Below are 56862 nucleotides of genomic sequence, written 5' to 3'. Positions count from 1 at the left end.
ATAAAGCGATCCAGTTCCACCTTGCTTTCCGACTCGGTCGGCTCGACCATCAGCGTGCCCGCCACCGGGAACGACATGGTCGGCGCGTGGAAGCCGAAGTCGATCAGGCGCTTGGCGATGTCCATTTCGCTGATGCCGGTCTCTTCCTTCAGCGGGCGAATATCGAGGATACATTCGTGCGCCACGCGGTGATCGCGGCCGGTATACAGAATCGGGTATGCGCCTTTCAGGCGGGTAGCGATGTAGTTGGCGTTCAGGATCGCCATCTGGCTGGCCTGCTTCAGGCCTTCCGCGCCCATCATGCGGATGTACATCCAGCTGATAGGCAGGATGGAGGCGCTGCCGAACGGCGCTGCGGAAACCGCACCCTGCTGGGTGGTTACGCCGTCGATCTGCACAACGCTGTGGCCCGGCACGAACGGCGCCAGGTGCGCTTTCACGCCGATCGGGCCCATGCCCGGACCGCCGCCGCCGTGTGGGATGCAGAAGGTTTTATGCAGGTTGAGGTGCGAAACGTCCGCGCCGATGTAGCCTGGCGTGGTGATACCCACCTGGGCGTTCATGTTGGCGCCGTCCAGATACACCTGACCGCCGAACTGATGCACGATCTGGCACACTTCGCGGATGGTTTCTTCATACACGCCGTGGGTCGACGGGTAGGTCACCATGATGCAAGAGAGTTCTTCGCCCGCCTGCTCTGCCTTGACGCGCAGATCGTGCAGATCGATGTTGCCGTTCTTGTCGCAGGCGACCACCACCACGCTCATGCCCGCCATTTGGGCAGAGGCCGGGTTGGTGCCGTGTGCCGAGCTCGGGATCAGGCAGACGTGGCGGCCCGCTTCGTTACGGCTTTCGTGGTAGCGACGGATCGCCAGCAGGCCGGCGTATTCGCCCTGCGCGCCGGAGTTCGGCTGCATGCACACCGCGTCATAGCCGGTCAGCTGTACCAGCCACTGAGACAGTTGGCCGATCATCTGCTGGTAGCCGGCAGCCTGCTCCGGCGGGCAGAACGGATGCAGCTCGGAGAATTCAGGCCAGGTGATCGGGATCATCTCCGCCGCAGCGTTCAATTTCATGGTGCAAGAACCCAGCGGGATCATCGCCTGGTTCAGCGCCAGATCCTTACGTTCCAGACGGTGCATGTAACGCATCATCTCGGTTTCGCTGTGATAGCGATTGAATACCGGATGGGTCAGGATCGGATCCTGACGCAGCATGGCGGCCGGGATCGATTGGCTGCTCTTGCTCACCGCCGCGTCCAGCGCGTCGATGTCCAGGCCGTGGTTGTCGCCGACCAGCAGTGTGAACAGCGTCTGCACGTCTTCCCGCGAGGTGGCTTCGTCCAGCGTGATGCCCACGGCGCCGTGGATATCGGTACGCAGGTTGATGCCGAAGCTCAGCGCGCGTTCCAGCACCGCCGCTTTGTCTTTCACTTCAACGGTCAGGGTGTCGAACCAGGTGTTGTGACGCAGCGTCAGGCCGGCCTTCTGCAGCCCGGCGGCCAGAATGTCGGTCAGGCGATGGATACGCCCGGCGATGCGCTGCAGCCCCTGTGGGCCGTGGTACACCGCGTACAGGCTGGCGATATTGGCCAGCAGCACCTGCGAGGTACAGATATTCGAGTTGGCCTTCTCGCGGCGGATATGCTGCTCGCGGGTCTGCATCGCCATGCGCAGCGCGGTGTTGCCGGCGGCATCACGGGAAACGCCGATGATGCGGCCCGGCATCGAGCGCTTGAACTCGTCGCGGCAGGCGAAGAAGGCGGCGTGCGGGCCGCCGTAGCCCATCGGCACGCCGAAGCGCTGCGCGGAGCCGAACACCACGTCGGCGCCCTGCTTGCCCGGCGCGGTCAGCAGCACCAGGGCCATGATGTCGGCGGCCACGCTGGTGATGATTTTGCGCGATTTCAATTCAGCCAGCAGCGCGCTGTAGTCGTGCAGCTCGCCGGTGGTGCCCACCTGTTGCAGCAGCACGCCGAACACGCCGTCCAGCTCCAGCACTTTTTCCGCTTTATCGACGATGACGTCGAAGCCGAAGGTTTCGGCGCGGGTGCGCACCACGTCCAGCGTCTGTGGATGCACGTCGTCAGCCACGAAGAAGCGGTTGGCGTCTTTCAGCTTGCTGGCGCGTTTGGCCAAGGCCATCGCTTCGGCGGCGGCGGTGGCTTCATCCAGCAGCGAAGCGGAAGCCAGATCCAGGCCGGTCAGATCGAGGGTCACGGTCTGGAAGTTCAGTAGCGCTTCCAGGCGGCCCTGCGACACTTCCGGCTGATAAGGGGTATAAGCGGTGTACCAACCCGGATTTTCCAGCATGTTGCGCAGGATCACCGGCGGCGTCAGCACGGCGCTGTAGCCCATGCCGATATAGGATTTGTAGCGCTGATTTTGCGAGGCGATCGCCTTCAGCTCAGCCAGCGCCTGGTGTTCGGTCGCCGCGTCGCCGACCGGCGGCGGCCCCGGCAGCTGAATGTCCGCCGGCACGATCTGTTGGATCAGCGCGCTGAGCGAGCGAGCGCCCACCGCTGCCAGCAACTCCTGGCGTTGTTCCGCAGAAGAGCCGATGTGGCGTTCAATGAACGCTTCGCTGTGTTCGAGTTGGCTGAGTGTCTGAGTCATTGCTACAAATTCCTGAATGCTTGCGTGATACGGGATATAGCTTGAGCGGTAACTAAAACGCCCCGGCCAAAAGGCCTGGGGCGTGGTCACGATTACTCGTCGATCGAGGCCTGATAAGCCGCGGCGTCCAGCAGGTTCGCCAGCTCGCCTTCGTCGGCGGCTTTAATCTGGAACAGGAAGCCGTCACCGTAAGGCTCGCTGTTCACCAGCTCCGGGGAGCTTTCCAGCTCGCCGTTCACCGCCACGATTTCGCCGCTGATCGGCGCGTAAATGTCCGACGCCGCCTTGACGGACTCCGCCACGGCGCAATCTTCACCGGCGGCGACTTTGCGGCCCACTTCCGGCAGATCGACAAACACCATATCGCCCAGCAGTTCCTGCGCGTGTTCGGTGATGCCTACGGTGTAAACGCCGTTACCTTCTGAACGAACCCACTCGTGGGAGGATGCGTATTTCAATTCTGTTGGCACATTGCTCATCGCCGATTACTCCTTCGAAGAAATAAAAGAATCAATCAATAAAAAATCAATTTGTCAGCGGCTTGCCGGCGCGAACGAAACCGGGCTTGGTCACTTTGACCGGCATTTCACGGTTGCGGATCTGCACGATGGCCTGCTCGCCGATACCTGCCGGCACGCGCGCCAGCGCGATGCTGAAGCCCAGCGTCGGAGAGAACGAACCGCTGGTGATCACGCCTTCGTGAGTTTGCCCCGCCGCGTCGGTGAAACGCACCGGCAGCTCATTACGTAATACGCCTTTTTCCGTCATGATCAAGCCGACCAGTTGCTCGGTGCCCTGCTCGCGCTGTTGTTCCAGCGCTTCGCGGCCGATGAAACGGCGATCGTCCGGCTGCCAGGCGATGGTCCAGCCCATGTTGGCGGCCAGCGGTGAAACGCCTTCGTCCATCTCTTGCCCGTAGAGGTTCATGCCCGCTTCCAGACGCAGCGTGTCGCGCGCGCCCAGACCGGCCGGCTTGACGCCCGCGGCCAGCAATTTTTGCCAGAAATCCGCCGCCTGCTCTTTCGGCAGCGCGATCTCATAGCCGGCCTCGCCGGTGTAACCGGTGGTGGCGATGAACAGCTCGCCGGCCTGCACGCCGAAGAACGGCTTCATGCCTTCGACCGCACTTTTTTGTTCCGGGGTGAACAGCGTGCCGGCACGCTCTTTGGCCTGCGGGCCCTGTACCGCGATCAGCGCCAGATCGTCGCGCACCGTCAGCGCAACGCCATACGGCGCGGCGTGCTCTTCAATCCAGGCCAGGTCTTTGTCGCGCGTGGCGGAGTTCACCACCAGGCGGAAATAGTCTTCAGTGAGGAAATAAACGATCAGGTCGTCGATCACGCCGCCGGAGGCATTCAGCATGCCGGTGTACAGCGCCTTGCCGGGTTGGGTCAGTTTGGCGACGTCGTTCGCCAGCAGGTAGCGCAGGAACTCGCGGGTGCGGGCGCCATGCAGATCCACGATGGTCATGTGAGACACGTCGAACATGCCGGCATCCTGACGCACCGCGTGGTGCTCATCGAGCTGCGAGCCGTAGTGCAGCGGCATCATCCAGCCGTGAAAGTCTACCATGCGCGCACCGCACGCCACGTGCTGGTCGTACAGTGGGGTTTGCTTTGCCATCTTTTCCCTCTTTCCACTCGTCGCTAGAAGTTAGGGTGCTGCCACGCAATGCGGCGGAGCCTGGCTCGCGGCCCGATCGCCATGGCGCACTGACTGCTCAACACAAATGCTGCGCCGGGACGGGCGGAAACTGCGTGCAACCGCCGTGACGCAAACGATACCTTTCCCTCGAACTTATCACCGAACGACCACATTAACCATAAGTTAAAATAGGCTCATCGCCGTTCCAGGGCGGTAAAATGCCGGGCTAGTGTGCAGAGTTTTTCACTGGAAAAATGCGCTTTAAGGCACAAAATTAACAATTAAAGCGGCAAAACTCCGAAGTTATATAACAAACCGACGGCCGCGCATGAGATTCCGACTTTTGATAACCGAACATGGAATTAGAAAAAGTAATGATAAAAAGCGGCTGAAATTAGATTATTTCAAATGAAGGGTTATATAAGGAAAGACGATGGCATAAGGCGAGAAGCGCGAGCCCGCTGGGGGCTCGCAGAAGGCAGGTATCAGGCAAGCCACTCGGGCAGATCGTTCAGGCCCATTGCCTGACGCACCAGCTTTGGCTTGACGCCCGGCAGGCTGTCCGCCAGCCGCAGTCCCACGTCGCGCAGCAGCTTTTTGGCCGGGTGGTTGCCGTCGAACAGTTCGCGGAAACCCTGCATGCTGGCCAGCATCACCGCCGCGCCATGTTTGCGGCGGCGCTCATAGCGGCGCAGATAGAGGTGCTGGCCGATATCCTTGCCCTGCCGCTGCAGGCGGCGCAGTTCGGCAATCAGCTCGGCGGCGTCCATAAAGCCCAGGTTCACGCCCTGTCCGGCCAGCGGATGCACGGTATGCGCCGCATCGCCCACCAGCGCCAGGCGGTGCGCGGCGAAGCTGCGCGCATAGCGGCCGGTCAGCGGGAACGCCAACCGCTCGCTTTCCAGGCTGCAGGCGCCCAGACGCATATCGAAGGCCATCGCCAGTTCGCGGTTGAACTGCTCCGGCTCAAGCTGTTTGAGCCGCTCGGCGTCTTCCGGCGTCACCGACCAGACGATGGAACTCAAATGCGGATCGCTGAACGGCAGGAACGCCAGAATGCCGTCGCCGTGGAAAATTTGCCGCGCCGTCGCCTGATGCGGCTCTTCGGTGCGAATGGTGGCAACCAGCGCATGGTGGCGGTAATCCCAGAAGGTGAGCGGGATGTCGGCGTGCTGGCGCAGCCACGACTGGGCGCCGTCGGCGCCGATCACCAGACGGGCGGTCAGCATGCGCCCGTCCTCCAGCGTAACGAAGGCATCGTTCTCGCCCCACGCCACCTGCTTGAGCGCGGCCGGGGTAATCAGCGTGATGTCCGACAGGCTTTCGGCGCGTTTCCACAGCGCCTGCTGGATCACCGAGTTTTCGATAATGTGGCCGAGATGGCTGAAGCCGCACTCGTCGCCGCGGAAGGCGATTTTGCCGAAGCTGTCGCGCTCCCACACTTCCATCGCGTTGTAAGCGCTGGCGCGCTGCTGGAGAATGTCGTCCCACACGCCGATGTGCTGCAGCAAACGCTCGCTGGCGGCATTGATGGCGGAGACGCGCAGCGCAGGCTGCTCCGACGGCGGCGCCATGTCCGGCTGGCGCTGTTCCAGCACCGCCACGCGCAGCCCGCTGCCCTGCAGGCCGCAGGCCAACGCCAACCCCACCATACCGCCACCGGCGATAATCACGTCAAATGATTGCATGCTGCTCGATTTCCTTAAATAACGCGCGACGCCTTGCCGCGCCGCGTTTTGGGCGCGCCACAGGGCGCCCGATTCTGTGTCTAACGTTCCACCCAGCCCAGCGTGCGCTTGGCGAAGGCGTCGCGCACCGCCGGCAAACGCTCCATCGCCATCAGCCCCAGATTACGGCCGACCACCAGCGGGACATAACGGTTGGCGAACAGGCGGATCAATCCGTCGGTCACGCCGATCGTCGCCTGCTGATCGTTTTGCCGCCGCTGCTGATAGCGGCTCAGCAGCGCATAACCGCCGGCGTCTTCGCCGCTGTCTACCGCTTCCGCCAGCGTTTCCGCCAGCGACATCACGTCGCGCAGGCCGAGGTTGAACCCCTGCCCGGCGATCGGGTGCAGCGTCTGCGCCGCGTTGCCCACCAGCGCCAGACGATGGCTGACATGACGATCGGCGGTCAGCAGGCTGAGCGGATAACTGTGCCGTTTACCGGCCTTGAGGATACGCCCCAGCCGCCAGCCGAAGGCCTGTTGCAGCTCGGCGATAAAACGCTCGTCGTCCCAGGCATCCACCCGGGCGCGATCTTCGCGCGCGTGGCACCACACCAGCGAACTGCGCCCCTGCGACATCGGCAGCAGCGCCAGCGGCCCGTAGCGGGTAAAACGCTCGAAGGCGCGCCCCTGCGGATCTTCCGCCGTGGTGACGTTGGCGATGGTGGCGAACTGCGGATACTCCTCCTGCCGCCACTGCACGTTGCAGGCCTGCGCCAGCGCCGAACGCGAACCGTCGGCCGCCACCAGCAGCTGCCCGCACAGCCGCAGACCGGTATCCAGTTGCACTTCCGCCCGCTCTGCGGTGCGAATCACGTCCACCACCCGCGCGGGGCAATGCAGCGTAACGCCCGGCGCCTTCGCCAGCAGCGCGAACAGCCGCTGCCCGGCGTCGTGCAGTTCGATCACCTGGCCAAGCGCATCGACCTGATAATCCTGCGCCCGCAGATTCACGAAACCGGCATGGCCGCGATCGCTGACGTGCACCTGAGTGATCGGCGTGGCGCAGTCGCGCAGCGCCGGCCAAACACCGATGCGCGCCAGCTGTTGGCAGGTGCCCTGCGCCAATGCGATGGCGCGGGCGTCAAAGCCCGGATGGCTGCGGTCATCCGGCCGAGTCGCCTCGACCAGATCCACGGCCATTCTTCCCTGAGTAAGCGACGAGATAGCCAGCGCCAGCGTCGCGCCCGCCATACCGCCACCAACGATAATTACGCTCATTCCGTTACCTTGCCGCCGCCATCAAAGCCTCGATGGCATCGGCGTCTTTCACCACGGTGGCGGTCAGATTTTCGTTGCCGTCGGCGGTGATCACGATGTCGTCCTCGATGCGGATGCCGATGCCGCGGTATTCCGCCGGCACGTCCGCATCCGGCGCAATGTACAGCCCCGGTTCCACGGTCAGCACCATGCCCGGCTCCAGCAGCCGATCGCGGCTCGGCGTGCCGTAGTGGCCGACGTCGTGCACGTCGAGGCCCAGCCAGTGGCTCAGCCCGTGCATAAAGAACTGCCGGTGCGCCTGCTCGGCAATCAGTTGGTCGACTTCACCTTTCAAGACGCCCAGTTCCACCAGCCCGACCACCATGATGCGCACCACTTCGTCGTTGACTTCGCGGATGCTGGTGCCGGGTTTGAACAATGCCAAAGCGCGCAGCAGCGACGTCAGCACAATGTCGTACACCGCGCGCTGCGGCTTGCTGAACTTGCCGTTGACCGGGAAGGTGCGGGTAATGTCGCCGGCATACCCCTGATACTCGCAGCCGGCGTCGATCAGCACCAAATCGCCGTCGCGCATCTGGCTCTCGTTCTCGGTGTAGTGCAAGATGCAGCCGTTTTCGCCGCTGCCGACGATGGTGTTGTAAGACGGGTAGCGGGCGCCGAGGCGGGTGAATTCATGATGAATCTCCGCTTCCAGCTGGTATTCGAACATGCCAGGACGGCATTTTTCCATCGCGCGGGTATGCGCCAGCGCGCTGATCTCACCGGCGCGGCGCATCACCGCCAGCTCTTCCGGCGATTTGAACAGGCGCATGTCGTGCAGCCACGGCCGCCAGTCGGTCACGGTGGCCGGCGCCTGCAGATTCTGGCGGAACCCCTTGCGCAGCTTGTCCAGCGCATCGAACAGGATCTGATCGGCGTAGGCGTATTCGCCCTGCGCGTGGTAGACCACGTCCAGGCCGTTGAGCAGCAGGTGCAGCTGATCATTGATTTCATCGAACGGCAGCGCGCGATCCACGCCCAGCTTCGCCGGCGCAGCGTCTTGCCCCAGGCGGCGGCCAAACCAGATTTCCGCCGTCAGATCGCGCACCCGATTGAACAGCACGCTGTGGTTGTGCGTTTCGTCGCTTTTGATCAGCACCAGCACCGCTTCCGGCTCATTGAAGCCGGTCAGGTACCAAAAGTCGCTGTTCTGCCGATAGGGATAGTCTGAATCTGCACTGCGCGTCGTTTCCGGCGCAGAGAAAATAACCGCCGCGCTGGCCGGCGCCATTTTCGCCAACAGCGCCTGACGGCGGTTGTTGAATTCCTGCTGAGTCATTACCTTCTCCTGAAATCATGCCATCCGCACCGCCGGCGGAGGGGCGATAAGACGCTTAGTGCAACGTCGGTTTGATGTTTTCCGGCGCCGTTGGCTTGTGACGGGTGAATTCGCCGTGGCACATGATGGCGGCAACCCGCACATACTCCGCCACTTCTTCCAGCGACTGTTCCAATTCTTCCTGATCTTCGTCTTCGTCGTAGCCCAGCTGCGCGATGTTGCGCAGATCGTCGATCGCTTCCCCGACTTCGTCTTTCACCTGAGCCAGCTTCGGCTGCATCATCCCCAGGCCGAGCAGGAAGTGGTTGACCCAACCGGCCAGCGCGTCGGCGCGATCGAACACGCTGACGATCCCCCCTTCCGGCAGCATCAGTTGGAACAGGAATTCGTCGTCTTCCAGCGTTTCGCGCGTCACTTCATACAGCTGTTGCAGCGGTTGGCTGAGCGCCTGCGGGAAGGCGACGCCTTCGTTGGTCAGATCGTGCACCAGCGCCTGCCAGCCGGCATCACGGCTGCCGCCGCACAACAGGCCGCTGATCAGGCCATGCATTTCTGCCGCGGTCAGCGCCACCGACTGCTGGTTGAGGGCCACGGTCAAAGATTGGTAACTTGGAAATGTATTCTGTATAGACATGCGCATTCGTCATCGTTGGCAGGATAAGTTCGTGTTATGCTACCACCAAGGTCCGTCGCTATACCAGATAAGCGCGACACCTCAGTGGCTAGTTATAATCGCGATGTGGCAGGTTTCACACTGCGCCGTCGGGTGGCGAAAGTGCGGTAAATACGCATTTTGAAACCCTTTTTTGACTGGCAATGTGCGCCACAGTAGATTACAACCAGGTACTGAAAAAGGGGTTGTATCTTGGTACCGAGGTATATATAGTGGCGCCCGCTTTGACGGCCCGGCCAGGGCGGACAAGGCTGGCGCGAAATTTAGGCAGGAAGGTGGCATGTCTGCACAACCGGTAGATATTCAAATTTTTGGCCGCTCGTTAAGAGTCAATTGCCCGCCAGAACAACAAGATGCGTTGAATATGGCGGCGGACGATCTTAACCAACGGTTGCAAGATCTTAAAGTTCGCACTAGAGTCTCCAATACTGAGCAACTGGTTTTCATCGCGGCATTGAACGTCTGTCACGAACTTGCTCAAGAACGGTTGAAAACCCGTGACTATGCGTCCAATATGGAACAACGCATACGGATGCTGCAGCAGACCATTGAACAAGCGCTGCTTGAACAAGGTCGCATCTCTGAACGTCAGGATGCACAATTCGAATAACTTAAGTTGTTGAAATCACAGTTTCGGCAACGAGTACAAAATTTCTCTGAGATGTTCGCCAGCGGGCCAGTCCCCTGAGCCGATATTTAGTACAAACAGAATGTGTTGCTCCGCGATCGGTGAGCACGCTCGGTGCGCCGAGAAGCCTTAAGATTGCGACGGCACGTTCACCTTGAACCATGGGTTCAAGGGTTACAGCCTGCGACGGCATCTCGGAGATTCCCCTTCTCAGCGGTTTATGTGTGCCGAACGCCACACTGAGCAAGCCTGATACGATGCCTTTTCAACCCCAATTCGCGCAGCAGCGCCAGGCCATTCGCCAACTCATTCGCCAACGCCGACGCGAACTTACGCCGGATCAGCAACGCTTTGCCGCAGACAAGATAACCGAGCGCCTTGCCGCACATGCACGCATTCAGGCGGCGCACAGCATCGCGGTCTTCCTGTCATTTGACGGTGAACTCGATACCGGGCCGCTGATCGAGCAGCTGTGGACGCTCGGCAAACGGGTTTACCTGCCGGTGCTGCACCCGTTCAGCCCGGGTCACCTGCTGTTCCTGCGCTATGCGCCGGAAACGCCGCTGGTGAGCAATCGCTTCAATATTCTCGAACCGCGCCTCGATGTGCGCCAGGTGTTGCCGCTGGGCGAGCTGGACGTCGTGCTGACGCCGCTGGTGGCATTCGATCATACCGGGCAGCGTCTGGGTATGGGGGGCGGCTTTTACGATCGCACCCTGCAAAACTGGCAGAGCGACGGCCCCTATCCCATCGGGCTGGCCCATGATTGCCAGCAGGTGGAGCACCTGCCGACCGAGCACTGGGATATCCCGCTGCCGGAAATCCTCACCCCGCTCTGCAGCTGGGCGTGGCACGAACCTAAATAGCAAAAGGCCGGATCGCTCCGGCCTTTTTCGTTGCGGCATGCCGCCTAATCAGAACAGCAGACGGGCGCGAATAGTGCCGTCGATGGCCTTCATGCGCTGCAGCGCGGCGTCGGCGCGCGCGGTTTCCGCTTCGATGTCGATCACCACGTAGCCGATTTCCGGGCCGGTTTGCAGATACTGCGCGGCGATGTTAACCCCCTCTTCGGCGAAGATCTGGTTAATCTGCGTCAGCACGCCCGGACGGTTTTCGTGGATGTGCAGCAGGCGGCTGGCGTTCGGGCCATGCGCCGGGAGCGACACTTCCGGGAAGTTGACGGCGGACAGGGTCGATCCGTTGTCGGAGTATTTCGCCAGCTTGCCGGCCACTTCGTCGCCGATGTTCTCCTGCGCTTCCTGAGTGGAGCCGCCGATGTGCGGCGTCAACAACACGTTGTCGAACTCACACAGCGGCGAGTTGAACGGATCGCTGTTGGTTGCCGGCTCTTCCGGGAAGACGTCGATCGCCGCGCCCGCCAGGTGATTGCTGGCCAGCGCATCGCACAGCGCGGGAATATCCACCACGGTGCCGCGCGAGGCGTTGATCAGAATGGCGCCTGGTTTCATCAGCGCCAGCTCTTCCGCTCCCATCATGTTCTTGGTGGCCAGCGTTTCCGGCACGTGCAGCGTCACCACGTCGCTCATATTGAGCAGGTCGGACAGATGGCGCACCTGCTGCGCATTACCTAACGGCAGCTTGTTCTCGATATCGTAGAAGAACACCTTCATGCCCAGCCCTTCGGCCAGAATGCCAAGCTGGGTGCCGATATGGCCGTAGCCGATGATACCCAGCTTTTTACCGCGCGCCTCATAGGAGCCCACGGCCAGTTTGTGCCACACGCCGCGGTGCGCCTTGGCGTTGGCGGCCGGAATGCCGCGCAGCATCAACAGCAGCTCGCCCAGCACCATTTCGGCCACGGATCGGGTATTGGAGAAGGGGGCGTTGAAGACCGGAATACCGCGTTTGGTCGCCGCTTTCAGATCAACCTGGTTGGTGCCGATGCAGAAGCAGCCCACCGCCACCAGTTTTTCTGCGGCGGCGAACACCTCTTCGGTCAGATGCGTACGCGATCGGATGCCGACGAAGTGTGCATCGCGGATGGATGCCTTCAGCGATTCGGTGTCTAACGCACCCTTGTGGTATTCGATGTTGGTATAACCGGCGGCACGTAAATTATCGACCGTGCTCTGATGAACCCCTTCCACCAACAGGAATTTAATCCTGTCTTTCTCCAATGATACTTTTGCCATTTACCCGACCCTATGTTCAGACTTCAGAAGCGGCTGTGACGACACAGCTCCCATCCAACATAACAAAAATAACGCGGGCGGCAATACAAACGATTGCCTGCCCGGCAGGACAAGGCGCAGCGTTGATGGCGGTTTACGGCAGAAAATGCCATAGGGAAAGTTTTCGGCAGAAGCTTTGGGGAGTCAGGTTTCACAATGTGACATAAGTCACCAAATTTGCCGTTTTTCAGAAAAGATATTTTAACCGAAGAATTATGCGGCCCGGCGCTACCGGGCCACAGACGGCGGAGGCTTATTTGACCACTTTCACGCCTTCCGGGGTGCCGACCAGCGCCACGTCCGCGCCGCGGTTGGCGAACAGCCCCACGGTCACCACGCCGGCGATGCCGTTGATCTTGTTCTCCAGCGCGATGGCGTCGGTGATGCTCAGGTTATGCACATCGAGGATCACGTTGCCGTTGTCGGTCACCACGTTCTGACGATACTCCGGCAGGCCACCGAGTTTCACCAGCTCACGCGCCACGTAAGAGCGGGCCATCGGGATCACTTCCACCGGCAGCGGGAACTTGCCCAGCACGTCCACCTGCTTGCTGGCGTCGACGATGCAGATGAATTTCTTGGCGATGGCGGCGATGATCTTCTCGCGCGTCAGCGCAGCGCCGCCGCCCTTGATCATCTGCATATGACCATTGATTTCGTCCGCGCCGTCCACGTAGATATCGAGCGAGTCCACTTCATTGCTGTCGAATACGTGGATGCCGAGGCTTTTCAGCTTGGCGGTGGAGGCGTCGGAGCTGGACACCGCGCCTTCAATCTGGTGCTTGATGGAGCCCAGCGCGTCAATAAAGTGGGAAGCGGTCGAGCCGGTGCCAACCCCGACAATGGTGCCCGGCGTTACGTATTCCAGCGCCGCCCAGCCTACCGCTTTTTTCAGTTCGTCCTGCGTCATAATATGTCCCTTGCCTCTGTACGAAAACGTGTGCGTATTATAGGGTAAAACGCTGTTTTTCACGCCGGCAGGATCACACTTATTTACCGCAGCCCGCATTTTTACCCGCTTGGCGGCGAGGTGGGGGCGTGATTTTCCACCTGCGCCGTGCGCAAAATGTGGCATAGTGCCGGTATCATTCTAATTTAAGGGATATCTTTCCGATGAAACGCCCAGACTATCGTACGCTGCAAGCGCTGGACGCGGTGATCCGTGAGCGCGGCTTCGAGCGCGCCGCTCAAAAACTCTGTATCACGCAATCGGCAGTATCCCAACGCATCAAACAGCTGGAAAACCTGTTCGGCCAACCGCTGCTGGTCCGCACCGTGCCGCCGCGCCCGACCGAACAAGGGCAAAAGCTGCTCGCGCTGCTGCATCAGGTGGAGTTGCTGGAAGAAGAGTGGCTGGGCAACGACACCGGCGTCGATACGCCGCTGCTGCTGTCGCTGGCGGTCAACGCCGACAGTCTGGCAACCTGGCTGCTGCCGGCGCTGAAGCCGGTGCTGGCGGACTCCCCCATTCGCCTGAATCTGCAGGTGGAAGATGAAACCCGCACCCAGGAGCGGCTGCGCCGCGGTGAGGTGGTGGGCGCAGTGAGTATTCAGCCGCAGCCGCTGCCGAGCTGCCTGGTGGATCGGCTGGGGGCGCTGGACTACCTGTTCGTGGCCTCCAGCGGCTTCGCCGAGCGCTACTTCCCGAACGGCGTCACCCGCTCCGCGCTGCTGAAAGCGCCGGCGGTGGCCTTCGATCATCTCGACGACATGCACCAGGCGTTCCTGCAGCAGAACTTCGATCTGTCGCCGGGCAGCGTGCCCTGCCACATCGTGAACTCGTCGGAAGCCTTCGTGCAGCTGGCACGCCAGGGCACAACCTGCTGTATGATCCCTCACCTGCAGATCGAAAAGGAGCTAGCATCCGGTGAACTGATCGATCTGACGCCGGGGCTGTACCAGCGCCGCATGCTGTACTGGCACCGCTTCGCGCCGGAAAGCCGCATGATGCGCAAAGTGACCGACGCGCTGCTGGAACACGGCCACCAGGTGCTGCGCCAGGATTAAAACGAAAAAAGGTTCGCCGCAGCGAACCTTTTCTTCAATACGAACACCTTACTGCGCGGCGTTGCGCTGCAGCTCGAACACCACATCCACCTGATCGTCGAAGTGAATGCTTTGCTGCTCATAGGTTTGCGCCGCGTCGCTTTCCGCCGCCGCACCGGCCGCCTTATACATCCGCGCCACCGGCATCGGCTGGTAGTTGGCAACCCGGTAGCGAATGCTGTACACCGGCCCCAGCTTGGCGTGGAAGCCTTTGGCCAGGGATTCGGCCTGCTGAGTTGCGTTCTCGATCGCTTTTTGCCGCGCCTGCTCGCGGTACACGTCCGGCTTGGCGACGCCCAGCTCCACTGCGCGGATCTCGTTCAGGCCGGATTTCAGCGCGCCGTCCAGCAGCTCGTTCAGCTTGTCCAACTGACGCAGGGTCACCTGCACCTGGCGCACCGCCCGGTAGCCCTTCAGCACCGACTCGCCGGTTTTCAGGTAGTCATATTCCGGCTGGGTGCGCAGATTGGCGGCGCTGATGTCTTTCTTCTCGATGTTATTTTTCTGCAGGAAATCAAAGTACTGCGCCACGCGCTCATCCACCTGCTTCTTCGCCTGGGCGGCGTCTTTGGAGGAAACGCTCACTTCGATCGCCAGGGTGGCGATATCCGGCGTGGCGTCCACGCTGGCGGTGCCGGAGGTGACGACATGCGGCCCTTCAGGCACTTCAGCCGCCTGCAGCGCCATCGGTAACGTCCCTAATCCGACCATTGCGGCCATAGCCAATGCTTTTAGCTTCACAGTGTCTCCTTAATGACAGGCTGTCTCTGATCGCCGGCTTTTCCCTGTGAGAACCGCCGGATTCCTGGCACCAAACGTAGCATATCGCGCGGCGTTTTGAATTCGGATTAGTGACAAATTCTTATAAATTTGCCCCCTGCCAGGCCAGCTGCAGCGCGATGCCCCACATCACCAGCCCGACCAGCGCGTTGATGATGCGCTGCGCCCGCTGCGTGTTCAGCCACGGCGCCAACCAGGAGGCCAGCAGCGCCAGCCCGAAGAACCACACCGCCGACGCGCTGACCGCCCCGAGCGCGAACCAGGAGCGCACGTCCGCCGTCAGCTGCCCGCCCAAACTGCCGAGCACCACAAAGGTATCCAGATAAACGTGCGGGTTCAGCCAGGTGACCGCCAGCATGGTGACCACGATGCGCCAGCGACTCTGCGCCAGCTCCTGCGCCGCGGCCTGCGCCGGTTGCGGGCTGAAGGCGGAACGGAACGCGCCCCACCCGTACCACAGCAGAAACGCCACCCCGCCCCAGGTGACCAGCGCCAGCAGCAGCGGCGAACGGGTCAGCAAGGCACTGCCGCCGAAAATACCGGCGCAGATCAGTACGATATCGCTCAATGCGCACAGCGAAGCAATCATCAAATGATACTGGCGGCGAATGCCCTGATTCATCACGAATACGTTCTGCGGGCCCAGCGGCAGGATCATGGCGGCGCTCAGGGCAAAGCCCTGCAGGAAGACGGCTAACATGGGGATTCCTCGAATGATAAAAGGCGCCGGACGAGGGCGCGTGTCGGTCAACACGCGCATCATACGAGGAAGCGATCATTAGGTGAAATTGATGTTTCTAATCCAGTATCAGAGACGCTAATACTCAAATCGGCGTGACGAAACCCAGCTCCTGCGAGATGCGTTGCGCGGTGGCCAGCACCGGTTTAATCAGGCTTTTGACGCCGATCTGCTGCAGTTTGGCGGTCGGCAGAGAAACCGACACCGCATAAGGCACACGCTGTTGAATATCGAACACCGGCGCCGCCACGCAGGAGACCCCCAGCTCGTTTTCTTCGCGATCCATCGCCATGCCGCGCTGGCGAATATCGGCCAACTCCTCATGCATCTTCGGCAGCTCGGTGATGGTATTGCGCGTCAGCGTCTGAATCTCCTGCTGGTGAGTCTGCCAGTAGTGGGCCGGGTAATCGTCGTTGCCGTAGGCCATGAAGATTTTCCCCATCGCCGAACAGTACAGCGGCATATGCTGGCCGATATAGGCGCGGGTGCGCATCATGCCGGTGGTCGGCTCCAGCTTGTAGATCAGGATGACGTGGTCGTCTTCGCGGCTGGAGAAGTTGACCGTCTCCCCCACTTCCAGGTTCAGCTGTTCCAAATGCGGCGCGGCCACGTGAATGATATTGAGTGACGACAGCGCCTTCTGGCCGATGGAAATGAACTTGGTGGTCAGGCGGTAGCTGCCTGGCGACGGCGCCTGGGTCACATAGCCGCTGGTGTGTAACCCCTGAAGCAAGCGGTGCACCGTGCTCTTGTTCATACCGGCCAGCTCGGACAGATGCGCCAGCGGACATCCGTTGGGGAAATTGCTCAGGATCTCAATCAACTGCAAACCGCGGAACAGGCTTTGGCTGCCCAGCGGTTTGTCTTTCTTGTCATCTTTCTCGTCGACGGCTTTCAGGCTCATAGCGAAAATCTCTCCAGTGTCGAACCGCCAACCGGCGCTGCGGCGAAGTCAGCAGGCTCTTTGCCGGGCATGTTACCCCAAGGCCTGCATCAGGTGAAGACGGAACGCCGTTTCATTGTCCGCAGCGGGCCAAAAATCCGCAATATTTCCCCCTCATTGAAGTGAGCCATCGGTCACACTTCCGCAAAGTAAAAAATAACTCATTGTTTAATATAAACAATTAAAACCTCATCGCCTTTGATTTAGCGCAACGAACGTCATATTATTTTTGAAATTGAATTTCGCATGTTGAAATTTAAAGACCAGATACTCACCAGCGGTTTAGCTGATTTGCCCGGCATCTTCGCACGGGCGCAACACCAGGGGCGCATCACATGACTATCGATAATGCGGCACAACCCATCCTTACCCTCAGCCACATCGTCAAACGATTTGGCGGCAACGTGGCGGTCAACGACGTCAGCCTGCAGGTGATGCCGGGCGAGGTTCTGGCGCTGCTGGGCGAAAACGGCGCCGGCAAATCGACGCTGATCAAAGTGCTGGCGGGCGTCTACCCGCGCGACGGCGGCGATATTCGTTTTCAGGGCGCAAGCATCACCTCCGCCGCCGCGATAAAAAGCGCCAGCCGCCAGCCGATCGCCTTTATTCATCAGGATCTCGGCCTGATTGAATGGATGACGGTGGCGGAGAACATGGCGCTGGTGATGGGGTTTCCCCGCCGCTTTGGGTTGATCGACTGGCGCGCCATTCGCCGCCGGGCGGCGCAGGCGCTGCAAGACGTCGGCATCGCGCTCGATCCCGATGCGCGCGTCTTCGAACTCTCGCGCACCGAAAAATCGCTGCTGGCGATCGCCCGCGCGGTGGCGGTCAATGCCGAGCTGCTGGTGCTGGATGAACCGACCGCCTCCCTGCCCGCCAACGACGTGCGTCATCTGTTCGCCGTGATCAACCGGCTGCGCGCCAAAAAGGTCGGCATGATTTACGTCACCCACCGCCTGGACGAAGTGATCGAAATCGCCGATCGGGTCTGCGTAATGCGCGACGGGCGCTATGTCGCCGGCGGCCGTACCGCCGACTACTCGCTGCGCGATCTGGTGCAAACCATCGTCGGCGAAGCGATGGCGGACGATCAGCGCGAACCGCTGCCGGAACATCGTCCGCCGGTGCTGCAGCTCGATAGCGTCACGGTGGGTGACATCGGCCCGGTGAGCTTCGATTTGCAGCCGGGCGAGATGCTGGCGCTGGCCGGCCTGCGCGGTGCCGGGCAAGAAGAGATTGGCCGGCTGCTGTTCGGGTTGCGCCAGGCCGACGGCGGCGCGATTCGGTTTCGCGATCGGCCCTATCAGGCGAGCTCCCCACGGCAGGCGATGGCCTGCGGCGTTTCGCTGGTCGCGGGCGATCGCACCGGCGAAAGCCTGGTGATGTCGATGAGCGTGCGTGAAAACCTGTTTATCAACCCCTGCGCCAGCGGCCACCGGCTGCTCTCCCGCTATGGGCGGCGAGCGGAGATCGGCGCCAGTTGGTGGAAAGTGCAGCTGTTCGACGTGCGCCCCAAGGACGTCAATATCGATATCAGCGCGCTGTCCGGCGGCAACCAGCAAAAGGTGGTGATGGCGCGCTGGATGCATCTGGGGGCGCCGCTGCTGATCCTCGAAGATCCCACCGCCGGCGTGGACGTCGGCGCGCGAGCGGAAATCTACCACCTGCTGAATAAATCCCTGGCGGAAGGCGTGGCGGTGCTGGTGATCTCCAACGATTTCGAGGAGATCGCCCATATTTGCAACCGCGCACTGGTATTCAACCGCGGGAAAGTGGTCGGCGAGCTGAAAAATCAGCAGGTGTCATTCGCCAATTTATTGGAGCTGGCCTCTGCCAGCACCGGGGAAAGCGTCGCAATCACGTCAGAATCCGAGGTAGGCCATGTCTAAAACATCCGTTAAATCAACCGCGTTGGAGCAGCGCGTCAGTCTGGCGCAGGACGGCGCCGGTCCGTGGCTGATGCAGGTCCTCACCCGCTATGGCCTGCTGCTGCTGTGCATCGCGCTGGTCGTGCTCTTCTCACTGCTCACCCCCTCCTTCGCATCGATGCTGACGCTGCAGGCTATCTTGTCGAGCAAGGCCAAAATCGCCCTGTTGGCGCTGGCGGCGACCATCCCGATGATCGTAGGCAAGATCGATCTTAACGTCGGTTTCGGCATTGTGCTGTGGCACATTCTGGCGATCACGCTGCAGGTGGAATACGGCTTCTCCTGGCAGATGGCGGTGCTGACGGTGCTGGCGATCTCGGCGCTGTACGGGTTGCTGAACGGCATTCTGGTGGCGCTGGCCGATATCGACAGCTTCGTCGCCACCCTCGGCTCCGGCACCGTACTGTACGCCATTGCCCTGTGGCACTCCGGCGGGCGGCAGATCGTCGGCGACTTGCCGGATGCCTTCATCGCACTGCACCACACCGAAATCGCCGGCATTCCGATCGTGGCGTTTTACGTGCTGATCGTCGCGGTGGTGCTGTGGCTCATCACTGAACACACCCCGCTCGGCCGCTGCATGTATGCGGTGGGCGGCAACCCGGCGGCGGCGCGCCTGAACGGCATCTCGGTCAACCGCTTTACCATCGGCGCCTTCATCGCCTCCAGCGTGCTCACCGGTTTCAGCGGCGTGTTGATCGCCGCCGAACAGGGCGTCGGCCAGGCCAGCGTCGGCATGGACTATCTGCTGCCGGCGCTGGTCGGCGCCTTCCTCGGCAGCACCACCATTCGCCCAGGGCGCGTCAACGTCTGGGGCACCGTGGTCGGCATCGCCATTCTGGCTATCGGCATCGCCGGCATTCAGCAGTTCGGCGGCGAATTCTGGGTTGAACCGCTGTTCAACGGCGCGACGCTGCTGCTGTCGATCACCCTGGCCGGCTATGCCCAACGCCGTCGGCTGCTCAATCAGAAAGCGGTACAACGCAGCCAGGCGACGCCGGCTGACAACAACAATCAGACAGCGACCCACCCTTAAACCAGGAGCACACCATGAAACGCATTTGGCTGTTACCGGGGTTCACCACATTCTGGCTCGCCGCATCGCCGGCCTGGGCCGACGCCTATCTCGATCAGGCCACCGCCGCCGTCGCGAAGGCCACCGCCAGCGCCACCCAGTGGGACGGCCCCACCAGCGGCCCGCAGTTGCAGGCCAACAAGAAGATCATTTTTATCGCCTCCGACATGAAGAACGGCGGCGTACAAGGGGTGCAACAGGGGTTGAGCGAAGCGGCGAAAGCCGCCGGCTGGAAGCTGGAAACGCTCGACGGCGGCGGCTCGGTGAAAGATCAGCTGGCATCGCTCAATCAGGCCATTGCCCAGAAACCGGACGGCATCGTGATCGGCGGCTGGAACCCTAACGTCGCCAAAATCCCGCTGAAAAAAGCCGTACAGCAGGGCATCGTGCTGACCGCCTGGCATGCGGTGCCGGAACCGGGCCCCATCGCCAAATACAACGTGTTCTATAACGTCACGTCGGATTCCAACGAAGTGGCGCGCATCGCCGCGCAATACGCGGTGGTACAGTCCGGCGGCAAGGCGAGCGTGTTGATCTTCACCGACTCGCTGTACCAAATCGCCTTGGACAAGGCCAACGTCATGAAAGAAGAGATCGCCAAATGCAGCGGCTGTACGCTGCTGGAATTCATCGACACGCCGCTGGCCGATACCGCCAACCGCATGCCGGCGATGACCTTCAGCCTGCTGCAGAAGTACGGCGACAAATTCCAATATGCGCTGGCGATCAACGATCTGTACTTCGACTTTATGGCGCCGGCGCTGAAAACCGCCGGCAAAGGCGGCAAGAACGCGCCTTACAACGTGTCGGCCGGCGACGGCTCAATCTCCGCTTACCAGCGTATCCGCTCGGGCGACAGCCAGTCGGCGACGGTGCCGGAGCCCTTGAAGCTGCACGGTTGGCAACTGCTGGACGAATTCAACCGCGCCTTCGCCAAGCAGCCGCCTTCCGGCTACGTCACCCCAGCGCATCTGGTGACCCGCGACAATATCGCCGCCGACGGCGGCGCCAATAACCTGTATGACCCGCAAAACGATTACCAGGGCCACTACAAAGCGATCTGGGGCGTGAAGTGAACGGCGATTCATTGCACGCACACGCCCGGCTCGAGCGCCTGTGTTCGCCGGCGATCTGGGCCGAGGGGCCGGTCTGGCTGCCGCAGGAGGATGCGGTGGTGTTCAGCGACGTGAAAGGCAATCGCATGTTCCGCTGGTCGCGCCGGGGTGAGCTGACCCTATACCGCTCGCCGTCGCACTACGCCAACGGCAATGCGTGCGACGGCGAAGGGCGCGTGGTCAGCTGTGAACACGGGCGGCGCGGCATCAGCCGCACCGAAAGCAATGGCGAGGTGCGCCTGTTGATCGATCGCGTCGACGGCAAGCGCTTTAACTCGCCGAACGACGTGGCGGTGCGTTCCGACGGCACCCTGTGGTTCACCGATCCGCCCTACGGCATCATCGGCGACGAAGAGGGCTACAAATCAGAAAGCCAGGTAATCGGCTGCTATCTCTACAGCTTCGATCCGCGCGACGGTTCGCTGACTATCGCCGCCTGCGACCTGCAGCGCCCAAACGGCCTGGCGTTTTCACCGGATGAAAAATGGCTGTACGTCGCGGACATGTCGATCGTGGATTTTCCGACGCTGGGCCGCCGCGAGCTGCGCGTCTATGCGGTCAACGGCCGCGAGCTGGAAGCCGGCCGCCGTTTTGCAACGGTGGGGCCCGGTTTCCCGGACGGCTTCTGCGTCGATCGAGCCGGCAATCTGTTTTGCAGCTGTGCCGACGGCGTGCTGGTCTTTGATCCACAGGGGCGACAGATCGACAAAATCAGCGTGCCGGAACGCGTCTCCAATTGTACCTTCGGCGGCCCGAACGGCGATGAACTCTATATCACCGCCACCACCTCGCTCTACCGCATGGTGCTGAACACCCGCGGTTAGCCGGGATCTCGCAAGACGCAGGGTGGGTTTCGATCCGCCCTGCTTTGTCACGTCTGAAGCACGCCATCTCCACCAAAATGTGGCGACGATCACAAAATCACCACTCAATTTTAACGTCATGTTTTTCATGAATAATTTTACTCCCCCTTGCTTTGACTTCCCTGAATCGCCGGGATAGCATTTATTTGAAATGCAATTTCGTATATTGAAATTTAGCGAACCAAAAACAGGCGATTCGCACAGGTGGAGATCCGGCATGAGAGTGAGTTACAGCGAGTTAAAACACCAATTCAAACGCGTGCTGCTGGCGCGCGGCGTGGCGGAGCACACCGCCGATGACTGCGCCGGCATGTTCGCCGACACCACCGCCAGCGGCGTTTATTCCCACGGCGTTAACCGCTTTCCGCGCTTTATTCAGCAGCTGGACGCCGGTGATATCGTGCCGGACGCCGAACCCAGCAAACTGTTGTCTCTGGGGGCGATCGAGCAATGGGATGCGCACCAGGGCATCGGCAACCTTACCGCCCGCCGCATGATGGATCGCGCCATGCAGTTGGCCGACGATCATGGCATCGGCCTGGTGGCGCTGCGCAACGCCAACCACTGGATGCGCGGCGGCGGCTACGGCTGGCAGGCGGCGGAGAAAGGCTATATCGGCATTTGCTGGACCAACTCGATCGCCGTGATGCCGCCGTGGGGCGCCAAAACGTGCCGTATCGGCACCAACCCGCTGATCGTCGCCGTGCCCGGCAACCCGATCACCATGGTGGACATGTCGATGTCGATGTTTTCCTACGGCGCGCTGGAGCTGAACCGGCTGGCGGGCAAAACCCTGCCGGTGGACGGCGGCTTCGACAACGACGGCCACCTGACCCGCGATCCGGCCACCATCGAGGAGAATCGGCGCATTTTGCCGATGGGGTATTGGAAAGGATCGGCGCTGTCGATCGTGCTGGACATGATCGCCACCCTGCTATCCGGCGGCGCCTCGGTGGCGGAAGTGACGGAAGATCACCGCGACGAATACGGCGTCTCGCAGGTGTTCATCGCGATTGAGATAGACCGGTTGATCGACGGCGACAGCCGCGATCAAAAACTGCAGCGCATCATGGATTACGTCACCAGCGCCGAGCGGGACAACCCCGACGTCGCCATTCGCCTGCCGGGCCACAAGTTCCCGCGCATTCTGGAAGAAAACCTGCGCGACGGCATTCCGGTCGACGAGCGGGTTTGGGCGCGCATTCAGGCGCTGTAACGGGAGGATCATCATGATATTCGGCCACATCGCCAACACCGCGCCCGAGCAGTACCCGGCGCCGGTCGCCAACGCCGTCGCCTATCTGCAGCGCACCGATTTCAGCGTCTTGCCCGCAGGGCGCTATGAAGATCCCGCCACCGGCTACGTGGTGCAAGTGCTGGATCTGCATACCCAACCGCCGGATGCGCTGCGCCCGGAAGTACACCGGCAAAACGTCGACGTGCAGTTTCTGGTCAGCGGTACCGAGCTTATCGGCGTAGCGGCGGACAACGGCGACAACGTCATTCATCAGGAGCTGCTGGCACAGCGCGACATCCTGTTTTATCAGAACGTGACCGACGAATCCTGGCTCACGATGCGGCCCGGCAACTTCGCGGTATTTTTTCCGCAGGACGTGCATCGCCCGGCCTGCATTAACCAACGCCCCTGCGCGATACGCAAGGTGGTGGTGAAGATACCGCTGGCGTCGTTTAGCGCCTGATAGACGCAACACCCGTAACGATAACAACACCGGTCCATGAGGCCTGTGCGGGCGCCCTTGCGCCCAAATCAAGCAAAACAATAACGCCCGACCCTACAAAAAGCGAACATCGAAAGAGGTCCTTATGAATACAGCCTCCGTTTCCGTCAGCCAAAGCCAGGCGATACCCAAGCTCCGCTGGCTGAGGATCGTGCCGCCGATCCTCATTACCTGCATCATTTCTTACATGGACCGGGTCAACATCGCCTTCGCCATGCCCGGTGGCATGGATGACGAACTCGGCATCACCGCCTCGATGGCCGGGCTGGCCGGCGGCATCTTCTTCATCGGTTACCTGTTTCTGCAGGTGCCCGGCGGCAAGCTGGCGGTATACGGCAACGGCAAGAAATTCATCGGCTGGTCACTGTTGGCCTGGGCGGTGATCTCGGTACTGACCGGCCTGGTCACCAACCAGTACCAGCTGCTGTTCCTGCGCTTCGCCCTCGGCGTTTCCGAAGGCGGCATGCTGCCGGTGGTGCTGACCATGATCAGCAACTGGTTCCCGGATAAGGAGCGCGGCCGCGCCAACGCCATCGTCATCATGTTCGTACCGATCGCCGGCATTCTCACCGCCCCGCTGTCGGGTTGGATCATCACCGCCTGGGACTGGCGCATGCTGTTCCTGGTGGAGGGCGCTCTGTCGCTGGTAGTCATGGCGCTGTGGTATTTCACCATCAGCAACCGGCCCCAAGAGGCCAAATGGATCTCGCAGGCGGAAAAAGAGTATCTGGTGAAGACCCTGCACGACGAACAGCTGCTGATCAAAGGAAAAACGGTGCGCAACGCCTCGCTGCGCCGGGTACTGGGCGACCGGATCATGTGGCAGCTGATCCTGGTGAATTTCTTCTACCAGACCGGTATCTACGGCTACACCCTGTGGCTGCCGACCATTTTGAAAGGGCTGACCCACGGCGATATGGAGCAAGTGGGCCTGCTGGCTATCTTGCCCTATATCGGCGCCATCTTCGGCATGCTGATCATCTCCACCCTCTCCGATCGCACCGGCAAGCGCAAAGTCTTCGTCGCCCTGCCGTTGGCCTGCTTTGCCACCTGCATGGCGCTGTCGGTGCTGCTGAAGGATCACGTCTGGTGGTCTTACGCTGCGCTGGTCGGCTGCGGCGTGTTTATTCAGGCGGCGGCCGGGGTGTTCTGGACCATCCCGCCCAAATTGTTCAACGCTGAAGTGGCCGGCGGCGCGCGCGGCGTGATCAATGCGCTGGGCAACCTCGGCGGCTTTTGCGGCCCGTATATGGTCGGCGTCCTGATCAGCCTGTTCAGCAAGGATGTCGGCGTCTACAGCCTGGCAGCCTCGTTGGCGATCGCCTCCGTGCTGGCGTTGATGTTGCCCAATAAATGCGACCACAGCGCGAGGAGCGAATGATGGAATATTGGCTGGGGCTCGACTGCGGCGGCACCTTCATCAAGGCGGGTTTATACGACCGCAGGGGCCATGAACACGGCGTTGCGCGGCGCAATCTGGCGATCGTCGCGCCGCAGCCCGGCTGGGCCGAGCGCGATATGGCGTCGCTGTGGCGCACCGCCGCCGACGTGATCCGTGAAGTGCTGTCCGCCAGCGGCGTCGCCGCCGGCGCCATCCAGGCCATCGGCATCTCGGCGCAGGGTAAGGGGGCGTTTCTGCTGGATAAGCAGGGGCAGCCGCTGGGCAACGCCATGCTCTCTTCCGATCAGCGCGCGCTGGCGCTGGTGCAGGAATGGCAACGGCAGGGCGTGCCGCAGGCGCTGTATCCGCAAACGCGCCAAACGCTGTGGACCGGGCACCCGGTCTCGCTGCTGCGCTGGCTGAAGCGGCATCAGCCGGAACGTTACGCCCGCATCGGCAGCGTGCTGATGGCGCACGACTACCTGCGCTATTGCCTGACCGGCGAGCTGGCCTGCGAAGAAACCAATATCTCCGAATCCAACCTGTATCAGATGCGCAGCGGACGCTATGACCCGGCGCTGGCGCAGCTGCTGGGTATCGGCGACATCATGCCCGCCCTGCCGACGATTGTCGGTTCGGCCGAGATCGCCGGGCGCGTCACGGCAAACGCCGCGGCCATCACCGGCCTGCAAACCGGCACCCCGGTGGTCGGCGGGGTGTTCGACGTGGTGTCCACCGCGCTGTGCGCCGGCCTGCAGGACGAAACCCGACTCAATGCGGTGATGGGGACCTGGTCGGTCACCAGCGGCATCACCGACGCCATCGTCGAGGGTTTCGATCATCCCTTTGTCTATGGCCGCCACGCCGAAAACGGCCAATACATCGTGCACGAAGCCAGCCCCACTTCCGCCGCCAACCTGGAATGGTTCTGTCACCAATGGGGGCTACAGGACTACGACCAGCTTAACCGCTGGGTCGCCGCCCTGCCGAAAGCCGCCGGCGATCTGCTGTTCGCCCCTTTCCTGTATGGCTCCAACGCCGGCCTGGGGCTGAGCGCCAGCTTCTACGGTCTGCAGGCCTTCCACCAGCGCGAGCACCTGGTGCAGGCGATCTACGAAGGCGTGGTGTTCTGCCACATGACGCACCTTAACCGCATGCGCCGGCGTTTCCCTGAGGCGCAGGCGCTGCGCGTGACCGGCGGCCCCGCCAAATCCCTCCCCTGGATGCAAATGTTCGCCGACGTCAGCGGCCTGCCGGTTGAGCTGCCGCAGGTGGAAGAAACCGGCTGTCTGGGCGCGGCGATGGCGGCCATGGTCGGCAGCGGCGTCTTCAACGATTTCACCGCCGCCCAGCAACGGCTGGCGCCGCGTATCGAGCGGCTGCTGCCAGACGCGGCCGCTGCCGAAGCTTACGACAACAAACACCAACGTTATCAGGCGCTGATTGCTGCATTGCAACATCTGCAGCCCGCCAACAAGGAGGCCCCATGAGCACGAAACCGCGCCTGCAGCTGGCGCTCGATCAAACCCGTTTGGATACGGCGCTGCGCACCGCCGAGACCCTCAGCCCCCATGTGGACATCATCGAGGCCGGTACCATTTTGTGCATCAGCGCCGGCATTCAGGCGGTTAGCGCGCTGCGCGAGCGCTGCCCGCAGCACACGCTGGTGGCCGACCTCAAGGTGGCCGACGCCGGTGCGACGCTGGCCGAGCAGGCCTTCGGCCAGGGCGCGAACTGGATGACCGTGATCTGCGCCGCGCCGTTGGCCACCATGGCCAGCGCGCGGGAGGTCGCCGAGCGTCACGGCGGTGAAATCCAGATCGAACTGTTCGGTCGCTGGACATTGGAGGATGCGCGGCAATGGCGCGGACTCGGCATTCGCCAGGCGATCTATCACCGCGGCCGTGACGCGCAGGCCAGCGGGCAAACCTGGGGCCGGCAGGATTTGGATCGGATGAAGGCGCTGTCCGATCTGGGCATCGAGCTGTCGGTGACCGGCGGCATCACGCCCGCCGACCTGCCGCTGTTTAAAGAGATCGCCGTCACCGCCTTTATCGCCGGCCGCGCGCTGGCCGAGGCCGGCGATCCGCCGGCGGCCGCCAGGCAGTTCCGCACCGCCATCGATGACATCTGGAGATCATGATATGCGTCAGCACCCGTTGGGAATTTACGAGAAAGCGCTGCCGAAACACCTGAGCTGGCCCGAACGCCTGGCGCTGGCCAAGGCTTGCGGCTTCGACTTCGTCGAAATGTCGGTGGACGAAAGCGATGAACGTCTGGCGCGCCTGAGCTGGAGCAAGGCGCAACGCCTGGCGCTGGTGGACGCCATGCTGGAAACCGGCATCCGCATTCCGTCGATGTGCCTCTCCGGCCACCGGCGCTTTCCGTTTGGCAGCCACGATCCGGCGCTGCGACAGCGCGCCTTCGACGTGATGGAACAGGCCATTCAGCTGGCCCAAGAAGTCGGTATCCGCACCATCCAACTGGCCGGCTACGACGTGTATTACGAAGAGCAGGACGAGGGGACGCTGGCGCGCTTTAGCGAAGGCATGCAGTGGGCGGTAGACCGTGCCGCCGCCGCCCAGGTGATGCTGGCGGTGGAAATTATGGATACCGCCTTTATGAACTCGATCGGGAAATGGAAAGCCTGGGACACCCTGTTGGCCTCGCCGTGGTTCACGGTGTATCCGGACGTCGGCAACCTCAGCGCCTGGGGCAACGACGTGCCGCGTGAATTGGAGTTGGGCATCGATCGCATCGCCGCCATTCACCTGAAAGACACCTACCCGGTCACCGCCACTTCGCCGGGGCAATTCCGTGACGTGCCGTTTGGCGAAGGCTGCGTCGACTTCGTCGAGGTGTTTCGCACGCTGCAGCGCCTCAATTACCGCGGCGCATTCCTGATTGAGATGTGGACAGAAAAAGCCGAGGAGCCGGTGGCCGAGATCGTTCAGGCCCGCCGCTGGATCGAACAGAAAATGCAACAAGGGGGCATGACATGCTGACTCAGTTAAAACAACAGGTGCTGGAGGCCAATCTCGATCTGCCGCGCCATAATCTGGTGACCTTTACCTGGGGCAACGTCAGCGCGGTGGATCGCGAACGCGGTCTGGTGGTGATCAAGCCTTCCGGCGTTGAATACGAGCATATGACGGCGGAGGATATGGTGGTGGTCGATCTGGCCAGCGGCCGCACCGTCGAGGGGGCAAAAAAACCGTCGTCGGATACCGCCACCCATCTGGCGCTGTACCGCGAATTTGCCGATATCGGCGGCATCGTCCACACCCATTCGCGCCACGCCACCATCTGGGCGCAGGCCGGGCTGGACATCCCCGCCTGGGGAACCACCCACGCCGACTATTTTTATGGCGCTATCCCCTGCACTCGCCTGATGACCCAGGATGAAATTGAACACGATTACGAACTGGAAACCGGCAACGTGATTATCGAAACCTTCCGCCAGCGCGATATCAATCCCAACGCGATCCCAGCGGTACTGGTCAATGCCCACGGCCCCTTCGCCTGGGGCAAAGATGCCCACAACGCGGTGCATAATGCGGTGGTGCTGGAAGAAATTGCCTACATGGGCATCTTCTCTCGCCAGCTGACGCCGGGCATTCACAGCATGCAGCGCGAGCTGTTGGACAAACACTACCTGCGCAAACACGGCCAAAACGCCTACTACGGGCAGTAGGGCCGCCGGGGCCCCAACAGTTGCACCCGATGCTTTGCCGTATCGGGTGCAACGGGCATGAGGCGCAGTGTAGCGAAAACCGCATTCGCCCACCGGCGAAAAATTCGCTATCATCCGCACCCACCCTCCAGCCGGCCGCCCGATGTCTACGATCACCGATACCTTTATCGCCCCGCCATGCCATGACCAAATAGAGATCCTCTATCAGGACGATCATCTGGCGCTGATCAATAAGCCGGCCGGGCTGCTCAGCCTGTCGGGCAAGAATCCGCAGAATCTCGATTCGGTACACCATCGGCTGGTACAGATCTTCCCCGGCTGCGCCCTGGTGCACCGCCTGGATTTCGGCACGTCCGGGTTGATGGTGGTGGCCCGCAACAAGGCCGCCAACGCCGCGCTCTGCCGGCAGTTCAGCGAGCGCACCGTCAGCAAAGTGTACAGCGCGCTGCTCTGCGGCCATCTGGCGGATAACGAAGGGGTCATCGACGCGGCGATCGCCAAAGATCCGGCGCTGTTCCCGCTGATGTCGATTTGCGCCCTTCACGGCAAGCCCGCCCGCTCCCGCTATCGGGTCGTCGAGCGTTTTTATCGTGAAGCGGAGGGCGGGATCTCGCTGCCGCTGACGCGGGTGCAGCTCACCCCAGAGACTGGGCGCACCCACCAGCTGCGTATTCACAGCCGGCAGTTGGGCCACCCTATTTTAGGCTGCGATCTGTATGGCGGGCGTCTGCTGCCGGGTACCGAACAGACGCCGCGGCTGATGCTGCACGCCAGCGAGCTGGACTTTGTGCACCCCGTCAGTGGAGTGCGGATCGCCGCTCGTCACGCCGCGCCGTTCTGAACGCGGCTTACCACATCAAATCGTCAGGCACTTTGAAGTCGGCGTACGGATCGTCTTCATCCTGCTCTTCCTGACTCAGCGCGCTGTGCAGCACAATGCTGGCCGCATCGCGCTGCGCGATTTTATCGGCGACGCTCGCAGGGATAATCGCGTATTCACACTCTTCGCGGTTCTCGACCACCAAACGGGCAATGGCGAGACGGCCATTGATCAGCTGGGTCTGCGTCGCCTTATCCACCAGGATTTTCTTGATCAGGTTACCGTCGGTGAAGTTGAAACCGATATCGCCTTTCGCCAGGACGATGCGGTTCATCTCGATCAGCTGCTTCACCTGCGCCTTGTATTCTTTGGACAGCGCGGCCTGCTTTTGCTGCTCACTCAGCTGCTTATCGCGCTCAAGCTGTGCCTTTTTGTTCTCTTCCACCGCCTCTCTGGCCTCACGGGCCTGAACGCGTGATTTTTTAGCCGTTCTTTGGACTTTGGCCATTTTCTTGCTGGTAACCAAGCCCGCTTTGAGCATCTGCTCTTGTAAGGTGAGTTTTGTCATGTTCGTGTCTGAAGCCGTGGGGTCATGGGGGGATTATACCCGTAATTTTTCAGGCTGCACCAGGTTGCCAACCCGGTACGTTGGCGGTTTGCGCCGCAGGGCAACGGCGGCAAACCGGCCCGAACGCCAGATCATGAATACTGCTCATGTAGTAATGAAATTAAGTCTCTTTCACTCCCTTCGGGACTCTGGCAAAAATAGACCTCATTAACGACAGACAATATGAAATCGGCTGAATAAAAAAAAGAGAAAAACAACCCATTGAAAGAAATGGATAAATCCAGCCTTCATATCATATAACAGGATGCTATAAGACGATGAATAGAGACTTTGCCTTTACGATTAAGAGCAGTTCTTTCGATGAAGATTATAACCCTTCTGAAAGTACGCGTATCACCACCAACTTCGCCAATTTGGCCAGAGGGGAAAACCGCCGGGAGAACCTGCGCAACACGCTGGTGATGATTAACAATCGCTTCAATTCGTTGGCGCATTGGGATAACCCCAAGGCCGACCGCTACTCGGTTGAGCTTGAAATCATTTCGGTTGAGATGCGCGTTGAAGTTAAGGGTGCCAGCTTCCCGGTGATTGAAATCCTGAAAACCAACATTATTGATAAAAAAACGCAAAAGCGTCTTGAGGGCATCGTCGGGAATAACTTCTCGTCTTACGTGCGCGATTACGACTTTAGCGTCTTGCTGCCGGCGCACAATAAAAACACGGCGGAATTCAACATTCCGGATGATTTCGGCGATTTGCACGGCAATATCTTTAAGCACTTCGTCAATTCAAACGCATACCATGAGAATTTCAGCAAACCGCCGGTGATCTGCCTCAGCGTGTCCAGCAAAGACACCTATCATCGGACGGGCAATCAACATCCGGTGTTGGGCGACGAGTATCGGCAAGACGGCGCTTCGCTGACCGACCGGTATTTTAAAAAAATGGGCCTGCAGGTGCGCTACTTCATGCCGAAAAATAGCGTTGCACCCCTGGCGTTTTATTTCCCCGGGGATTTGCTGAGCGATTACACCGATCTGGAACTGATCGGCACCATCAGCACGATGGAGACCTTCCAGAAAATCTATCGGCCTGAAATTTACAATGCCAACTCGGCGGCGGGGCAATGCTATCAGCCAAGCCTGAATAACCAGGATCATTCATTAACCAAGATTGTTTACGATCGCGAAGAGCGTAGCCGGTTAGCGATTGAGCAGGGGAAATTTACGGAAGAGCAATTTATCAAGCCCTACAAGCCCATTCTTGAGCAATGGTCTGCTCACTACGCGCTTTGATTCACTCAAATACAGGTCATCTATTATGAAAATATTGCTCCCTACCTCGACCGCCGGCAGCTTGCCTAAACCTTCCTGGCTGGCCCAACCGGAAACCCTGTGGTCGCCCTGGAAATTGCAGAATGAAGAATTAATCGAAGGGAAACAGGACGCCTTGCGTTTGTCGCTGGCTGAACAACAACAGGCCGGCATCGATATCGTCAGCGATGGCGAGCAAACGCGCCAGCACTTCGTCACGACGTTTATCGAGCACCTCAGCGGCGTCGACTTCGAGAAACGCGAAGTGGTTAAAATCCGCAATCGCTATGAGGCGAGCGTGCCAACCGTCGTGGGTGCGGTCGCGCGCCAAAAGCCCGTTTTCGTTGAAGACGCCAAATTTTTACGCCAGCTGACCAAGCAGCCGATTAAATGGGCCCTGCCGGGGCCGATGACCATGATCGACACGCTCTATGACAACCACTATAAAAGCCGCGAAAAATTGGCCTGGGAATTCGCCAAGATCCTCAATCAGGAAGCCAAAGAGCTCGAGGCCGCCGGCGTCGACATTATTCAGTTTGATGAGCCCGCATTTAACGTGTTCTTTGACGAGGTGAATGACTGGGGCATCGCCGCCCTGGAAAGGGCCGTTGAGGGGCTTAAGTGTGAAACGGCCGTACATATCTGCTATGGATACGGCATTAAGGCCAATACCGACTGGAAAAAGACGCTGGGCTCAGAGTGGCGGCAATACGAAGAGGCGTTCCCCAAGCTGCAAACGTCTACTATCGATATCATCTCGCTCGAGTGCCATAACTCGCACGTCCCGATGGATCTGCTTGAACTGATTCGCGGTAAGAAAGTGATGGTTGGCGCCATTGATGTGGCGAATCATACCATTGAGACGCCGGAAGAAGTGGCCGCTACGCTGCGCAAAGCGCTGCAGTTTGTCGATGCCGACAAACTCTACCCGTCGACCAACTGCGGCATGGCTCCCCTGCCTCGCCAGGTCGCCAGCGGCAAGCTGAATGCCTTGAGTGCGGGCGCTGAGATCGTGCGCCGGGAACTGCTGGCCAAATAACCTCGCCAGCGCCTGCCGCAGGTACCTCCTGCGGTGGGCGATGATCATCGACTCCCTCTCCCCGCAACGTCCCCCCTCTGGTGTATACTCGGGTTTCTACGCGATGCCAGCCACAGCGGCCTGAACGGCCCCTCAGCCAGCCCACAACAGCTTAATAACAGTGGAACCCTCATGAGCCCAGATACCGCTCGCATCAGCGAAATTATCGATCGCGCCAGGATCTCGCCCTATCAAATCCTCATCCTCACCCTGTGTTTCCTGATCGCCCTGCTGGACGGCTTCGATACCGCCATCATCGGCTATATCGCCCCGGCGCTGCGTGAAGAGTGGGGCCTGCACCCCTCGCAGCTTTCTCCCGCCTTCGGCGCGGGGCTGTTCGGCCTGCTGATCGGCAGCCTGCTGTTCGGGCCGATCGCCGACGCCATCGGCCGCAAACGCGTGCTGCTCGTCGCGGTGCTGGTGTTTGGCGGCTGCACCCTGGCTTCGGCCTATGCGCAATCGATAGAATCCCTGACCTTGCTGCGCTTCATCACCGGCATTGGCCTCGGGGGCGCGATACCGACCTGCATTACCCTCAGCTCGGAGTACTCACCGGCGCGCCGCCGCATGCTGATGGTCACCCTGAGCTGGAGCGGCTTTACCGCCGGGCTAGCCCTGGGCGGCCTGCTGGCCGGGCAGATCATCCCGGCGTTCGGCTGGCGCGGCGTGCTGCTGGTCGGCGGCATTGCGCCATTGGCGCTGCTGCCGCTGCTGGCCTGGCAGATGCCCGAGTCGGTACGCTTTATGGCTGCCAACGCCAAACATGCCGATCGGCTGCGCCGGGTGGTCGAGCGTATCACCGGCCGGCGTTGGACGGGGGTCACCATCGTCGATGACGAACGCCCGGCACAGGCCAAGTCGCCGATCTCGCACCTGTTTATCGAAGGGCGCGCCCTGCGCACCCTGTTGCTGTGGGCGGCGTTCTTCTGCTCGCTGTTCGTGTTCTACCTGCTCACCAGCTGGCTGCCGACGATCCTCAAAGACGCCGGTTACGATATCGCCCACGCCTCGCGCATCGGGGCGATGGTGCCGCTCGGCGGCACCCTGGGCGCCATCCTGATGGCGCTGCTGATGGATCGGATCGGGCCCTACCGCGTGCTGGCCGTCTCCTACCTGGGCGCTGCGCTGGTGATCGGCGCGACCGGGTATCTGATGGGCGACGTCTATACGCTGGCCGCCGTCGTGTTCCTGATTGGCTTCGGCGTGGCCGGTGCGCAAAACGGCCTGAACCTGGTCTCCGCCACCCTTTACCCGACCGCTGCCCGCGTGACCGGCGTCAGCTGGGCCATGGCCAATGGCCGCTTCGGTTCGATCGTCGGCTCGATGCTCGGCGCCTGGATGATGACCGCCGCCGGATCGGCGGAAGTGTTCTTCCTCTGGCTAGCGCTGCCGGCGCTGCTGGGCGCGGTCGCTATCTTCCTGCTCTATCGCCTCAGCCTGCATCGTCGCGCACCGCTCGCCAAGCCGGCCGCTGGCGCCTGACCTCGCGGAAAAGAAAAGGCCGAGACGCCATCGATGGCGTCTCGGCCTCTCATGAGAAACCCTTAACCTATCGGTTATTTTTCAAAAGCGCGTGCCGCTATAGTGCACTGTTTTCCTTGTCATTGGCTTCCTTTATGCACTCATCGACATTTTTAAAATCATATTGCAGATAAACGCTCCCAATCCCACTATTGACGGCGGTCGCTTCAAGCATAATCCCCTGCAAATCGTTCTTGAACGGTTTATCTTTTTTCTCTTCCCAGTCAAAACCGAAATAGCGTTCTTTTTTAAGCAGCCCTATCATCCAATCACCAGGCTCTTTCCATAACGACCCCGGCAGCAGCACATCAGTGGCTTTTCCTTTGCCATAATTAGCGGTCAATGATTCAGCAATGTCCTTCACCTTGGACTTTAACGCCAACCCATAACTGTCCGTATTGATATCACCGCTAAGCGCGCGAATTCGGCATAAACCAACCTTGGGAGAGATGAGCAAAATGTAGGTTTCAAAGGCGTTATACGTTTTGGGGACGACCTCCGTAGTATAAATATTAAGACTATTCGGTATTGCCGTTAAGGTAACGCCTGTCATGTCCTCGACGTTCTGTTTCGTTAACCCCATTTGCAGGCCAAACGGCCCAATGCCAGGCGGAAGCAACGCGTCTTTCGCCACCGGATCTTCCTGCTGATTGGATTTTGAAGCGGTTGATGTTGCATGGTGGGCTATCGTCGGGACGGCCAGGCCATATTTCGCCGACAGCAATTTTTGCTGCAACATCGCCAGACTTTGCTCTTGAGTGGCTATCGTTGCCTTTTTTATCGACCCCACCAGACCACCATCGTATTGTGCGGCCTCTTGTTTAGCGGTCGATATTTCCCGAGTCAGCGTTGCCAATTCAGCGGTGAGTTTTTCCGCCAGCTTCAGATCTGGCGACGTCTGGTTCGTGACAACCTCAACCTTTGCTCCAGACTCGATCGCATTGATTCGTTGCTGAATAAGCGCCTTGTTCGTTTTCAGAATTTCCAGTCGCGCCATCACCAGAGATTTAATCAAGCCGCCGCTTAACATGTCCTGCTGTTTAGCTGCGTTTTCAATCTCGGCATCCGTACTCACCAGCTCTGACTTTAAATCGGCTACCTGCTGTATTTGTTCAGGCGACAATGCTTTTGGCCCGCATCCAGAGATCAAGACGCTCAATAATGCGGCAATAACAGCCCTTTTCATTTCATCCTTTTCCTATCGACAATCCACAAGGAAGCTATGGTATCAGAGGAGGAAACAGTAACAACGAAAAGTCGTTTTTACCGCGACTTATTGAGCTTCTCGCTATTACGCCCGCATCTGTTTGTCACGGGCTGCAATTTCCGAAAGCGCATATCGGCTTGGCGCTAATATCGATACAGCGGAGACAGAGTGAATGGCTGCCTGGCTAATACGGGGAAAATGGCAATAAAAAAAGGGGCCAAGGCCCCCTTCTCTGTTATTCCGCCTTGGCGGAAGCGTCTTCGGTGCGATACAGGTGCACGTCCATCTGCGGGAACGGAATGCCGATGTTATGGGCATCCAGCGCGCGCTTGAAGTTTTCCATCAGATCGAAGTACACGTTCCAGTATTCCGCGTTGGTGGTCCAGGAACGGGTGACGAAGTTCAGGGAGGACGGCGCCATCTCGTTCAGGCGCACGGTCACGCCTTTGGCGTGCATGATGCGCTTGTCGGCGGCGATCACATCGCCCAACACCTTCTTCACCACGTCGATATCGGCGTTGTAGGCCACGCCTACCACGATATCCACGCGGCGGTTCGGTTCACGGGAGTAGTTAATGATGTTGCCGGCGATGATTTTACCGTTCGGCACCACGATGGTTTTGTTGTCGGAAGTGCGCAGGGTGGTGGAGAAAATCTGCACCTGATCGACGGTACCGGCCACGCCACCCAGATCGACATATTCACCCACGCGCAGCGGGCGGAAGATCACCAGCAGCACGCCGGCAGCGAAGTTGGACAGCGACCCTTGCAGCGCCAGGCCGACGGCCAAACCGGCAGCACCCAGCACGGCGATCACCGAGGTGGTCTGCACGCCAACGCGCCCCAGCACCGCGATGAAGGTGAACGCCAGCACGCCGTAGCGCACGATCGCCGACAGGAAGTCTGCCACCGTGGCGTCGATGCCGCGCAGCTTCATCACGCGGTTCAGCGCATTGCCGACCACGCGGGCCACGATCGAACCGATGATCAGGATAACGATGGCGGCGACGATATTCACCGCGTACTGGATCAACAGATCCTGGTTCTTCACCAACCAGTCGCCGGCACCGTTGATGCCGTCTACTACATTCAAATCTTTCATTCGTGTCGTCCTAACTCAGTCCCTAACGGGAGAAACTCGCAAAAATACACTGGCCTCGGCGGCCAGTAGGAAACCACCGCCTAAGGGTAACCAACATTAAAGGCTCATGCCAACCGTCAGCGTTAAAAATAGCCGAAACCGCCCGCCGCTTCTTCTATGCTGAGAACAGCGCGTTGGCCATTTCACGACAAGGGATCCGTTAATCATGCACATTCGCTCTTCGCTCAAACACTATTGGCAAGTGCGGCCCAGGCTGCTGTTTTCCGTCGGCGCAGGGCTGCTGTGCTTTCTGCTGCTGCCCGCCCAACTCTCGCTGCTGCAGCGCCTGATGATCGGCTGGAATACGCTGGCCTGGCTCTACCTGCTGTTTCTCTGGCGGCTGATGCTGATCAGCACGCCGCAGCACATTCGCCAGATCGCCCGGCGGCAGGATGAAAGCGCCAGTATGGTGCTGACGCTGGTCAGCCTCGGTTGCCTGGTCAGTTTACTCGCGATCCTGTTTGAACTGAGCAGCGCCAAACAGGTGGCCGGCTCTCTGAAGACGCTGCATTTGCTGCTGACCGGTGCCACGCTGGTGGTCTCCTGGCTGCTGCTGCCGACCGCCTTCACCATGCACTATGCCCACCAGTTTTATCGCCAGGGTGCACAGCAGGATCCTTTGCCGCTGCTGTTCCCCGGTAACCTCACCGAGCCGACCTATCTGGATTTCGCCTACTTCTCCTTCACCATTGCGGTGGCGTCGCAAACCGCCGATGTGGCGGTCGGAGCAGCGGAGGTGCGTAAGGTCACCCTGCTGCAGTCGGTGATCTCCTTCGCGTTCAACATGCTGATCCTGGGCCTGTCTATCAACGTCGGCGCCGGCCTGCTGGGCTGAAAACGAAAAAGGCTCCCCGCAGGGAGCCTTTGACTCACAAACCAAGGAGGAAAAAACGTGGTTTTTCCTCCTTGGTTGTCATCAGCCGAAAATCAATAAATTGATTTTCCTTATTTTTTATATTTTGCCAACGGCAAGCCAGGCAACGCCATCAGGCTTGTCATAAACAAAAAGGCTCCCCGCAGGGAGCCTTTTGCATCGTGCAACAGGTGCCGAAGATTACAGAACGTCTACCGCGTTCAGATCTTTGAAGGCCTTCTCCAGACGCGTCACCATGCTGGTCTGCGCTGCGCGCAGCCATACGCGTGGATCGTAGTATTTCTTGTTCGGCTGATCGGCGCCTTTCGGGTTGCCCAGCTGGCCCTGCAGGTAAGCTTCGTTCGCTTTGTAGTACTGCAGGATGCCGTCCCAGGTCGCCCATTGGGTGTCGGTGTCGATGTTCATCTTGATCACGCCGTAACCCACAGACTCTTTGATCTCTGCGTCGGTAGAACCGGAACCGCCGTGGAACACGAAGTTCAGGCTGTTGTGCGGCAGGTTGAATTTCTTGGACACGTAGTCCTGAGAATCACGCAGGATGGTCGGGGTCAGCTTGACGTTGCCTGGCTTGTACACGCCGTGCACGTTACCGAAGGAGGCAGCGATGGTGAAGCGCGGGCTGATGGCGTTCAATTTTTCGTACGCGTAAGCCACGTCTTCCGGCTGGGTGTACAGAGCGGATGCGTCCATATGGCTGTTGTCCACGCCATCTTCTTCACCGCCGGTGCAGCCCAGTTCGATTTCCAGCGTCATGCCGATTTTGGCCATGCGCTTCAGGTAGGCACTGCAGATCTCGATGTTTTCTTCCAGAGATTCTTCAGACAGATCGATCATGTGGGAAGAGAACAGCGGTTTGCCGGTAGCGGCGAAGTGCTTCTCGCCGGCGTCCAGCAGGCCGTCCAGCCATGGCAGCAGTTTCTTCGCGCAGTGGTCGGTGTGCAGGATCACCGGCACGCCGTAATGTTCAGCCATCTGGTGAACGTGGTGTGCGCCAGAGATGGCGCCCAGAATCGCTGCGCCCTGAGGCACATCGGTCTTCACGCCTTTGCCGGCGATGAACGCGGCGCCGCCGTTGGAGAACTGAACGATGACCGGCGCGCGCACTTTAGCCGCGGCTTCCAGCACTGCGTTGATGGAGTCGGTACCCACGCAGTTTACCGCTGGCAGCGCAAAGTTGTTCTCTTTAGCAACTGCGAAGACTTTCTGAACGTCATCACCCGTGATGACACCCGGTTTTACGAAATCAAAAATTTTAGACATGTTACTTTGTCCTGTTTCGTCGGCCGTAGATGGATGTAAATCGATGTTTTCACGCCGCGCAGCATTAGCCGCGCGGTATAAAACAAACGGGCGGCTTTCGCCTCCCGTTGTCTGAATTACTGCTTAGCGCGCTCTTCCAGCATCACGACTGCAGGCAGCGGTTTCCCTTCAACGAATTCCAGGAATGCGCCACCGCCGGTGGAGATGTAGGAAATTTTGTCAGCGATACCGAACAGATCGATGGCTGCCAGAGTGTCGCCGCCGCCAGCGATAGAGAAAGCGTCGCTATCGGCGATCGCGCGGGCGACAATTTCGGTGCCCTTACGGAAGTTAGGGAACTCGAATACGCCAACCGGGCCATTCCACAGAATGGTCTTGGCGTTCTTCAGGATAACGGCCAGACGCTCGGCAGAGACGTCGCCCATATCCAGAATTTGCTCGTTGTCCTGGATCTCGTTGGCCTGCTTCACGGTTGCGGTCGCGGTTTCGGAGAACTCGGTCGCGACGCGCACGTCGGTCGGAACCGGGATGTCGCAGGTTTCCAGCAGTTTCTGCGCGTTCGGGATCAGGTCAGGTTCGTACAGGGACTGGCCCACGTTGTTGCCCTGCGCCGCCACGAAGGTGTTGGCGATGCCGCCGCCGACGATCAGCTGATCGGCGATTTTGGACAGGGAATCCAGCACGGTCAGTTTGGTGGACACTTTAGAACCGCCCACGATGGCGACCATCGGACGGGCCGGGTTGCCCAGGGCCTTGCCCAGCGCTTCCAGCTCGGCGGACAGCAGCGGGCCGGCACAGGCGACAGGCGCAAACTTGCCCACGCCGTGGGTGGAAGCCTGCGCGCGGTGCGCGGTGCCGAACGCGTCCATCACGTACACGTCGCACAGCGCCGCGTATTTCTTGGACAGGGTTTCGTCGTCTTTCTTCTCGCCCTTATTGAAACGGACGTTTTCCAGCACCACCAGTTCGCCTTCGGCGACGTCGACGCCATCCAGATAATCCTTCGCCAGACGCACTGGGGATTTCAGGTGATCTTTCAGGTAGTTGACCACAGGCAGCAGGGAGAATTCTTCGTTGTACTCGCCTTCGGTAGGACGACCCAGGTGGGAGGTCACCATCACGCGGGCGCCTTGCTTCAGCGCAGCTTCGATAGTCGGCAGGGAAGCGCGGATACGCGCGTCGGAAGTCACTTTACCGTCTTTTACCGGCACGTTCAGATCGGAGCGGATCAGTACGCGTTTACCCGCCAGATCCAGATCGGTCATCTTAATTACAGACATGGTGAACCCTCTTTATTGAATCTCTATAAAATTGCCTGAGCAGCGCGCCTGTCACGCCGGCGCCGCCGTACTAGAAACCGCTGGCGGCCATTGCCCGTGTGGTATCCAACATCCGATTGGCAAAGCCCCATTCATTGTCGCACCAGACCAAGGTCTTTATCAGGTGCTGCCCGCTGACCCGGGTCTGCGTACCGTCGACGATAGCGCTGTGCGGGTCATGGTTAAAATCGATCGAGACCAATGGTAATTCCGTGTAGTCAACTATACCACGAAATGACTCCCGTGCGGCCTTTTGCAACAGCTGGTTGACCTCCGCCACCTTCACCGCGGCGCTCACGCTGACGCTAAGATCGATAGCCGTCACGTTGATGGTCGGCACGCGCACCGAGATAGCCTCGAAGCGATCGCAAAACTGCGGGAAGATACGGGTGATGCCCGCGGCCAGCTTGGTGTCGACCGGAATGATCGACTGGCTCGCCGCGCGGGTGCGCCGCAAATCCGCGTGATACGCGTCGATCACCGGCTGATCGTTCATCGCCGAGTGAATGGTGGTCACGGTGCCGGATTCGATGCTGTAGGCGTCGTCCAGCAGCTTGATCACCGGAATAATGCAGTTGGTGGTGCACGAGGCGTTGGACACGATGCGATGTTCCGCCAACAGCGTCTGATGGTTGACGCCGAACACGATGGTAGCGTCCAGATCGTTGCCGCCCGGATGGGCGAACAGCACTTTCTTCGCCCCCGCCGCCAGATGGGCTTCGCCATCCGCCCGGCTGCCGTACACGCCGCTGCAATCCAGCACCACGTCGACGCCCAGCCCGCCCCAGGGCAACTGCTCCACCGCCGGCTGATGCAACAGGCGAATCGCGTCGTCCCCGACGCTCAGCGTGTCGCACTCTTGCCGCACATCCCAGGCGAAGCGACCGTGGCTGGAATCGTACTTCAGCAGATGGGCCATGCCCTCGGCATTCGCCAGCTCGTTGATCGCCACCACGGAGATTTCCGCCCGTCGTCCCGATTCGTACAGTGCGCGCAATACGCTGCGGCCGATGCGGCCAAAGCCGTTTATCGCTATGCGGATGGTCATGCTGCTCCTGAAAAAGGGCCGTCCCCGCCGGGCTGACTCACCGGCGCCGAGCCGGCGCTGACTGGTTGTCTCACTCACCCGCATAGAGTAGTGGATCGCACCGCCCGCTGTGAATCGCCGCGTTTGCATTATTCCCGCGCTTCAGCGGCTTTTCGCCGCCGTCACATCGGCATTTCTGTCGAAGAGTGCTTCAACTGAAACGCTTCAGCTGAGCATAAACCAAAGTTTTGGCAAAAGGAACAGGTGCAACAGTTCCACAAGTAACGGAGGGGAGTTTTACGAGCATAAGATGATCTGGCGCACATTTTTGGCCTCAAGGCCGCGGCGAATTTTCACTCGCCGCCCCCGTTTCGCCGTAGTGCTCACGGAAATAGTCGCGCAAAAATTCGACCGTCACCCGCACTTTCGCCGACGTTGCCAGCCGGGAAACGTACACCGCCCAGATGTTGGCCGGCTGAAAATACTCCGGCAGAATGTGCACCAACCTGCCGCTGTCGATGTTCTCTTTCACGTCCCAGGCGGAACGCAGCGCAACGCCCTGCCCGTCCAGGCACCACTGGTGCACGATTTCACCGTGGTTCGACGCCAGCGCCCCCGTCACCTTCACCGTCTCTTCGCCGCCTGGCCCCTGCAGCCGCCACAGCCCGAACGGGTGATCGCGCTCCTTGATCACCAGGCAAGCGCGGCCCGCCAGCTCCGCCACGCTTTTCGGCACGCCGTGGCGCTGCAGATACGCCGGCGAAGCGCACAGGATGCGCTGGTTGTCCGCCAGCTTGCGCGCGATCAGATTAGGGGCGATATCGTCGCCGATGCGGATATCCAGATCGAACCCTTCGCTGACCAGATCCACCAACCGATCGGACACGTCAAGCCGCAGCTCCAGCTGCGGATACTCCCGCGCCAGCGCCGACAGCGCCGGGGCCACGAAGCGCCGGCCGAAGCCGAAGCTGCTGACCACGCGCAGCATGCCCTGCGGCGCCTGACGCACCTCGGACAGCTCGTCCATCATCTGATCGACATCGTTGAGAATGCGCTGCGCCCATTCGTAGATGCGCTCGCCGTCCTCGGTGATCGCCACCCGCCGCGTGGTGCGGTGCAGCAGCGACACGTCCAGCGCCTTTTCCAGCAACGCGATGCGTTTGCTGATAAAGGCCGGCGACACGCCCAGCTCTTCGGCGGCGGCGGCAAACCCGGCGCGACGCGCCACCAGCACGAACACCCGCAGGTCACTCAGGATCGGCATATTGTTCATGATTCGTGTTTTATGTTTCACCGTTTTCGAGATTGATTAACAGTTAGTCAATTATAGGATAACAGTGTTGTCAATCTCCCCTACCTACAAATGAGACCTCTGTATGAGCAAAACTTACAAGATTGCCGCTATCCCCGGGGACGGTATCGGGCGGGAAGTGTTGCCAGAAGGCATACGGGTATTGCAGGCGGCGGCGGCGCGCTGGGATCTGTCGCTGGAATTCAACACCTTCGAGTGGGCCAGCTGCGACTACTACCAGCACCACGGCCAGATGATGCCTGACGATTGGTTTGAGCAGCTCAAAGGCTTCGACGCCATCTATTTCGGCGCCGTCGGCTGGCCGGATACGGTGCCCGATCACATTTCGCTGTGGGGTTCGCTGCTGAAATTCCGCCGCGACTTCGAGCAGTACGTCAACCTGCGCCCGGTGCGGCTGTTTCCCGGCGTGCCCTGCCCGCTGGCGAACAAACAGCCGGGCGACATCGATTTCTACGTGGTGCGCGAAAATACCGAAGGGGAATACTCCTCGCTCGGCGGGCGGATGTTCGAAGGCACCGAACGCGAGATGGTGATCCAGGAATCGGTCTTCACCCGTCAGGGCGTGGACCGCATTCTGAAATACGCCTTCGATCTGGCGCAGCAGCGCCCACGCAAACGCCTGACCGCCGCCACCAAGTCCAACGGCATGGCCATCAGCATGCCGTACTGGGATGAGCGCGTGGCGGAGATGGCGCGCCAGTACCCCGATATCGCCTGGGACAAACAGCACATCGATATTCTGTGCGCGCGCTTCGTGCTGAACCCCGAACGCTTCGACGTGGTGGTGGCCTCCAACCTGTTCGGCGATATTTTGTCGGATCTCGGCCCGGCCTGCACCGGCACCATCGGCATTGCGCCGTCGGCCAACCTGAACCCGGAGCGCAACTTCCCGTCGCTGTTCGAACCGGTACACGGCTCGGCGCCGGACATTTTCGGCAAGAACATCGCCAACCCGATCGCCATGATCTGGAGCGGCGCGATGATGCTGGATTTCCTCGGCGACGGCGATGCCCGTTACCGCCAGGCGCACGACGGCATCCTGCAGGCGATCGAGCGCATCATCGCCGACGGGCCGCGCACGCCGGACATGCGCGGCGATGCCTCCACCCAGCAAGTTGGCCAGGCGATCGCCGCCCTGCTGCAACGCTAAGCATCACCGGTTTTCCTGCGCAGGGCGCCCTTTCGCGCCCTGCTTTGCCACGTCCGTTTTTCCGCTTCGATCGCCGCCGCAAATCCGCTGAAAACCACCGCAGAAAGCACGCCAATACCCCGGCCAAGATCACAACAAATTGTTTACATACTGTGTTTTATCCTTTTACAGATGCCCCAATTGTGGCCCTCCTGTAATTTGTGCACACTCGAAAATGTTAATGAAGAGTAAATATTCTCGGCGGCGTTTTGCCGGGGCGTTTGCTCCTCGCGGTGTAACAAAACAAAGGGTTCAAACCAATAAGGCCCGGGCGCACCCTACGCTTCGCGCACCGGCCCACCACCGATAACAGGAGTTCACTCCCATGCAGAGCACCCCTAAAAAGGATGTCACGCTCATCGCCATCAGCCTGTGCAGTATTGCGCTGATCGCCATTTGCCTGATGCTCTTTCCGGCTCAATCCGCGCTTATCGCCAACACCATTTTCAACGGCGTCACCCGGCTGTTCGGTTCAACCATTCAAATCCTGGTGCTGATCGCCCTGCTGGTGGTGCTGTATCTGGCGTTGAGCAAATACGGCAACATCCGCCTCGGCGAAGGCAAACCGCAATACTCCACGCTGGCCTGGCTGTTCATGTTCATCTGCGCCGGCCTCGGCTCGTCCACCCTGTATTGGGGGGTAATGGAGTGGGCGTATTACTACCAGACGCCGGGGCTGAACATCGCGCCGCGCACCCCGAAGGCGCTGGAATACAGCATCAGCTACTCCTTCTTCCACTGGGGCCTGAGCGCCTGGGCAACCTATGCCCTCGCCTCGCTGATCATGGCCTACCACTTCCACGTGCGTAAGAACAAAGGGCTCAGCCTGTCGGGGATCATTTCCGCCATCACCGGCGTGCGCGCCAACGGCCCGATCGGGCGGATGGTGGATCTGATTTTCCTGGTCGCCACCGTCGGCGCCCTCACCATTTCGCTGGTGCTGACCGCCTCCACCTTTACTCGCGGGCTGACGGCGCTGACCGGCATCCCCGACAATTTCGTGGTGCAGGCGACGGTGATCCTGCTGGCGGCGGTGATTTTCTGCCTCAGCTCCTACATCGGCATCGACGGTGGCATGCAGCGCCTGAGCAAAATGGTCGGCTGGGGCGCTTTCGTCTTCGCCGGGTTGGTGCTGCTGGTCGGCCCCACCGAGTTCACCATCAACAACACCATCAACGCCATCGGCCTGACGGCGCAAAACTTCCTGCAGATGAGTCTGTTCACCGATCCGATGGGCGACGGCAGCTTCAGCCGCAGCTGGACGGTGTTCTACTGGCTGTGGTGGATCTCTTACACCCCGGGCGTGGCGATGTTCGTCACCCGCGTCTCGCGCGGCCGCAAGATTAAAGAGGTGATCTGGGCGCTGTTGCTCGGCAGCACCCTCGGCTGCTGGTTCTTCTTCGGCTCGCTGGAAAGCTACGCCATGCACCAGTTCATCAGCGGGCAGCTCAACGTGCCGGAGATCCTCAGCACCCAGGGCGGCGAAACCGCCGTGCAGATGCTGCTGACGGCGCTGCCGCTCGGCAAGCTGTTCCTGGCTGCCTATCTGTTCATCATGATCATTTTCCTGGCCTCGCACATGGACGCGGTGGCCTACACCATGGCCGCCACCAGCACCCGCAACCTGCAGGAGGGGCAAGATCCCAGCCCGATGCTGCGCCTGTTCTGGTGCGTGGTGATCACCCTGATCCCGCTGTCGATCCTGTTCACCGGCGCCTCGCTGGACACCATGAAAACCACGGTGATCCTGACCGCGCTGCCGTTCCTGCTGGTACTGCTGGTGAAAACCTACGGCTTCGCCCGCTGGCTGAAGCAGGACTACGCGGCCATTCCGGCTCACCTGATCGAAAGCAGCGCGCCGGCGCTGCCCGAGGCGCCGCCGGCCGCCGAACTCTCCGCTCCATCGTCGTATCAACCGCGCCCTATGGCGAAATGACAATAAGAAAAGAGGAAGGTTAACTTATGAGCACTCTGGTCCCTGAATTTACCTTACCGAAAGATTTCTGCGCCGACGCCCGCGAGGCTTACACCATTCCGGCCCGGTTCTATACCCACCAGGCGGCGTTCGAGCACGAAAAAGAGCAGGTGTTCGCCACCAGCTGGATTTGCGTGGCGCACCGCAGCGAGCTCGCCGAACCGAACGACTACATCACCCGCGAGATCATCGGTGAAAACATTCTGGTGGTGCGTGGCCGCGACAACGTGCTGCGCGCCTTTTACAACGTCTGCCCGCACCGCGGCCATCAGCTGCTGGCGGGCGACGGCCGGGCGAAAAACGTCATCACCTGCCCTTATCACGCCTGGGCGTTCAAGCTGGACGGCGAACTGGCGCACGCGCGCAACTGCGAAAACGTGCAGAACTTCGATAAGGAAAACTCGCACCTGATGCCGGTGCGGGTCGAAGAGTACGCCGGGTTTATTTACGTCAATCTGGACTCGCAGGCCGGCACGGTGGAAGACCAGCTGCCGGGCCTCGGCGCCAAAGTGCGCGAAGCCTGCCCGCAGGTCGACGATCTCAAGCTGGCGGCGCGCTTCGTCACCCGTACCCCGGCCAACTGGAAGAACATCGTAGACAACTACCTCGAGTGCTACCACTGCGGCCCGGCACACCCCGGCTTCGCCGACTCGGTGCAGGTCGACCGCTACTGGCACACCCTGCACGGCAACTGGACGCTGCAGTTCGGCTACGCCCGCCCTTCCGAGCAGTCATTCAAGTTTGAAGAGGGTAAAGAAGCCAGCTTCCACGGCATCTGGCTGTGGCCGTGCACCATGTTCAACATGCCGCCGCTGGAAGGCATGATGACGGTGATCTATGAATTCCCGGTCGATGCAGAAACCACCCTGCAGCACTACGACATCTACTTCACCAACGCCGATTTGAGCGACGAGCAGCTCAAACTGATCGACTGGTACCGCGACGTGTTCCGCCCGGAAGATTTGCGGCTGGTGGAGAGCGTGCAAAAAGGCCTCAAATCGCGCGGCTATCGCGGCCAGGGGCGCATCATGGCCGACGGCGCCGGCAGCGGCGTCAGCGAACACGGCATCGCCCACTTCCACAACCTGCTGGCGCAGGTTTATCAACCCTGATGCGACGGGGCCCACGGGCCCCCTCCCCCTGACTTGTGAGGTTCTTTGTGAATATTTCCGATCGGGCGCTATTCCGCCAACAGGCCTACATCAACGGGCAATGGCGCGATGCCGACAACCAGGAAACCCTGCCGGTGAGCGATCCCGCCACCGGCCAACTCATCGGCAGCGTGCCCAACATGGCGACGGCCGAAACCCAGCGGGCGATCGACGCCGCCCAGCAGGCGCTGGAAGGCTGGCGCGCGCTGCCGGCACAGCAACGCGCGCAGCTGCTGCGCCGCTGGTTCGAACTGATGCTGGAACACCAGCAGGATCTGGCCAGCCTGATGACGCTGGAGCAAGGCAAGCCGCTGGCGGAGTCGCTGGGCGAGATCCGCTACGCAGCCTCCTTTATCGAATGGTTCGCCGAACAGGCCAAGCGCACCAATGGCGACATCATTCCCTCGCCGAGCGGCGATAAACGCCTGATGGTGCTGAAGCAGGGCATCGGCGTGTGCGCGGCGATCACGCCCTGGAACTTCCCGGCGGCGATGATCACCCGCAAGGCCGCGCCGGCGCTGGCGGCCGGCTGCACGCTGGTGGTCAAGCCCGCCAACGAAACCCCTTACTCGGCGCTGGCGATGGCCGAGCTGGCCGAGCGCGCCGGCATTCCCGCCGGGGTGTTCAACGTGGTGACCGGCAACTCGCAGGCGATCGGCGCCGAGCTGACCGGCCACCCGCAGGTGCGCAAGCTAAGCTTTACCGGCTCCACGCCGGTGGGCAGGCTGCTGATGCGCCAGAGCTCGGACACCATCAAGAAAGTGTCGCTGGAGCTGGGCGGCAACGCGCCGTTCATCGTGTTTGACGATGCGGACATCGATGCCGCAGTGGAAGGCGCGCTGATCGCCAAATACCGCAACGCCGGGCAGACCTGCGTTTGCGTCAATCGGTTCTACGTGCAGCGCGGCGTTTACCCACAGTTCGCCGAGAAGTTTGTCGCCCGCGTGGCGGCGCTACAGGTCGGCAACGGCTTCGAACCCGGCGTACAGATCGGCCCGCTGATCAACCGCAAGGCGCGCGACAAGGTGCTGGAGCTGCTCGATGACGCGCTGAGCAAAGGCGCTCAGGTGCTGACCGGCGCCACGCCGCACGCGCTGGGCGGCAATTTCTTTACGCCGACGGTGCTTGGCGACGTGCAGCCTGGCTCGCTGCTGCTGGAAGAAGAGATCTTTGGCCCGGTCGCGCCGCTGGTGGTGTTCGATGACGAAGCCGAGGCGATCCGCCAGGCCAACGACACCATCTACGGCTTGGCCGCCTACTTCTATACCCGCGATGCGGCGCGCATCTGGCGCGTTTCGGAGCGGCTGGAGTACGGCATGGTCGGCATCAATACCGGCCTTATCTCCAACGAGGTAGCCCCGTTCGGCGGGGTGAAGCAGTCGGGTCTGGGGCGTGAAGGTTCCGAATACGGCATCGAAGACTATCTGGAGCTCAAATACCTGTGCCAGGCGGTATAACTTTTTCATGCGCGGGGACGCCCGCGCTTTGGAGCCAATGAATGACCAGCTATCAGATGCTTGATGTTCGCGTCGTCGACATCGAACCCGTCACCGCACAGGTCAAGCGCTTTACCCTGGCGGATCCGCAAGGCCGGCCGCTGCCCGCCTTCAGCGGCGGCAGCCACATCATCGTGCAAATGCAGGACGGCGAGCAGCGTTACAGCAATGCCTATTCGCTGCTGAGCTCACCGTTCGAGCTCGACCGTTACCAGATCGCCGTGCGCCGTGAGTCCCCTTCCAAAGGCGGTTCCGACTTCATGCACGATCGGCTGGCGATCGGCGATACGCTGACCATCAGCACCCCCAATAACCTGTTCGCGCTGGCGCCGGAGGCGCAGCATCACGTGCTGATCGCCGGCGGCATCGGCATCACGCCGTTTATGGCCCATCTGCACGAGCTGCAGCGCAGCGGGCAACGCTATCATCTGCACTACTGCTTCCACAGCGAGGAACACAACGCCTTCCAGCAGCAGCTGACGCAAGCGCCGTTCACCGACAACGTCAGTTGCCATGTCTCCAGCCTTAACGGCCGGTTGGATCTGGCGCGCACGCTGGCCGACGTGGAGCCCGGTGCCCATATCTACGTCTGCGGCCCGGCGGCGCTGAACGAAGCGGTTTACCGGACCGCCGCCGAACTGGGCATCGCCTCCGGTCGCTTGCACAGCGAAGCCTTCGCCGCCGAAGACACGGCGGGCGGCGCCTTTACGCTGGTGCTGGCCCGCTCAGGTATTGAGCTTGAAGTGGCGGAAGACATGACCATCCTGCAGGCGCTGGAAAACAGCAAGGCCGCCAAGGTCGAATGCCTGTGCCGCGAAGGCATTTGCGGCACCTGCGAAACCCGCATCGTCGAAGGGGAAGCCGATCACCGCGATCAGTATCTCAGTGACGAAGAGCGCGCGGCGCAGCAAACCCTGTTGATCTGCTGCTCGCGCGCCAAAGGCAACCGGCTGGTGCTGGATCTGTAAACGGAGCGCCCGCGTCTGCGGGCGTCCTGACTAGGCTTTCGGGAATATCCACAGATGCTCGGCCGGCAGGGAGAGCCGGCAAAGCGCCTGACTGCGCGCTTCGTGGCCATAGGCGCGCACCACGAAATCCTCGGCCACGGTGCGGAACAGGTACTCCCAGCGATCGCCGAGGTACATGCTGGTCAACAGCGGGAGCTCAAGCTGGTTACCCTGCGGATCTTCGCCCAACCGCACGCGCTCCACGCGGATCACCGCCGAGCCCTCCTGGCCAACCTGCACGCCTTCGCCCGCTTTGCCCCACAGCGCCCAGTCCTTGCCTTCGATGCGCGCCCGGTCGCCTTCCAGCGCCACGATCTTGCCCGGCAAGCGGTTGTTACTGCCCATGAACTCAGCGGTGAACAGCGTAGTGGGTGAACCGTACATCTCCTGCGGCGTACCCTGCTGTTCGATTTTGCCGTTATTGAGCAGCAGGATGCGATCGGAGATGGCCATCGCCTCGTTCTGATCGTGGGTCACCATCAGCGCCGACAGGCCGAGCTTGATGATCAACTCGCGCAGGAATACCCGCGCCTCTTCGCGCAGCTTGGCGTCAAGGTTGGATAGCGGCTCGTCCAGCAGGATCACCGGCGGGTTGTAGACCAGCGCACGCCCAATCGCCACGCGCTGCTGCTGGCCGCCGGAAAGCTGGTGCGGATGGCGCTTGGCCAGATGCCCCAACCCGAGCTGATCCAGTACCGCCTGCACCCGCTGGGTGATTTCCGCCGAGGCGATCTTACGCAGCTTCAGCGGGTAAGCGACGTTCTCAAACACCGTTTTATGCGGCCACAGCGCGTAGGACTGAAACACCAGCCCCAGATTGCGCTCTTCGGCGGGAATTTCGCTGCGCGCGCTGCCGTTGTACACCGCGCTGTTGCCGATAACGATCCGCCCCTGGCTCGGTTTCTCCAGCCCGGCCACCGCCCGCAGCAGCGTGGTTTTGCCGCTGCCCGACGGGCCCAGCAGCGAGACCACTTCGCCCCGTTTCAGCTCCATCGACACCCCTTTCAGCACCGGGTTGTCGCCATAGGTCAAATGCAGATTCTCTACCGAAAGTTCAATCATGTAGTTTCACTCCAAAGCGCAAGGCGATCCCCAACCCCAGCACCACCAGCAGGATATTGATGAACGACAGCGCGGCGACGATATCGATAGCGCCCGCGGCCCACAGGGAAACCAGCATCGAGCCGATGGTTTCCGTGCCCGGAGACAGCAGATACACCCCGGTAGAATATTCGCGCTCAAAGATCAGGAACATCAGCAGCCAAGAGCCGATCAGGCCGTAGCGCGACAGCGGAATGGTGACGTGACGGGTGACCTGGCCGCGGCTGGCGCCGGCGCTGCGCGCCGCCTCCTCCAGCTCCGGCCCCACCTGCAGCAGCGTGGAAGAGATCAGCCGCAGGCCGTAAGCCATCCACACCACGGTGTACGCCAGCCAGACGCTGAAGATGGTGCTGCGCAGCGAACGCAGCCAGACAATCCAGTTAGCACGCAGCCACTCGGCCATCGGCAGCGCCGACAGCCAGCCCTCCTTGAGCGATTTGTCCAGCCACATCGGCAGGAACAGAAACACCCACAGGAATGCCAGGCCGGCCAGCAGCCCCGGCACCGCACGCGGCACCAGCACGCTGTAGTCGAGGAAGCGCGTGGCGCCATCCGGCTTGCGGTGCATGGCGATGCCGATAAACAGGTAGCACGCCACCGCCAACGCCCCGCCGATCACCCCAATCGCCATTGAGTTGACGATGGCGCGCAGCAGGTTGGGCTGCGCCCAGATGGTGCGGAAGGTGTTGATCGACAGCTCGTCCCAAACAGACACGCCCACGCCCCAGTTGGAGATAAAGGCGCGCAGCACCACGCCGATCAGCGGCACGCCGATGGTGACGGTCAGCCAAAACACCACCACCGCGCCGGCCACCCAGCGCCATTTGCCCAGCGGCAGCGCACGGGCCTGCGAGGCTTTGCCCTTGACGGTGACGAAACGGTTGGCGGTGCGCATCAGCCGGCGCTGCAGCATCACCAGCGGAATGGTGATGCAGATCAGCACCACCGCCACCGCCGCCATCAGGTGGTAAGACGGCGTGCCCAGCTTGTTGGTCAACTGGTACAGGTAGGTCGCCAGCACCAGGTTGCCCTCTGGGTCCCCCAACACCAGCATCAGGCCGAACACTTCCAGCCCGAGGAAGAACAGCAGCACTCCGGCATACAGGATAGACGGCCGCACCATCGGCAGACTGACGGCGGTCATGACCTGCAGCGGCGTGGCGCCGGCGGTGCGCGCCGCTTCTTCAACGTCGGAGCCCACGCTGCGCAGCGCCGAGGAGATATACAGATACGCGTGGGGCACGTGCGTCAATCCGGCAATCACCACGATGCTGGCCATCGAATAGATATTCCACGGCACGAAGCCCAGCAGCGCCTCCGCCCACAGCGAGAAGAAGCCCACCGGCCCCGCCGCCACCACGTAGCCGAAGCCCAGCACCATCGGCGACACGAAGATTGGCACCAGAATCAGCGGCTCGATGATCCGCCGCCCCGGCAGATCGGTGCGCACCATCAGGAAGGCCAAAATGCCGCCGAGCGGGATGGCGATGATCACCAGCCCAAATGCCAGAATAAAGCCGCTCTTCAGCGCTTTGTAGAAATCCGGATCGGTAAAGATGAACTCGAAGGCCTCCAGGCTGAAGACCTTGGAAGGAGAGAAAAACGGAGCCGAGAGGAAGCTTTGAATGATGATAAACGACAGGGGGACATAGATAACCAGTGCGGTTATCAACACCACCAGGCCGCGCGGCAGGCTCTGCCACTTTCTGCGCCATGCTTGCATAAATGCTCCCTATGGTTGTAAACGCCGACCAAAGGGCGCGCGCCTCTAAGGCAGGCGCGCGTCCGAATGCAGTCCCTGTTATTTCGCCGCAGCGGCGCGCCATTGTTTGATGTAGTCGAGGCGTTTGGCCGGCTGCAGGTATTCCAGCAGGCTATCGTCGACCGGGATCGGCTTGAGCGCGTTGCCCAGCAGCTTGGTCATGCCGTCAATGTCGTTCTTGCCTTCGATGTCGTTGCGGATCGAGGGGATATCCGCCTGATTGGCGAGAATATTTTGGCCTTTTTCCGACAGCACGTAGTCGAACCACAGCTTGGCGGCGTTAGGGTTGCCGGCCTCTTTGCTGATGAAGCTCACGCGCGACAGCACCAGGGTATAGTCTTTCGGATAGACGATGCCGAGCGACGGATCGCTCTTGGCGCGGGCCTCGGCGTACGAACCGAGGATATTGAAGCCGATCAGGTTTTCACCGGAGGAGACGCGCTCCATCATGGTGCCGGTGGAGGATTGCACCGCCAGCCCGCCCTTGGCCACGTCGGCCAGCGTTTTGAAGTAGTTAGGATCGGCCTTGAAGTCCTGCACCGACAGCATGAAGCCGACGCCGGATTTTTCGATGTCGTACGTGGTGACTTTTTTCTTGAATTTGTCCGTCTGGCCGGCGATCAGTTTAGCCAGCGCCGCGTGCGAATCCGGCACATCGCCTTGCGGGATCAGGCGTTTGTTATAGATAAACACCACCGGCTCATAGGTGGTGCCATACACCTTATCTTGCCATACCGCCCATTTCGGCAACTGAGCCTGCTCGGGGGAGGCGTATTCCTGTGCGTAATCGCCCGCCAGTTTCAAAATGGTGTCCATCGACGAGCTCCACACCACGTCGCCGCTGGTGCCACCGGCCGCCTGCTCGCTGATGAAGCGGTTATACAGTTCGGTACTGTTCATGTCGTTGTATTCCACCTTAATGCCCGGATACAACGCCTCGAACCCCTGGATCAGCGGCGCCGCCGCCTTGGTGTCGGTGGTCGAGTAAATCACCACCTTGCCTTCTTTCTTCGCGCCGTCGACCCGTTTCTGATAGTCGGCGGGGTAGCCCGCCGGGAAGGCCGCATAGGCGGAAACGGAGCCCAGTAAGGTGATTGCAGCTACGGTAGCGCTGATTTTTTTCATCATCATCCATCCCCTGATCACATTTAATAAACCAAAAATTAACATATAGTTAATAAGTATGACGAGGCAACGGCGTTGCTTTGTTATCTTTCGGTTTTGTGATGCTGGCCATTTTTCAGCCAATAAAAAAGCCCGGCAGCGCGGGCTTTACGGCACTTCCTGTTGCAGACTATTCGGCCAGACGAGAGCGCCGCAGCAGGCGAATTCGCTGTACGATGGCGACCCCCAGCAGCGTCAGCACAAATCCTGCCAGCTGCAGCAGCGACAGCGCCTCGCCAAACAGCACGTACGCCTGCAGTGCCGCCGCCGGCGGCACCAGCAGCATCAGCGCGGTAATCCGAGTCAAGTCGCCGTGGCGCACCATCCAGATAAACAGCGCGGTGCCGCCCAGCGACAACACGCCGGCCGACCACAGCAGCGAGAACCACAGCGTCGGCGAATTATCCCAGGCGCCGGAGCCCATCACGGCCGCCAGCACGCCGGTTACGATCGCGGCACCGAGGTGCTGAATGGCGCCTGCCGCCCGCAGATCGGCCGCCGCCAGCGAAGACTTCTGCACCATGATGCCGATCGTCAGCGCGACGATGCTGCCAAAGCCCATCAGGATCGGCAACAGCGCCATATTGCCGACGTCGATACCGGTCAGCCGAGGGGAGAGCACCAGCGCAACGCCGATAAAACCGACCGCCAGCCCAGCCCAGGAACGCAATCCTATCGATTTGCGCAGCACCAGCGCGAAAATCAGCGCGGTGAACAGCGGCTGCAATCCGCCAATGAGCGACATCACCCCGGCCGCCAGGCCGTTCGCCACCGCCCACCAGCTTGCGGCGAGATAAACGCCGTTCATCAGCATGCCGGTCAGCAAGTGCATCACGAACTGTCGCCCCTTGGGCCAGGCGCAATGCAGCGCCAGCAGGGCGAATACCGCAGCGGCGATCAAAAAGCGAAAGGTCAGGAAAAGATTGGGATCGGCATGATCCGCCACCGCCCGCGCGGCAATAAAGCCGGTCGACCAAATTAATATCAGGAAAAGCGGCGCGATAAATGCCTTTCGCCGATCGCGTTTTTCGCGCTGGGTTATTTCCATATCACTACCTGAAAAATGCGGCTGATGAGTTAATGCGGAACATACTAACCAATTTAACACCGGCTTAACAGCACCGACACCGGCCCCCCAAGCCTGCATAATGAACACACTTGCGGGAAATAATGACGTTTCAATTTTATATAATTCACCAAGCTTATAATTAATCCCACCCCGTTACGACAATGTAAATTAATTGCTACATCCGGTATAACTATTCCCCTCCTGGCGGCGTTGTCGGAATAATTCCCCTTTGCTAGCCTTCCTGAAGCCACTTAATTAACTGGACTGACTTATGGCCGAAATCACTGATTTTATGAAACTGGATATGCGTATTGGCGAAATTATTTCCGTGGAATATAACGACAAGGCGTTAAAGCCCGCCTATAAGCTGCGCATTGATTTCGGCGAAGAAATTGGCATTAAAAACAGCTCGGCGCAATTATGCGAAAACTATCAGGAAGATGATCTGCTCGGCAAAAAAGTCATCTCCGTCGTTAATTTCCCCGCCAGGCGGGTTGCTGGATTTAAATCCGAAGTGCTGGTACTTGCCGCGGTCACCCGGGATCAAGGCACCGTCTTGCTGAAAACCGACTTCGACGTGGAGATCGGCAGCAAGATTTTATAATCGCCACATCATTCGTGAGGCCCCCGAGAAATGCGACAGTTATCCCTGCTTGATGAAGTTAAGAAGGCGTATCAGGAACACCGTTCAGCCTTTATCCCCGGCGCCACCATGCAAGCGATCCTGCTGGCGCTGGGCGCGCGGCCGGAAGATTTCGCCAAGCTGCAGCAGGTCAGCGGCAATCTGGCGGACGATCCCACGCTGCCTTTCCGCAAGTCCAGAAACGGCCGCTTCTGTTTCGACTTCGATCGCGCCCAGATTGAGCGGCTGGAATTCCAGCCTTTCGTGCTCTCGGTCGAGGAAGACTTCATCCGTTACGATTCGGGCAAGGTGCGCCACTTCCGCGGCATCAACGACGATCTGCAGTTGAATACGGCATTCCAGGCGCTGATGAAATTCAAAGCCTACGTGATCGATGGCGTGAGCGTGACGCCGCGCGCCCGGCTTAATCAGGAGATCAACAAATTCGTCTGCACGGTGTTCAACCTGCGCACCGTCACCACGCCGCAGATGCTGGGCGAACCGGCGCTGGAAGGCGTGCACAGCGACGGCGTCGACCACACCATGACGACCTTCCTCGGCTGCGACAACATGACCGACGACAGCGCCAAGACCTTTATTCACGATATGCGCGAAACCAGCGGGATCAAATTCGATCGGGCCCGGCCGGAATGGATTTTGGGCGAAATACAGCATCGGCATTTCCTCGATACCCTGCTGATTGTCGATCATGAACGCAAACACAGCCTCTCACCGGTGGAAGCGCAGGACAAACGCCGGCATTCGACCCGCGATATGCTGATCTTTTTCACCCGCAAACCGGTCGAAGACGGCCACGTCTCTTTCGCGTATGACTCTTTCAAACCGCATATCGAAATCCCGCTGTCGATAGACATGGTGGCGCGCGCGAGCTAACGCGCAGCCGGGCCGGCCGCCATGATCCCTCTGTGCGGCCGGTTCACGCCAGGATAAACAGCGCTGGATTAATCAGGTTTTTGTCGCCGAATTATTATATCCTGCCAGACGAAAATTTTGCGGGCGCTCGCTGCCCTCTGCGCCTGCCCTCTGCAGTTATCCATTCCGCAGCAGGCCGTTTATTTCATGAATACAGGCAGTGCCATACCGTTATGACCAAGAATTTATCCCCGAAAGACATTATCGCCCTGGGCTTTATGACCTTCGCCCTGTTTGTCGGCGCCGGCAACATCATTTTCCCCCCGCTGGTGGGGCTGCAGTCCGGCGAACATCTGTGGCCGGCCGCCCTCGGGTTTATGGTGACCGCCGTCGCCTTGCCGGTGATCGCCGTGATCGCGCTGGCGCGCGTCGGCGGCAGCATCAGCCTGCTGACCGGCCCCATCGGCCGCACCGCCGGCCTGCTGTTGGCGACCGTCTGCTATCTGGCGCTCGGCCCGCTGTTCGCCACGCCGCGAACCGCCAATGTCTCTTTCGCCCTCGGCATCGCGCCCTTCACCGGCGACGGCGCCCTGCCGCAGTTCATCTACAGCCTGCTGTTCTTTACCCTGGCGATGATCGTCTCGCTGTATCCCGGCCGGTTGCTCGATAACGTCGGCCATATTCTGGCGCCGCTGAAAATCCTGGCGCTGGCCGCGCTCGGCATCGCCGCCCTGGTTTGGCCCGCCGGTGAACCGGTCTCCGCCGTCGGCAGCTATCAGGCATCGGCGTTTTCCACCGGCTTCGTGCAGGGTTATCAAACCATGGACACGCTGTCGGCGCTGATGTTCGGCTCGATTATCGTCACCGCTGCCCGCTCGCGTGGCGTCAGCGACAGCGGCCTGCTGCTGCGCTACACCCTGTGGGCCAGCCTGATCGCCGGCGTCGGCCTGACGCTGGTCTATATCTGCATGTTCAAACTCGGCGCCGGCAGCGGCAGCCTGGTCGAGAGTGGCGCTCAGGATGGCGCGGCAATCCTGCACGCTTATGTGCAACACACCTTCGGCGATCTGGGCAGCGTCTTTATGGCAGTGCTGATGTTCATCGCCTGCCTGGTGACGGCGGTCGGCATGACCTGCGCCTGCGCGGACTTCTTCTCTCGCTACCTGCCGCTCTCTTACCGCACGCTGGTGGTTATCCTCGCCCTCTTCGCCATGCTGGTCTCCAACATGGGGCTGGCCAACCTGATCCGCGTCTCGCTACCGGTGCTGACGGCGATCTATCCGCCCTGCATCGCGCTGGTGTTGCTCAGCTTCAGCCAGAACCGCTGGCGCAGCGCCAAGCGCGTCTTCGCGCCGGTGATCGCCACCAGCCTGGTGTTTGGCCTCGCCGACGGCCTGAAAGCCTCCAGCTTCAGCGGCCTGCTGCCCGCCTGGTTCGATAAGCTGCCGCTGGCCGAACAGGGGCTGGTCTGGCTACAGCCTACGCTGCTGGTGCTGTTGCTGGCGGCGGCTTATGACCGGTTGCGCAGCGTCGAAAGCGCCAACGTCGCGTCGTAAGCGCGGGTCACGCCCATAAAAAAAGCCGGTCACGATGACCGGCTTTTTTATCGGCTTGCGCCAGGCCGCTTACTTCAGCAGCGCCTGCGCCTTGGCCACCACGTTGTCCACGGTGAAGCCGAACTCGGCGAACAGCT

50 protein-coding genes, 1 other RNA gene and 1 pseudogene (1 of these 52 only partly in view) are annotated in these 56862 nt (G+C 60.6%); 28 read left to right on the top strand and 24 right to left on the bottom strand.

Going from position 1 to position 56862, the window contains the following annotated elements; translation table 11 throughout:
- The 7 genes from gcvP to ACJ8QI_RS20500 all read right to left on the bottom strand — a co-directional run.
- On the bottom strand, window positions 1-2615 hold the 5' portion of the coding sequence (gene gcvP, locus ACJ8QI_RS20530; protein ID WP_442533003.1) for an aminomethyl-transferring glycine dehydrogenase. The gene continues 265 nt to the left of window position 1, outside the view; 2615 of the gene's 2880 nt are visible here — the first part of the coding sequence; it begins with the start codon at window positions 2613-2615; the stop codon falls past the left edge of the window.
- A 92-nt stretch (window positions 2616-2707) separates the two neighbouring features.
- A complete protein-coding gene (gene gcvH, locus ACJ8QI_RS20525; protein WP_049199255.1) occupies window positions 2708-3094 on the bottom strand; it encodes a glycine cleavage system protein GcvH in 387 nt (128 codons plus the stop codon).
- Window positions 3095-3140: 46 nt separating this feature from the next.
- Window positions 3141-4238, bottom strand: a complete 1098-nt coding sequence (gene gcvT, locus ACJ8QI_RS20520; protein ID WP_060448418.1) for a glycine cleavage system aminomethyltransferase GcvT — start codon at window positions 4236-4238, stop codon at window positions 3141-3143.
- 506 nt (window positions 4239-4744) lie between these two features.
- The gene (gene ubiI / locus ACJ8QI_RS20515; protein ID WP_049273437.1) at window positions 4745-5947 is read right to left on the bottom strand and encodes an FAD-dependent 2-octaprenylphenol hydroxylase; all 1203 of its coding nucleotides are present in this window, start codon (window positions 5945-5947) and stop codon (window positions 4745-4747) included.
- A gap of 80 nt (window positions 5948-6027) precedes the next feature.
- Window positions 6028-7206 carry a 2-octaprenyl-6-methoxyphenyl hydroxylase gene (ubiH, locus tag ACJ8QI_RS20510; protein WP_336844307.1) on the bottom strand — a complete coding sequence of 393 codons (1179 nt, stop codon included), beginning with the start codon at window positions 7204-7206 and terminating at the stop codon, window positions 6028-6030.
- Between the two features lie 4 nt (window positions 7207-7210).
- Window positions 7211-8524, bottom strand: a complete 1314-nt coding sequence (pepP, locus tag ACJ8QI_RS20505; RefSeq protein WP_442533002.1) for a Xaa-Pro aminopeptidase — start codon at window positions 8522-8524, stop codon at window positions 7211-7213.
- 55 nt (window positions 8525-8579) lie between these two features.
- Window positions 8580-9158: a YecA/YgfB family protein gene (locus tag ACJ8QI_RS20500; RefSeq protein ID WP_442533001.1), complete on the bottom strand. Its 579-nt coding sequence runs from the start codon at window positions 9156-9158 to the stop codon at window positions 8580-8582.
- Between the two features lie 319 nt (window positions 9159-9477).
- Here ACJ8QI_RS20500 and zapA point away from each other — a divergent pair, with 319 nt between their 5' ends.
- The 3 genes from zapA (at window position 9478) to ACJ8QI_RS20485 (ending at window position 10691) form a co-directional block, all read left to right on the top strand.
- On the top strand, window positions 9478-9807 hold the full coding sequence (zapA, locus tag ACJ8QI_RS20495; protein ID WP_004931621.1) for a cell division protein ZapA: 330 nt from the start codon (window positions 9478-9480) through the stop codon (window positions 9805-9807).
- 40 nt (window positions 9808-9847) lie between these two features.
- Window positions 9848-10030: non-coding RNA, 6S RNA (gene ssrS / locus ACJ8QI_RS20490), on the top strand.
- Window positions 10031-10082: 52 nt separating this feature from the next.
- Window positions 10083-10691: a 5-formyltetrahydrofolate cyclo-ligase gene (locus tag ACJ8QI_RS20485; protein WP_164268624.1), complete on the top strand. Its 609-nt coding sequence runs from the start codon at window positions 10083-10085 to the stop codon at window positions 10689-10691.
- Between the two features lie 48 nt (window positions 10692-10739).
- Here the strand turns inward: ACJ8QI_RS20485 and serA are convergent, their stop codons facing one another.
- On the bottom strand, window positions 10740-11978 hold the full coding sequence (gene serA / locus ACJ8QI_RS20480; RefSeq protein ID WP_025304156.1) for a phosphoglycerate dehydrogenase: 1239 nt from the start codon (window positions 11976-11978) through the stop codon (window positions 10740-10742).
- 292 nt (window positions 11979-12270) lie between these two features.
- Window positions 12271-12927, bottom strand: coding sequence for a ribose-5-phosphate isomerase RpiA (gene rpiA / locus ACJ8QI_RS20475; RefSeq protein WP_442533000.1), 657 nt, complete (start codon window positions 12925-12927; stop codon window positions 12271-12273).
- Window positions 12928-13130: 203 nt separating this feature from the next.
- On the opposite strand from rpiA, the gene ACJ8QI_RS20470 reads away from it, so the two are divergent.
- Window positions 13131-14024: a LysR family transcriptional regulator ArgP gene (locus ACJ8QI_RS20470; protein WP_004931613.1), complete on the top strand. Its 894-nt coding sequence runs from the start codon at window positions 13131-13133 to the stop codon at window positions 14022-14024.
- Window positions 14025-14072: 48 nt separating this feature from the next.
- On the opposite strand, the gene ACJ8QI_RS20465 is transcribed toward ACJ8QI_RS20470, so the two are convergent.
- The 3 genes from ACJ8QI_RS20465 to ACJ8QI_RS20455 all read right to left on the bottom strand — a co-directional run bounded on the left by ACJ8QI_RS20465 (window position 14073) and on the right by ACJ8QI_RS20455 (window position 16486).
- Window positions 14073-14804: an oxidative stress defense protein gene (locus ACJ8QI_RS20465; RefSeq protein WP_025160209.1), complete on the bottom strand. Its 732-nt coding sequence runs from the start codon at window positions 14802-14804 to the stop codon at window positions 14073-14075.
- A 121-nt stretch (window positions 14805-14925) separates the two neighbouring features.
- Window positions 14926-15543, bottom strand: a complete 618-nt coding sequence (gene argO, locus ACJ8QI_RS20460; RefSeq protein ID WP_004931603.1) for an arginine exporter ArgO — start codon at window positions 15541-15543, stop codon at window positions 14926-14928.
- A 124-nt stretch (window positions 15544-15667) separates the two neighbouring features.
- A complete protein-coding gene (locus tag ACJ8QI_RS20455; RefSeq protein ID WP_049199270.1) occupies window positions 15668-16486 on the bottom strand; it encodes an IclR family transcriptional regulator in 819 nt (272 codons plus the stop codon).
- A 374-nt stretch (window positions 16487-16860) separates the two neighbouring features.
- Here ACJ8QI_RS20455 and ACJ8QI_RS20450 point away from each other — a divergent pair, with 374 nt between their 5' ends.
- The 12 genes from ACJ8QI_RS20450 to ACJ8QI_RS20395 all read left to right on the top strand — a co-directional run bounded on the left by ACJ8QI_RS20450 (window position 16861) and on the right by ACJ8QI_RS20395 (window position 29161).
- Window positions 16861-18414, top strand: a complete 1554-nt coding sequence (locus ACJ8QI_RS20450) for a sugar ABC transporter ATP-binding protein (protein ID WP_060441300.1) — start codon at window positions 16861-16863, stop codon at window positions 18412-18414.
- Window positions 18407-19489: an ABC transporter permease gene (locus tag ACJ8QI_RS20445; protein ID WP_016930014.1), complete on the top strand. Its 1083-nt coding sequence runs from the start codon at window positions 18407-18409 to the stop codon at window positions 19487-19489. Before ACJ8QI_RS20450 ends, ACJ8QI_RS20445 begins: the two co-directional genes overlap by 8 nt.
- A 14-nt stretch (window positions 19490-19503) precedes the next feature.
- Window positions 19504-20604, top strand: coding sequence for an ABC transporter substrate-binding protein (locus tag ACJ8QI_RS20440; protein WP_442532999.1), 1101 nt, complete (start codon window positions 19504-19506; stop codon window positions 20602-20604).
- Window positions 20601-21467 (top strand): SMP-30/gluconolactonase/LRE family protein, encoded by an 867-nt coding sequence (locus tag ACJ8QI_RS20435; protein WP_442532998.1) that lies wholly within the window; start codon window positions 20601-20603, stop codon window positions 21465-21467. The genes ACJ8QI_RS20440 and ACJ8QI_RS20435 overlap by 4 nt, the downstream gene beginning before the upstream one ends.
- Before the next feature lie 256 nt (window positions 21468-21723).
- Entirely contained in the window at window positions 21724-22722 is a 999-nt protein-coding gene (gene yiaK / locus ACJ8QI_RS20430) for a 3-dehydro-L-gulonate 2-dehydrogenase (RefSeq protein WP_064290724.1), read from the top strand.
- Window positions 22723-22735: 13 nt separating this feature from the next.
- Complete coding sequence (locus ACJ8QI_RS20425; protein WP_100396851.1) at window positions 22736-23206, top strand: YhcH/YjgK/YiaL family protein; 471 nt, start codon at window positions 22736-22738, stop codon at window positions 23204-23206.
- A 124-nt stretch (window positions 23207-23330) separates the two neighbouring features.
- Window positions 23331-24626 carry an MFS transporter gene (locus ACJ8QI_RS20420; protein WP_064290725.1) on the top strand — a complete coding sequence of 432 codons (1296 nt, stop codon included), beginning with the start codon at window positions 23331-23333 and terminating at the stop codon, window positions 24624-24626.
- Window positions 24626-26116 (top strand): FGGY-family carbohydrate kinase, encoded by a 1491-nt coding sequence (locus ACJ8QI_RS20415; protein ID WP_442533048.1) that lies wholly within the window; start codon window positions 24626-24628, stop codon window positions 26114-26116. Before ACJ8QI_RS20420 ends, ACJ8QI_RS20415 begins: the two co-directional genes overlap by 1 nt.
- The gene (ulaD, locus tag ACJ8QI_RS20410) at window positions 26113-26769 is read left to right on the top strand and encodes a 3-keto-L-gulonate-6-phosphate decarboxylase UlaD (protein ID WP_060422776.1); all 657 of its coding nucleotides are present in this window, start codon (window positions 26113-26115) and stop codon (window positions 26767-26769) included. The genes ACJ8QI_RS20415 and ulaD overlap by 4 nt, the downstream gene beginning before the upstream one ends.
- Window position 26770: 1 nt before the next feature.
- Window positions 26771-27631 carry an L-ribulose-5-phosphate 3-epimerase gene (locus ACJ8QI_RS20405; RefSeq protein WP_060441293.1) on the top strand — a complete coding sequence of 287 codons (861 nt, stop codon included), beginning with the start codon at window positions 26771-26773 and terminating at the stop codon, window positions 27629-27631.
- Window positions 27625-28320, top strand: a complete 696-nt coding sequence (gene araD, locus ACJ8QI_RS20400) for an L-ribulose-5-phosphate 4-epimerase (RefSeq protein ID WP_089186440.1) — start codon at window positions 27625-27627, stop codon at window positions 28318-28320. The genes ACJ8QI_RS20405 and araD overlap by 7 nt, the downstream gene beginning before the upstream one ends.
- Before the next feature lie 142 nt (window positions 28321-28462).
- On the top strand, window positions 28463-29161 hold the full coding sequence (locus ACJ8QI_RS20395; protein ID WP_442532997.1) for an RluA family pseudouridine synthase: 699 nt from the start codon (window positions 28463-28465) through the stop codon (window positions 29159-29161).
- 7 nt (window positions 29162-29168) lie between these two features.
- Here the strand turns inward: ACJ8QI_RS20395 and ACJ8QI_RS20390 are convergent, their stop codons facing one another.
- Window positions 29169-29708, bottom strand: coding sequence for a DUF2058 domain-containing protein (locus ACJ8QI_RS20390; RefSeq protein WP_025160208.1), 540 nt, complete (start codon window positions 29706-29708; stop codon window positions 29169-29171).
- Between the two features lie 317 nt (window positions 29709-30025).
- Between ACJ8QI_RS20390 and ACJ8QI_RS20385 the strand changes: the two genes are divergently transcribed.
- The 3 genes from ACJ8QI_RS20385 (at window position 30026) to ACJ8QI_RS20375 (ending at window position 33581) form a co-directional block, all read left to right on the top strand.
- On the top strand, window positions 30026-31003 hold the full coding sequence (locus ACJ8QI_RS20385) for a DUF1852 domain-containing protein (protein WP_141960210.1): 978 nt from the start codon (window positions 30026-30028) through the stop codon (window positions 31001-31003).
- 25 nt (window positions 31004-31028) lie between these two features.
- Window positions 31029-32060 carry a methionine synthase gene (locus ACJ8QI_RS20380; protein ID WP_047729896.1) on the top strand — a complete coding sequence of 344 codons (1032 nt, stop codon included), beginning with the start codon at window positions 31029-31031 and terminating at the stop codon, window positions 32058-32060.
- A 171-nt stretch (window positions 32061-32231) separates the two neighbouring features.
- Entirely contained in the window at window positions 32232-33581 is a 1350-nt protein-coding gene (locus ACJ8QI_RS20375; RefSeq protein ID WP_442532996.1) for an MFS transporter, read from the top strand.
- 97 nt (window positions 33582-33678) lie between these two features.
- On the opposite strand, the gene ACJ8QI_RS20370 is transcribed toward ACJ8QI_RS20375, so the two are convergent.
- Entirely contained in the window at window positions 33679-34806 is a 1128-nt protein-coding gene (locus ACJ8QI_RS20370) for a hypothetical protein (protein ID WP_102985214.1), read from the bottom strand.
- Window positions 34807-35062: 256 nt separating this feature from the next.
- Window positions 35063-35929 (bottom strand): small-conductance mechanosensitive channel MscS, encoded by an 867-nt coding sequence (mscS, locus tag ACJ8QI_RS20365; protein WP_019455618.1) that lies wholly within the window; start codon window positions 35927-35929, stop codon window positions 35063-35065.
- Between the two features lie 205 nt (window positions 35930-36134).
- Between mscS and ACJ8QI_RS20360 the strand changes: the two genes are divergently transcribed.
- A complete protein-coding gene (locus ACJ8QI_RS20360; protein WP_048234646.1) occupies window positions 36135-36803 on the top strand; it encodes a DUF1345 domain-containing protein in 669 nt (222 codons plus the stop codon).
- A gap of 219 nt (window positions 36804-37022) precedes the next feature.
- Here the strand turns inward: ACJ8QI_RS20360 and fbaA are convergent, their stop codons facing one another.
- The 4 genes from fbaA to ACJ8QI_RS20340 all read right to left on the bottom strand — a co-directional run bounded on the left by fbaA (window position 37023) and on the right by ACJ8QI_RS20340 (window position 41742).
- Entirely contained in the window at window positions 37023-38102 is a 1080-nt protein-coding gene (gene fbaA, locus ACJ8QI_RS20355) for a class II fructose-bisphosphate aldolase (protein WP_442532995.1), read from the bottom strand.
- Window positions 38103-38218: 116 nt separating this feature from the next.
- Entirely contained in the window at window positions 38219-39382 is a 1164-nt protein-coding gene (gene pgk / locus ACJ8QI_RS20350) for a phosphoglycerate kinase (protein ID WP_025160206.1), read from the bottom strand.
- Window positions 39383-39452: 70 nt separating this feature from the next.
- Window positions 39453-40469: an erythrose-4-phosphate dehydrogenase gene (gene epd, locus ACJ8QI_RS20345; RefSeq protein ID WP_442532994.1), complete on the bottom strand. Its 1017-nt coding sequence runs from the start codon at window positions 40467-40469 to the stop codon at window positions 39453-39455.
- 313 nt (window positions 40470-40782) lie between these two features.
- Complete coding sequence (locus ACJ8QI_RS20340; RefSeq protein ID WP_280524769.1) at window positions 40783-41742, bottom strand: LysR substrate-binding domain-containing protein; 960 nt, start codon at window positions 41740-41742, stop codon at window positions 40783-40785.
- 82 nt (window positions 41743-41824) lie between these two features.
- On the opposite strand from ACJ8QI_RS20340, the gene ACJ8QI_RS20335 reads away from it, so the two are divergent.
- The 5 genes from ACJ8QI_RS20335 to ACJ8QI_RS20315 all read left to right on the top strand — a co-directional run bounded on the left by ACJ8QI_RS20335 (window position 41825) and on the right by ACJ8QI_RS20315 (window position 48539).
- Window positions 41825-42910 carry a tartrate dehydrogenase gene (locus ACJ8QI_RS20335; RefSeq protein ID WP_442532993.1) on the top strand — a complete coding sequence of 362 codons (1086 nt, stop codon included), beginning with the start codon at window positions 41825-41827 and terminating at the stop codon, window positions 42908-42910.
- Between the two features lie 364 nt (window positions 42911-43274).
- Entirely contained in the window at window positions 43275-44885 is a 1611-nt protein-coding gene (locus tag ACJ8QI_RS20330) for a BCCT family transporter (RefSeq protein WP_060441286.1), read from the top strand.
- A 26-nt stretch (window positions 44886-44911) separates the two neighbouring features.
- Complete coding sequence (locus ACJ8QI_RS20325) at window positions 44912-46036, top strand: aromatic ring-hydroxylating oxygenase subunit alpha (RefSeq protein ID WP_442532992.1); 1125 nt, start codon at window positions 44912-44914, stop codon at window positions 46034-46036.
- A gap of 47 nt (window positions 46037-46083) precedes the next feature.
- Window positions 46084-47532, top strand: coding sequence for an NAD-dependent succinate-semialdehyde dehydrogenase (locus ACJ8QI_RS20320; RefSeq protein WP_060422739.1), 1449 nt, complete (start codon window positions 46084-46086; stop codon window positions 47530-47532).
- Window positions 47533-47573: 41 nt separating this feature from the next.
- Entirely contained in the window at window positions 47574-48539 is a 966-nt protein-coding gene (locus ACJ8QI_RS20315) for a PDR/VanB family oxidoreductase (RefSeq protein ID WP_060422736.1), read from the top strand.
- A gap of 30 nt (window positions 48540-48569) precedes the next feature.
- Here the strand turns inward: ACJ8QI_RS20315 and ACJ8QI_RS20310 are convergent, their stop codons facing one another.
- The 4 genes from ACJ8QI_RS20310 to ACJ8QI_RS20295 form a co-directional block, all read right to left on the bottom strand.
- On the bottom strand, window positions 48570-49640 hold the full coding sequence (locus ACJ8QI_RS20310; protein WP_442532991.1) for an ABC transporter ATP-binding protein: 1071 nt from the start codon (window positions 49638-49640) through the stop codon (window positions 48570-48572).
- On the bottom strand, window positions 49633-51402 hold the full coding sequence (locus ACJ8QI_RS20305) for an ABC transporter permease (RefSeq protein ID WP_060422728.1): 1770 nt from the start codon (window positions 51400-51402) through the stop codon (window positions 49633-49635). Before ACJ8QI_RS20305 ends, ACJ8QI_RS20310 begins: the two co-directional genes overlap by 8 nt.
- 78 nt (window positions 51403-51480) lie before the next feature.
- Complete coding sequence (locus ACJ8QI_RS20300) at window positions 51481-52569, bottom strand: ABC transporter substrate-binding protein (protein ID WP_060441366.1); 1089 nt, start codon at window positions 52567-52569, stop codon at window positions 51481-51483.
- A 166-nt stretch (window positions 52570-52735) separates the two neighbouring features.
- On the bottom strand, window positions 52736-53653 hold the full coding sequence (locus ACJ8QI_RS20295) for a DMT family transporter (protein ID WP_442532990.1): 918 nt from the start codon (window positions 53651-53653) through the stop codon (window positions 52736-52738).
- Window positions 53654-53945: 292 nt separating this feature from the next.
- On the opposite strand from ACJ8QI_RS20295, the gene ACJ8QI_RS20290 reads away from it, so the two are divergent.
- The 3 genes from ACJ8QI_RS20290 to brnQ all read left to right on the top strand — a co-directional run bounded on the left by ACJ8QI_RS20290 (window position 53946) and on the right by brnQ (window position 56725).
- Window positions 53946-54278, top strand: a complete 333-nt coding sequence (locus ACJ8QI_RS20290; protein WP_048234649.1) for a tRNA-binding protein — start codon at window positions 53946-53948, stop codon at window positions 54276-54278.
- Between the two features lie 30 nt (window positions 54279-54308).
- The gene (locus tag ACJ8QI_RS20285) at window positions 54309-55190 is read left to right on the top strand and encodes a 2OG-Fe dioxygenase family protein (protein ID WP_038871106.1); all 882 of its coding nucleotides are present in this window, start codon (window positions 54309-54311) and stop codon (window positions 55188-55190) included.
- A 212-nt stretch (window positions 55191-55402) separates the two neighbouring features.
- Window positions 55403-56725, top strand: a complete 1323-nt coding sequence (gene brnQ / locus ACJ8QI_RS20280; protein WP_060441283.1) for a branched-chain amino acid transport system II carrier protein — start codon at window positions 55403-55405, stop codon at window positions 56723-56725.
- A 69-nt stretch (window positions 56726-56794) separates the two neighbouring features.
- Here the strand turns inward: brnQ and ACJ8QI_RS20275 are convergent.
- Window positions 56795-56862: pseudogene (locus ACJ8QI_RS20275) on the bottom strand (transketolase-like TK C-terminal-containing protein); the annotation flags it as partial.

The sequence above is a fragment of the Serratia sp. CY84636 genome (assembly GCF_052166245.1).
Taxonomy (GTDB): Bacteria; Pseudomonadota; Gammaproteobacteria; order Enterobacterales; family Enterobacteriaceae; genus Serratia; species Serratia nevei.
This window is presented reverse-complemented; position numbering and strand designations above follow the sequence as displayed.

Bases quoted from the DNA above. Each gene is read 5' to 3' on its own strand.
- gcvH (WP_049199255.1), bottom strand. From the start codon at position 3,094: ATGAGCAATGTGCCAACAGAATTGAAATACGCATCCTCCCACGAGTGG.
- gcvT (WP_060448418.1), bottom strand. From the start codon at position 4,238: ATGGCAAAGCAAACCCCACTGTACGACCAGCACGTGGCGTGCGGTGCG.
- ubiI (WP_049273437.1), bottom strand. From the start codon at position 5,947: ATGCAATCATTTGACGTGATTATCGCCGGTGGCGGTATGGTGGGGTTG.
- ubiH (WP_336844307.1), bottom strand. From the start codon at position 7,206: ATGAGCGTAATTATCGTTGGTGGCGGTATGGCGGGCGCGACGCTGGCG.
- pepP (WP_442533002.1), bottom strand. From the start codon at position 8,524: ATGACTCAGCAGGAATTCAACAACCGCCGTCAGGCGCTGTTGGCGAAA.
- ACJ8QI_RS20500 (WP_442533001.1), bottom strand. From the start codon at position 9,158: ATGTCTATACAGAATACATTTCCAAGTTACCAATCTTTGACCGTGGCC.
- zapA (WP_004931621.1), top strand. From the start codon at position 9,478: ATGTCTGCACAACCGGTAGATATTCAAATTTTTGGCCGCTCGTTAAGA.
- ACJ8QI_RS20485 (WP_164268624.1), top strand. From the start codon at position 10,083: ATGCCTTTTCAACCCCAATTCGCGCAGCAGCGCCAGGCCATTCGCCAA.
- serA (WP_025304156.1), bottom strand. From the start codon at position 11,978: ATGGCAAAAGTATCATTGGAGAAAGACAGGATTAAATTCCTGTTGGTG.
- rpiA (WP_442533000.1), bottom strand. From the start codon at position 12,927: ATGACGCAGGACGAACTGAAAAAAGCGGTAGGCTGGGCGGCGCTGGAA.
- ACJ8QI_RS20470 (WP_004931613.1), top strand. From the start codon at position 13,131: ATGAAACGCCCAGACTATCGTACGCTGCAAGCGCTGGACGCGGTGATC.
- argO (WP_004931603.1), bottom strand. From the start codon at position 15,543: ATGTTAGCCGTCTTCCTGCAGGGCTTTGCCCTGAGCGCCGCCATGATC.
- ACJ8QI_RS20455 (WP_049199270.1), bottom strand. From the start codon at position 16,486: ATGAGCCTGAAAGCCGTCGACGAGAAAGATGACAAGAAAGACAAACCG.
- ACJ8QI_RS20450 (WP_060441300.1), top strand. From the start codon at position 16,861: ATGACTATCGATAATGCGGCACAACCCATCCTTACCCTCAGCCACATC.
- ACJ8QI_RS20445 (WP_016930014.1), top strand. From the start codon at position 18,407: ATGTCTAAAACATCCGTTAAATCAACCGCGTTGGAGCAGCGCGTCAGT.
- ACJ8QI_RS20440 (WP_442532999.1), top strand. From the start codon at position 19,504: ATGAAACGCATTTGGCTGTTACCGGGGTTCACCACATTCTGGCTCGCC.
- yiaK (WP_064290724.1), top strand. From the start codon at position 21,724: ATGAGAGTGAGTTACAGCGAGTTAAAACACCAATTCAAACGCGTGCTG.
- ACJ8QI_RS20425 (WP_100396851.1), top strand. From the start codon at position 22,736: ATGATATTCGGCCACATCGCCAACACCGCGCCCGAGCAGTACCCGGCG.
- ACJ8QI_RS20420 (WP_064290725.1), top strand. From the start codon at position 23,331: ATGAATACAGCCTCCGTTTCCGTCAGCCAAAGCCAGGCGATACCCAAG.
- ACJ8QI_RS20415 (WP_442533048.1), top strand. From the start codon at position 24,626: ATGGAATATTGGCTGGGGCTCGACTGCGGCGGCACCTTCATCAAGGCG.
- ulaD (WP_060422776.1), top strand. From the start codon at position 26,113: ATGAGCACGAAACCGCGCCTGCAGCTGGCGCTCGATCAAACCCGTTTG.
- ACJ8QI_RS20405 (WP_060441293.1), top strand. From the start codon at position 26,771: ATGCGTCAGCACCCGTTGGGAATTTACGAGAAAGCGCTGCCGAAACAC.
- araD (WP_089186440.1), top strand. From the start codon at position 27,625: ATGCTGACTCAGTTAAAACAACAGGTGCTGGAGGCCAATCTCGATCTG.
- ACJ8QI_RS20395 (WP_442532997.1), top strand. From the start codon at position 28,463: ATGTCTACGATCACCGATACCTTTATCGCCCCGCCATGCCATGACCAA.
- ACJ8QI_RS20390 (WP_025160208.1), bottom strand. From the start codon at position 29,708: ATGACAAAACTCACCTTACAAGAGCAGATGCTCAAAGCGGGCTTGGTT.
- ACJ8QI_RS20385 (WP_141960210.1), top strand. From the start codon at position 30,026: ATGAATAGAGACTTTGCCTTTACGATTAAGAGCAGTTCTTTCGATGAA.
- ACJ8QI_RS20380 (WP_047729896.1), top strand. From the start codon at position 31,029: ATGAAAATATTGCTCCCTACCTCGACCGCCGGCAGCTTGCCTAAACCT.
- ACJ8QI_RS20375 (WP_442532996.1), top strand. From the start codon at position 32,232: ATGAGCCCAGATACCGCTCGCATCAGCGAAATTATCGATCGCGCCAGG.
- ACJ8QI_RS20370 (WP_102985214.1), bottom strand. From the start codon at position 34,806: ATGAAAAGGGCTGTTATTGCCGCATTATTGAGCGTCTTGATCTCTGGA.
- mscS (WP_019455618.1), bottom strand. From the start codon at position 35,929: ATGAAAGATTTGAATGTAGTAGACGGCATCAACGGTGCCGGCGACTGG.
- ACJ8QI_RS20360 (WP_048234646.1), top strand. From the start codon at position 36,135: ATGCACATTCGCTCTTCGCTCAAACACTATTGGCAAGTGCGGCCCAGG.
- fbaA (WP_442532995.1), bottom strand. From the start codon at position 38,102: ATGTCTAAAATTTTTGATTTCGTAAAACCGGGTGTCATCACGGGTGAT.
- pgk (WP_025160206.1), bottom strand. From the start codon at position 39,382: ATGTCTGTAATTAAGATGACCGATCTGGATCTGGCGGGTAAACGCGTA.
- epd (WP_442532994.1), bottom strand. From the start codon at position 40,469: ATGACCATCCGCATAGCGATAAACGGCTTTGGCCGCATCGGCCGCAGC.
- ACJ8QI_RS20335 (WP_442532993.1), top strand. From the start codon at position 41,825: ATGAGCAAAACTTACAAGATTGCCGCTATCCCCGGGGACGGTATCGGG.
- ACJ8QI_RS20330 (WP_060441286.1), top strand. From the start codon at position 43,275: ATGCAGAGCACCCCTAAAAAGGATGTCACGCTCATCGCCATCAGCCTG.
- ACJ8QI_RS20325 (WP_442532992.1), top strand. From the start codon at position 44,912: ATGAGCACTCTGGTCCCTGAATTTACCTTACCGAAAGATTTCTGCGCC.
- ACJ8QI_RS20315 (WP_060422736.1), top strand. From the start codon at position 47,574: ATGACCAGCTATCAGATGCTTGATGTTCGCGTCGTCGACATCGAACCC.
- ACJ8QI_RS20310 (WP_442532991.1), bottom strand. From the start codon at position 49,640: ATGATTGAACTTTCGGTAGAGAATCTGCATTTGACCTATGGCGACAAC.
- ACJ8QI_RS20305 (WP_060422728.1), bottom strand. From the start codon at position 51,402: ATGCAAGCATGGCGCAGAAAGTGGCAGAGCCTGCCGCGCGGCCTGGTG.
- ACJ8QI_RS20300 (WP_060441366.1), bottom strand. From the start codon at position 52,569: ATGATGAAAAAAATCAGCGCTACCGTAGCTGCAATCACCTTACTGGGC.
- ACJ8QI_RS20295 (WP_442532990.1), bottom strand. From the start codon at position 53,653: ATGGAAATAACCCAGCGCGAAAAACGCGATCGGCGAAAGGCATTTATC.
- ACJ8QI_RS20290 (WP_048234649.1), top strand. From the start codon at position 53,946: ATGGCCGAAATCACTGATTTTATGAAACTGGATATGCGTATTGGCGAA.
- ACJ8QI_RS20285 (WP_038871106.1), top strand. From the start codon at position 54,309: ATGCGACAGTTATCCCTGCTTGATGAAGTTAAGAAGGCGTATCAGGAA.
- brnQ (WP_060441283.1), top strand. From the start codon at position 55,403: ATGACCAAGAATTTATCCCCGAAAGACATTATCGCCCTGGGCTTTATG.